65 protein-coding genes, 2 pseudogenes and 1 other annotated feature (1 of these 68 cut by a window edge) are annotated in these 56,664 nt (G+C 40.3%); of the genes and pseudogenes, 45 read left to right on the top strand and 22 right to left on the bottom strand.

What is annotated here, in order from left to right; all coding sequences use genetic code 11:
* Nucleotides 1-583: 583 nt before the first annotated feature.
* Nucleotides 584-1,036: a DinB family protein gene (locus ACIQZD_RS05185; RefSeq protein WP_402898984.1), complete on the top strand. Its 453-nt coding sequence runs from the start codon at nt 584-586 to the stop codon at nt 1,034-1,036.
* A 28-nt stretch (nt 1,037-1,064) separates the two neighbouring features.
* Here ACIQZD_RS05185 and ACIQZD_RS05180 read toward each other — a convergent pair whose 3' ends face one another.
* Nucleotides 1,065-1,697 carry a DUF2238 domain-containing protein gene (locus tag ACIQZD_RS05180; RefSeq protein WP_402898981.1) on the bottom strand — a complete coding sequence of 211 codons (633 nt, stop codon included), beginning with the start codon at nt 1,695-1,697 and terminating at the stop codon, nt 1,065-1,067.
* A gap of 47 nt (nt 1,698-1,744) precedes the next feature.
* Nucleotides 1,745-2,518, bottom strand: coding sequence for an alpha/beta fold hydrolase (locus ACIQZD_RS05175; protein WP_402898977.1), 774 nt, complete (start codon nt 2,516-2,518; stop codon nt 1,745-1,747).
* Between the two features lie 192 nt (nt 2,519-2,710).
* On the opposite strand from ACIQZD_RS05175, the gene ACIQZD_RS05170 reads away from it, so the two are divergent.
* Both ACIQZD_RS05170 and ACIQZD_RS05165 read left to right on the top strand, forming a co-directional pair.
* Complete coding sequence (locus tag ACIQZD_RS05170; RefSeq protein ID WP_241663425.1) at nt 2,711-2,881, top strand: hypothetical protein; 171 nt, start codon at nt 2,711-2,713, stop codon at nt 2,879-2,881.
* Nucleotides 2,882-3,094: 213 nt separating this feature from the next.
* A complete protein-coding gene (locus ACIQZD_RS05165) occupies nt 3,095-3,655 on the top strand; it encodes a peptidoglycan-binding domain-containing protein (protein WP_402898973.1) in 561 nt (186 codons plus the stop codon).
* Between the two features lie 520 nt (nt 3,656-4,175).
* Here the strand turns inward: ACIQZD_RS05165 and ACIQZD_RS05160 are convergent.
* Complete coding sequence (locus ACIQZD_RS05160) at nt 4,176-4,622, bottom strand: hypothetical protein (protein WP_402898970.1); 447 nt, start codon at nt 4,620-4,622, stop codon at nt 4,176-4,178.
* A 224-nt stretch (nt 4,623-4,846) separates the two neighbouring features.
* Between ACIQZD_RS05160 and ACIQZD_RS05155 the strand changes: the two genes are divergently transcribed.
* Nucleotides 4,847-6,274, top strand: coding sequence for a phospholipase D-like domain-containing protein (locus ACIQZD_RS05155; protein ID WP_402898967.1), 1,428 nt, complete (start codon nt 4,847-4,849; stop codon nt 6,272-6,274).
* 132 nt (nt 6,275-6,406) lie between these two features.
* Complete coding sequence (locus ACIQZD_RS05150) at nt 6,407-7,258, top strand: MBL fold metallo-hydrolase (protein ID WP_402898964.1); 852 nt, start codon at nt 6,407-6,409, stop codon at nt 7,256-7,258.
* 76 nt (nt 7,259-7,334) lie between these two features.
* Here the strand turns inward: ACIQZD_RS05150 and ACIQZD_RS05145 are convergent, their stop codons facing one another.
* The 7 genes from ACIQZD_RS05145 to kynU all read right to left on the bottom strand — a co-directional run bounded on the left by ACIQZD_RS05145 (nt 7,335) and on the right by kynU (nt 13,979).
* Complete coding sequence (locus ACIQZD_RS05145) at nt 7,335-7,679, bottom strand: hypothetical protein (protein WP_402898961.1); 345 nt, start codon at nt 7,677-7,679, stop codon at nt 7,335-7,337.
* 165 nt (nt 7,680-7,844) lie between these two features.
* The gene (locus tag ACIQZD_RS05140) at nt 7,845-8,486 is read right to left on the bottom strand and encodes a hypothetical protein (RefSeq protein ID WP_402898958.1); all 642 of its coding nucleotides are present in this window, start codon (nt 8,484-8,486) and stop codon (nt 7,845-7,847) included.
* 328 nt (nt 8,487-8,814) lie between these two features.
* Nucleotides 8,815-9,447: a LysE family translocator gene (locus ACIQZD_RS05135; protein ID WP_305159617.1), complete on the bottom strand. Its 633-nt coding sequence runs from the start codon at nt 9,445-9,447 to the stop codon at nt 8,815-8,817.
* Nucleotides 9,448-9,612: 165 nt separating this feature from the next.
* Nucleotides 9,613-10,239: an arylformamidase gene (gene kynB / locus ACIQZD_RS05130; RefSeq protein WP_402898954.1), complete on the bottom strand. Its 627-nt coding sequence runs from the start codon at nt 10,237-10,239 to the stop codon at nt 9,613-9,615.
* Between the two features lie 46 nt (nt 10,240-10,285).
* Nucleotides 10,286-11,140 carry a tryptophan 2,3-dioxygenase gene (kynA, locus tag ACIQZD_RS05125; protein WP_402898951.1) on the bottom strand — a complete coding sequence of 285 codons (855 nt, stop codon included), beginning with the start codon at nt 11,138-11,140 and terminating at the stop codon, nt 10,286-10,288.
* A 50-nt stretch (nt 11,141-11,190) separates the two neighbouring features.
* A complete protein-coding gene (locus tag ACIQZD_RS05120) occupies nt 11,191-12,612 on the bottom strand; it encodes an amino acid permease (protein ID WP_402898948.1) in 1,422 nt (473 codons plus the stop codon).
* Nucleotides 12,613-12,701: 89 nt separating this feature from the next.
* Nucleotides 12,702-13,979: a kynureninase gene (kynU, locus tag ACIQZD_RS05115; RefSeq protein WP_402898945.1), complete on the bottom strand. Its 1,278-nt coding sequence runs from the start codon at nt 13,977-13,979 to the stop codon at nt 12,702-12,704.
* Between the two features lie 173 nt (nt 13,980-14,152).
* Between kynU and ACIQZD_RS05110 the strand changes: the two genes are divergently transcribed.
* The 7 genes from ACIQZD_RS05110 (at nt 14,153) to ACIQZD_RS05080 (ending at nt 19,021) form a co-directional block, all read left to right on the top strand.
* Nucleotides 14,153-14,767 (top strand): TetR/AcrR family transcriptional regulator, encoded by a 615-nt coding sequence (locus ACIQZD_RS05110; RefSeq protein WP_402898942.1) that lies wholly within the window; start codon nt 14,153-14,155, stop codon nt 14,765-14,767.
* A 245-nt stretch (nt 14,768-15,012) separates the two neighbouring features.
* Nucleotides 15,013-15,165, top strand: coding sequence for a hypothetical protein (locus ACIQZD_RS05105; RefSeq protein ID WP_402898939.1), 153 nt, complete (start codon nt 15,013-15,015; stop codon nt 15,163-15,165).
* Between the two features lie 272 nt (nt 15,166-15,437).
* Nucleotides 15,438-15,785, top strand: a complete 348-nt coding sequence (locus ACIQZD_RS05100; RefSeq protein ID WP_063232490.1) for a lmo0954 family membrane protein — start codon at nt 15,438-15,440, stop codon at nt 15,783-15,785.
* Nucleotides 15,786-15,804: 19 nt separating this feature from the next.
* Nucleotides 15,805-16,440, top strand: a complete 636-nt coding sequence (locus ACIQZD_RS05095; protein WP_137018631.1) for a PspA/IM30 family protein — start codon at nt 15,805-15,807, stop codon at nt 16,438-16,440.
* A gap of 157 nt (nt 16,441-16,597) precedes the next feature.
* Nucleotides 16,598-17,344, top strand: a complete 747-nt coding sequence (gene liaF, locus ACIQZD_RS05090; protein ID WP_402898934.1) for a cell wall-active antibiotics response protein LiaF — start codon at nt 16,598-16,600, stop codon at nt 17,342-17,344.
* On the top strand, nt 17,341-18,387 hold the full coding sequence (locus ACIQZD_RS05085; RefSeq protein ID WP_402898931.1) for a sensor histidine kinase: 1,047 nt from the start codon (nt 17,341-17,343) through the stop codon (nt 18,385-18,387). Before liaF ends, ACIQZD_RS05085 begins: the two co-directional genes overlap by 4 nt.
* Complete coding sequence (locus ACIQZD_RS05080) at nt 18,380-19,021, top strand: response regulator transcription factor (RefSeq protein WP_402899949.1); 642 nt, start codon at nt 18,380-18,382, stop codon at nt 19,019-19,021. The genes ACIQZD_RS05085 and ACIQZD_RS05080 overlap by 8 nt, the downstream gene beginning before the upstream one ends.
* Before the next feature lie 291 nt (nt 19,022-19,312).
* Here ACIQZD_RS05080 and ACIQZD_RS05075 read toward each other — a convergent pair whose 3' ends face one another.
* The 3 genes from ACIQZD_RS05075 to ACIQZD_RS05065 form a co-directional block, all read right to left on the bottom strand.
* Complete coding sequence (locus ACIQZD_RS05075; protein ID WP_402898928.1) at nt 19,313-19,486, bottom strand: hypothetical protein; 174 nt, start codon at nt 19,484-19,486, stop codon at nt 19,313-19,315.
* 17 nt (nt 19,487-19,503) lie between these two features.
* Nucleotides 19,504-19,722: a hypothetical protein gene (locus tag ACIQZD_RS05070; protein WP_402898925.1), complete on the bottom strand. Its 219-nt coding sequence runs from the start codon at nt 19,720-19,722 to the stop codon at nt 19,504-19,506.
* A 519-nt stretch (nt 19,723-20,241) separates the two neighbouring features.
* Nucleotides 20,242-21,402, bottom strand: a complete 1,161-nt coding sequence (locus ACIQZD_RS05065; RefSeq protein WP_402898922.1) for an MFS transporter — start codon at nt 21,400-21,402, stop codon at nt 20,242-20,244.
* A 187-nt stretch (nt 21,403-21,589) separates the two neighbouring features.
* Between ACIQZD_RS05065 and ACIQZD_RS05060 the strand changes: the two genes are divergently transcribed.
* The 6 genes from ACIQZD_RS05060 to ACIQZD_RS05035 all read left to right on the top strand — a co-directional run bounded on the left by ACIQZD_RS05060 (nt 21,590) and on the right by ACIQZD_RS05035 (nt 26,653).
* Nucleotides 21,590-21,820, top strand: coding sequence for a hypothetical protein (locus tag ACIQZD_RS05060; protein ID WP_402898919.1), 231 nt, complete (start codon nt 21,590-21,592; stop codon nt 21,818-21,820).
* Nucleotides 21,821-22,149: 329 nt separating this feature from the next.
* The gene (locus ACIQZD_RS05055; RefSeq protein WP_402898916.1) at nt 22,150-22,470 is read left to right on the top strand and encodes a hypothetical protein; all 321 of its coding nucleotides are present in this window, start codon (nt 22,150-22,152) and stop codon (nt 22,468-22,470) included.
* Nucleotides 22,471-22,818: 348 nt separating this feature from the next.
* Nucleotides 22,819-23,056 (top strand) — a binding site (T-box leader).
* 59 nt (nt 23,057-23,115) lie between these two features.
* On the top strand, nt 23,116-24,462 hold the full coding sequence (locus ACIQZD_RS05050) for an amino acid permease (RefSeq protein ID WP_402898913.1): 1,347 nt from the start codon (nt 23,116-23,118) through the stop codon (nt 24,460-24,462).
* Nucleotides 24,463-24,690: 228 nt separating this feature from the next.
* Nucleotides 24,691-25,347 (top strand): phosphatase PAP2 family protein, encoded by a 657-nt coding sequence (locus tag ACIQZD_RS05045; protein WP_402898910.1) that lies wholly within the window; start codon nt 24,691-24,693, stop codon nt 25,345-25,347.
* Between the two features lie 151 nt (nt 25,348-25,498).
* Entirely contained in the window at nt 25,499-26,059 is a 561-nt protein-coding gene (locus ACIQZD_RS05040) for a hypothetical protein (RefSeq protein ID WP_402898907.1), read from the top strand.
* Between the two features lie 117 nt (nt 26,060-26,176).
* Entirely contained in the window at nt 26,177-26,653 is a 477-nt protein-coding gene (locus tag ACIQZD_RS05035; RefSeq protein ID WP_402898903.1) for a hypothetical protein, read from the top strand.
* Between the two features lie 138 nt (nt 26,654-26,791).
* Here ACIQZD_RS05035 and ACIQZD_RS05030 read toward each other — a convergent pair whose 3' ends face one another.
* The 3 genes from ACIQZD_RS05030 to ACIQZD_RS05020 form a co-directional block, all read right to left on the bottom strand.
* Nucleotides 26,792-28,180 (bottom strand): L-cystine transporter, encoded by a 1,389-nt coding sequence (locus tag ACIQZD_RS05030; RefSeq protein ID WP_402898900.1) that lies wholly within the window; start codon nt 28,178-28,180, stop codon nt 26,792-26,794.
* A gap of 232 nt (nt 28,181-28,412) precedes the next feature.
* Nucleotides 28,413-29,552, bottom strand: coding sequence for a DUF4179 domain-containing protein (locus tag ACIQZD_RS05025; protein ID WP_402898895.1), 1,140 nt, complete (start codon nt 29,550-29,552; stop codon nt 28,413-28,415).
* Nucleotides 29,549-30,115, bottom strand: coding sequence for a sigma-70 family RNA polymerase sigma factor (locus ACIQZD_RS05020; RefSeq protein WP_402898891.1), 567 nt, complete (start codon nt 30,113-30,115; stop codon nt 29,549-29,551). The genes ACIQZD_RS05025 and ACIQZD_RS05020 overlap by 4 nt, the downstream gene beginning before the upstream one ends.
* Before the next feature lie 373 nt (nt 30,116-30,488).
* Here ACIQZD_RS05020 and ACIQZD_RS05015 point away from each other — a divergent pair, with 373 nt between their 5' ends.
* The 6 genes from ACIQZD_RS05015 to ACIQZD_RS04990 all read left to right on the top strand — a co-directional run bounded on the left by ACIQZD_RS05015 (nt 30,489) and on the right by ACIQZD_RS04990 (nt 35,591).
* Complete coding sequence (locus ACIQZD_RS05015; protein ID WP_402899946.1) at nt 30,489-30,998, top strand: GNAT family N-acetyltransferase; 510 nt, start codon at nt 30,489-30,491, stop codon at nt 30,996-30,998.
* A gap of 109 nt (nt 30,999-31,107) precedes the next feature.
* Entirely contained in the window at nt 31,108-31,578 is a 471-nt protein-coding gene (locus ACIQZD_RS05010) for a VOC family protein (protein ID WP_402898886.1), read from the top strand.
* Between the two features lie 13 nt (nt 31,579-31,591).
* Nucleotides 31,592-33,196, top strand: a complete 1,605-nt coding sequence (locus ACIQZD_RS05005; RefSeq protein ID WP_402898883.1) for an ATP-binding protein — start codon at nt 31,592-31,594, stop codon at nt 33,194-33,196.
* 2 nt (nt 33,197-33,198) lie between these two features.
* Entirely contained in the window at nt 33,199-33,903 is a 705-nt protein-coding gene (locus tag ACIQZD_RS05000) for a response regulator (protein ID WP_402898880.1), read from the top strand.
* 173 nt (nt 33,904-34,076) lie between these two features.
* Nucleotides 34,077-35,387 carry a CitMHS family transporter gene (locus tag ACIQZD_RS04995; protein ID WP_101223119.1) on the top strand — a complete coding sequence of 437 codons (1,311 nt, stop codon included), beginning with the start codon at nt 34,077-34,079 and terminating at the stop codon, nt 35,385-35,387.
* Nucleotides 35,388-35,444: 57 nt separating this feature from the next.
* A complete protein-coding gene (locus ACIQZD_RS04990) occupies nt 35,445-35,591 on the top strand; it encodes a hypothetical protein (RefSeq protein WP_202190584.1) in 147 nt (48 codons plus the stop codon).
* A gap of 168 nt (nt 35,592-35,759) precedes the next feature.
* Here the strand turns inward: ACIQZD_RS04990 and yyaC are convergent, their stop codons facing one another.
* Nucleotides 35,760-36,332: a spore protease YyaC gene (yyaC, locus tag ACIQZD_RS04985; RefSeq protein WP_402898875.1), complete on the bottom strand. Its 573-nt coding sequence runs from the start codon at nt 36,330-36,332 to the stop codon at nt 35,760-35,762.
* 285 nt (nt 36,333-36,617) lie between these two features.
* On the opposite strand from yyaC, the gene ACIQZD_RS04980 reads away from it, so the two are divergent.
* Both ACIQZD_RS04980 and ACIQZD_RS04975 read left to right on the top strand, forming a co-directional pair.
* Nucleotides 36,618-37,466 carry a pentapeptide repeat-containing protein gene (locus ACIQZD_RS04980; protein ID WP_402898872.1) on the top strand — a complete coding sequence of 283 codons (849 nt, stop codon included), beginning with the start codon at nt 36,618-36,620 and terminating at the stop codon, nt 37,464-37,466.
* Nucleotides 37,467-37,825: 359 nt separating this feature from the next.
* Nucleotides 37,826-38,563 carry a MerR family transcriptional regulator gene (locus ACIQZD_RS04975; RefSeq protein ID WP_402898869.1) on the top strand — a complete coding sequence of 246 codons (738 nt, stop codon included), beginning with the start codon at nt 37,826-37,828 and terminating at the stop codon, nt 38,561-38,563.
* Between the two features lie 226 nt (nt 38,564-38,789).
* On the opposite strand, the gene ACIQZD_RS04970 is transcribed toward ACIQZD_RS04975, so the two are convergent.
* Nucleotides 38,790-39,026 carry a hypothetical protein gene (locus ACIQZD_RS04970; RefSeq protein WP_402898866.1) on the bottom strand — a complete coding sequence of 79 codons (237 nt, stop codon included), beginning with the start codon at nt 39,024-39,026 and terminating at the stop codon, nt 38,790-38,792.
* An 85-nt stretch (nt 39,027-39,111) separates the two neighbouring features.
* Between ACIQZD_RS04970 and ACIQZD_RS04965 the strand changes: the two genes are divergently transcribed.
* On the top strand, nt 39,112-39,534 hold the full coding sequence (locus tag ACIQZD_RS04965; protein WP_402898863.1) for a UPF0715 family protein: 423 nt from the start codon (nt 39,112-39,114) through the stop codon (nt 39,532-39,534).
* A 229-nt stretch (nt 39,535-39,763) separates the two neighbouring features.
* Here the strand turns inward: ACIQZD_RS04965 and ACIQZD_RS04960 are convergent, their stop codons facing one another.
* Nucleotides 39,764-40,444 (bottom strand): copper homeostasis protein CutC, encoded by a 681-nt coding sequence (locus ACIQZD_RS04960; protein ID WP_402898860.1) that lies wholly within the window; start codon nt 40,442-40,444, stop codon nt 39,764-39,766.
* 241 nt (nt 40,445-40,685) lie between these two features.
* Here ACIQZD_RS04960 and ACIQZD_RS04955 point away from each other — a divergent pair, with 241 nt between their 5' ends.
* From ACIQZD_RS04955 to ACIQZD_RS04940, 4 genes are all read left to right on the top strand, one after another.
* Nucleotides 40,686-40,952, top strand: a complete 267-nt coding sequence (locus ACIQZD_RS04955) for a transporter suffix domain-containing protein (RefSeq protein WP_230176643.1) — start codon at nt 40,686-40,688, stop codon at nt 40,950-40,952.
* A 6-nt stretch (nt 40,953-40,958) separates the two neighbouring features.
* A complete protein-coding gene (locus ACIQZD_RS04950) occupies nt 40,959-41,582 on the top strand; it encodes an NUDIX hydrolase (protein ID WP_402898857.1) in 624 nt (207 codons plus the stop codon).
* Between the two features lie 375 nt (nt 41,583-41,957).
* Nucleotides 41,958-42,419, top strand: a complete 462-nt coding sequence (locus ACIQZD_RS04945) for a DUF2690 domain-containing protein (protein WP_402898854.1) — start codon at nt 41,958-41,960, stop codon at nt 42,417-42,419.
* A 69-nt stretch (nt 42,420-42,488) separates the two neighbouring features.
* The gene (locus ACIQZD_RS04940) at nt 42,489-42,947 is read left to right on the top strand and encodes a DUF2690 domain-containing protein (RefSeq protein ID WP_402899943.1); all 459 of its coding nucleotides are present in this window, start codon (nt 42,489-42,491) and stop codon (nt 42,945-42,947) included.
* Between the two features lie 64 nt (nt 42,948-43,011).
* Here the strand turns inward: ACIQZD_RS04940 and ACIQZD_RS04935 are convergent, their stop codons facing one another.
* Both ACIQZD_RS04935 and ACIQZD_RS04930 read right to left on the bottom strand, forming a co-directional pair.
* The gene (locus tag ACIQZD_RS04935; protein WP_402898851.1) at nt 43,012-43,536 is read right to left on the bottom strand and encodes a methylated-DNA--[protein]-cysteine S-methyltransferase; all 525 of its coding nucleotides are present in this window, start codon (nt 43,534-43,536) and stop codon (nt 43,012-43,014) included.
* Complete coding sequence (locus ACIQZD_RS04930) at nt 43,526-44,119, bottom strand: bifunctional transcriptional activator/DNA repair enzyme AdaA (protein WP_402898848.1); 594 nt, start codon at nt 44,117-44,119, stop codon at nt 43,526-43,528. The genes ACIQZD_RS04935 and ACIQZD_RS04930 overlap by 11 nt, the downstream gene beginning before the upstream one ends.
* Before the next feature lie 183 nt (nt 44,120-44,302).
* On the opposite strand from ACIQZD_RS04930, the gene ACIQZD_RS04925 reads away from it, so the two are divergent.
* Nucleotides 44,303-45,229, top strand: coding sequence for a DNA-3-methyladenine glycosylase family protein (locus ACIQZD_RS04925; protein WP_402898845.1), 927 nt, complete (start codon nt 44,303-44,305; stop codon nt 45,227-45,229).
* Between the two features lie 3 nt (nt 45,230-45,232).
* On the opposite strand, the gene ACIQZD_RS04920 is transcribed toward ACIQZD_RS04925, so the two are convergent.
* Nucleotides 45,233-45,541 (bottom strand): hypothetical protein, encoded by a 309-nt coding sequence (locus ACIQZD_RS04920; protein WP_402900014.1) that lies wholly within the window; start codon nt 45,539-45,541, stop codon nt 45,233-45,235.
* Here ACIQZD_RS04920 and ACIQZD_RS04915 point away from each other — a divergent pair.
* The 13 genes and pseudogenes from ACIQZD_RS04915 to ACIQZD_RS04855 all read left to right on the top strand — a co-directional run.
* A pseudogene (locus tag ACIQZD_RS04915) lies at nt 45,484-45,784 on the top strand (transporter). The gene ACIQZD_RS04920 and the pseudogene ACIQZD_RS04915 sit on opposite strands and share 58 nt — an antisense overlap.
* The gene (locus ACIQZD_RS04910) at nt 45,720-45,908 is read left to right on the top strand and encodes a hypothetical protein (protein ID WP_402900011.1); all 189 of its coding nucleotides are present in this window, start codon (nt 45,720-45,722) and stop codon (nt 45,906-45,908) included. Before ACIQZD_RS04915 ends, ACIQZD_RS04910 begins: the two are co-directional and overlap by 65 nt.
* Nucleotides 45,909-46,276: 368 nt before the next feature.
* Nucleotides 46,277-47,872, top strand: coding sequence for an ATP-binding protein (locus ACIQZD_RS04905; protein WP_350299871.1), 1,596 nt, complete (start codon nt 46,277-46,279; stop codon nt 47,870-47,872).
* Complete coding sequence (locus tag ACIQZD_RS04900; RefSeq protein WP_402898841.1) at nt 47,866-48,555, top strand: response regulator; 690 nt, start codon at nt 47,866-47,868, stop codon at nt 48,553-48,555. The genes ACIQZD_RS04905 and ACIQZD_RS04900 overlap by 7 nt, the downstream gene beginning before the upstream one ends.
* A gap of 138 nt (nt 48,556-48,693) precedes the next feature.
* Nucleotides 48,694-49,575: a helix-turn-helix transcriptional regulator gene (locus tag ACIQZD_RS04895; protein ID WP_402898838.1), complete on the top strand. Its 882-nt coding sequence runs from the start codon at nt 48,694-48,696 to the stop codon at nt 49,573-49,575.
* A 214-nt stretch (nt 49,576-49,789) separates the two neighbouring features.
* Nucleotides 49,790-51,082: a CitMHS family transporter gene (locus ACIQZD_RS04890; RefSeq protein WP_402898835.1), complete on the top strand. Its 1,293-nt coding sequence runs from the start codon at nt 49,790-49,792 to the stop codon at nt 51,080-51,082.
* A 201-nt stretch (nt 51,083-51,283) separates the two neighbouring features.
* Nucleotides 51,284-51,625: pseudogene (locus tag ACIQZD_RS04885) on the top strand (PTS mannitol transporter subunit IICBA); the annotation flags it as partial.
* 336 nt (nt 51,626-51,961) lie between these two features.
* On the top strand, nt 51,962-52,111 hold the full coding sequence (locus ACIQZD_RS04880; protein WP_402898832.1) for a hypothetical protein: 150 nt from the start codon (nt 51,962-51,964) through the stop codon (nt 52,109-52,111).
* Nucleotides 52,112-52,242: 131 nt separating this feature from the next.
* Entirely contained in the window at nt 52,243-53,772 is a 1,530-nt protein-coding gene (gene nikA / locus ACIQZD_RS04875; protein ID WP_402898829.1) for a nickel ABC transporter substrate-binding protein, read from the top strand.
* A complete protein-coding gene (gene nikB, locus ACIQZD_RS04870; RefSeq protein WP_402898826.1) occupies nt 53,773-54,726 on the top strand; it encodes a nickel ABC transporter permease in 954 nt (317 codons plus the stop codon).
* Nucleotides 54,717-55,556 carry a nickel transporter permease gene (nikC, locus tag ACIQZD_RS04865; RefSeq protein ID WP_402898824.1) on the top strand — a complete coding sequence of 280 codons (840 nt, stop codon included), beginning with the start codon at nt 54,717-54,719 and terminating at the stop codon, nt 55,554-55,556. The genes nikB and nikC overlap by 10 nt, the downstream gene beginning before the upstream one ends.
* A complete protein-coding gene (locus ACIQZD_RS04860) occupies nt 55,553-56,350 on the top strand; it encodes an ABC transporter ATP-binding protein (RefSeq protein WP_402898821.1) in 798 nt (265 codons plus the stop codon). The genes nikC and ACIQZD_RS04860 overlap by 4 nt, the downstream gene beginning before the upstream one ends.
* Nucleotides 56,347-56,664, top strand: the 5' portion of a protein-coding gene (locus tag ACIQZD_RS04855; protein ID WP_402898818.1) for an ABC transporter ATP-binding protein. The gene runs 447 nt beyond the window's last position; 318 of the gene's 765 nt are visible here — the first part of the coding sequence; the start codon lies at nt 56,347-56,349; the stop codon falls past the right edge of the window. The genes ACIQZD_RS04860 and ACIQZD_RS04855 overlap by 4 nt, the downstream gene beginning before the upstream one ends.

Below are 56,664 nucleotides of genomic sequence, written 5' to 3'. Positions count from 1 at the left end.
AAAATTTGAACGTTGATTTCCACTCCAGGCACTCGCTTTCCGCGGGCGGTCCGGGAGCCTCCCTTGCGCTCTTTGCGCCTGTGGGGTCTCCCTTTCTGCACGCTTTTCCCGCAGGAGTCTCTTACCTTCCGTTCCAATCAATTGGAATGTTTATTTAAGAAAAAACTGTAGGCTGGTCTCATCCCGAACCTTGATAAGACTAGTCTATCCTTTATGGTTTTTTCCTGTTTATAAAACCCTCACTAAATTGAAGAAATTTGCGACACTCCTGCCGAAAAACTGGCTAGCCGAGACCCCACAGACGCTTGCTTTGATGAGGCTTGGCAGACAGTCGGCGGAAAGGGAGCGGATTTCTGAAACCAACTGGAACGTTTTTAAAATTGCAGGGAAACTGGCTTTTTTTCGGGTTTGCCTGAAGTCTGAACCGAAATCCATTTTTTATTTCGTTTTTTTCTTTTGGGTCTGTTATTGAATGCTGTTGGTTTCCATATTCAACAAACAATGCAGTTAGTTGAAGAAGAAGGTATTTTCCGGTTGGTTGCCGAATAAAAATCCTTTAGGTAAAACTAAGGGGGAGTGCAAATTGAAAAATGTAATAGATGGAATCAATCATTGGATAGGTTTTATACCAGGAGAGTTCAACCGGATGACAGAAAAAGAATTAAATCATCGACCAATGCCACACAAATGGTCCAAAAAAGAGATTTTAGGACATCTATGCGATTCTGCATTGAACAATATGAATAGGTTTATCAAGATTCAGTACGAAGAACAACCATATGTTATACAACCATATAATCAAGACCAATGGGTATTGGTTCAGAATTATCAAGAGCGACCATTGGATGAGATCGTTAATCTTTTTTGTTCTTTAAATAAGCAAATCATACATATAATAACGAATACACCAAATGATAGATTATCTAATCTTTGTGATATAGGAAATAATCAACTAAAATCATTGGAGTGGCTAATAAAAGATTATCTAGAACATATGGAACATCATATTAACAATCAAATCCTAATTAAAAAATAGTGATCGATATAAGTCACTATTTTTTAATTTAATTTTTCACTTTTCGTAACAGCTTGTCATGAAGTTTGGACAAGGTGAACAATACAAGGATAGAGCCGATTAATGTTAACGCCATATCCCATTGTGCGTCCCAAATATCACCTTGTGTTCCTAAAAAGTCCTTTGAAGCTTGTCTGCCTTTTGAAATGATGGCAGCTATCCATTCGATTATTTCATATAGTGCTCCAATGGCAAGTGCAAAACTTAATGTTACACCAAATAACCACGGTCCTTTTGTTAGAGGAGTTTTACGTATTACTATTTCTCTAATCACAATTGCAAGTAAACCTTTTAGAAAATGACCAAACCGATCATAATGGTTCCGGTTTAGATCGTAATGATCTTTTAACCAATTAAATAGAGGAACTTTTGTGTACGTATAATGGGCACCGATGAACATGGTAATTGAAAGAACGGCAATAAAGAAATAGGATAATGTAGTAAGGCGGAATTTATTATATGTAGCGATTACATAAATCAGAAACACAACGGCAGGAAGTACTTCCATTGTCCATATCAAGTATCCTTCAGGCTTAATAACTGACCAAATAAAAACAGCAGTTACTAGCAATAGTAATATTAAATGAATCAGTGTACTTTTATCTCTTCCCAATTTTTTCACTCCATAAATTCAGGATATATACCAGTTTGAAATTTGCAATCGAAAAATCAAACAGTTTGTGAATGGATAAAATTCTTAATGCTTTCATTTAAATCATTAGCCGCTTTTGTAGGAATCTGATGCTTTACATGATCAATGAATTTTAATTCCGTACATGGCAATTTTTCATGCAATAAATTGGCATAGCGATACAATGGTTTATCTTTTTTACCATAGATCAGTAAAGTTGGAAGATTGATTTTCTCAAGCTGATGGGTACAGTTATAATGCAAACTATAATGATAATACTGCTCGATATTTCGGGCATCCCCTTTTAGGGCTTCATTAAACATTTTGTTGAACAACTTTATGGTATTTGAATTGCTCCATGAGATGGAAAGCGCAAGAATTGGAACTGCGTCTTTCTTGGCAAGTGATATTCCTAAAGAAATCTTTTGCTTTAAAGATTTATCCCTCACTTCAGACATTCCACCTATTACAATGCCACCTAGAGCCCTATCGGCACAACTCAGCAAATATTCCAATACGATAGAGCCGCCGGTCGAGTATCCGCATATGATTGCTTTTTTAATTTTCAAATGATCCAACAGATGTTTGATATCTTCTATGATCAGGGGATAAGTTACTGGCAGTCTTGAATACTGACTTTTACCGTGTCCTCTAATATCAAAGGTTATAACTTTGAATTCTTCGGATAATTCCTCCATTTGGTATTGGAAGTTCACACTAGTCAGTACAGGGGGATGAATAAAAACAATAGGAACCCCTTTTCCCTTAACAGAATAATACAAGCTATTACCGTCCACATCTAACATTGGCATGAATATTCACCTCTTTCGCCGAGTACTTGCATAATATCCCTCCTAAAAGAATTTTCCCTATGCAACATGTTTTTATTACTAATTGTTTTGGTAAAATACAATCTGAATTTTTGGGGTTTTTTTGAACAAGATATAAGAGTTCAGGAAATGAACAAAAATATATAAAATAAGGTGATGTAAATGAGAGCAAACATGGATAAAATTTTACCAGTAGTCGCTTCGGTCGGAGTGGGTATCGCCACTTATCAAATGTTGAGTGGAAATGGCGGGAAAATGAAAAATATGGTGCCGCTTGCCACTAATTTAATGGGAATGGGAACAGGGATGCAAGGGCAGAATCAACAGCAGTCAGATTATCAATAAAACAAAATAATCCCCTTATGGGGATTATTTTGTTTTTATTCAAGAAACGTGGTCTCCATCATATAAGCTTAATGCACTCCATGGATCCTATTTACCATTTTTTATAATTAAAGTAATAAAACACCAATAATATAACTCCATACGTTATAATGAATGGGCTCCAAGGGAAGTGTCAGAAACCTGCAGGAGTGATCATATGAATGGAGGTTATATGTGTTGAAGAAAAAATTATTGGTCATGATTCCAACAGTTGCCCTGATGTTGGCCCCTCTAGGAACGGGAACTTCAATTACTCACGCAGCATCAAAGGGCAGTGAAATCCAGAAAATCGAAACGAAGGCGGAAACACGCCCGACCCTCAGGAAAGGCTCACGTTCGAGCTATGTAAGAGACTTACAGCAAAGCCTTAAAGATGTTAAATATAATGTAGGTGTTGATGGGATTTTCGGTACCCAAACACAAAATGTGGTAAGGGAGTTTCAAGTGGATCATAACTTGAGTTCGGATGGTATCGTCGGTCCGCTGACATGGGCTGCTTTAGATGAAAATAAGGTGGAAAGAAAACAGTTCACGGAGAAAGACGCAATCGCGTTAGGGAAGAAGAAGCTGGGTAACAACATCGTATTCAGCGGTGATGGCAGATTGCTGAAAGATGGCAAAGGAAAATCATATTACCATTATAAAGCAGCTAATAAAGATTGGATCGATCAAGGCGGCACAGGAACGATTGGGTGGTACCACATTTATAAAGATGGCCGTGTAATGGAACAATAAAGGGATATATCATGCAAAGAATGTTCTCACTTTAGTGGGATTTTTTTATGTGAAGCATGGAAATACTAAGATGACTAAATACATCCATTTATGGCTATAAATAACAAGTAAATATAGATATAATAGTAAATGGACAGCAATTTGGTATAGTGGGCAGCGGTCACTCCTTTTCAGAAAGGGGGTGTCGCTGGTGATTTCAATTATGGACGGACTGATGCTAATGATTTCATTCGCTTCTTTAATCGTCGCAATAATCGCGGTTACATTAAAAAAGTAACCCCCTCCATACCATCCGGCCAGATGTATGTAGGAAAAGGGTTACTTTCATGATCGAGTAGCTACTGACTTACCACAGAAAGCCGCTGCTCTTTATGCAGTTTGCTGTTCATTGAGACGCTGGTTAAACCAGTGTCTTTTTTTTATATTTATCAGTTATCATTATTATATCCTCATTTTGCCTATACATTCAACTAAAAAACATGGGTGAGATCTTGCTTAACGGAGTCTTTGGTAAAATCAATTAGATTTTCGTTAAATCCCTGCCGGTATCCAGTTTGAATAATTTCATTCCTTTATAAGAAACAATTGAAGGAATCATACAAAGCAAGGCCATCGGTAAACAATAAAGAAGATAGAAATGCCCTCCGTTGTCCAGCAAGGGAATATAGGCTAAAGCAACAAAAAGTAAAGTGAAAAAAATGATCGCGAAAATCCCGAAAGATTGATGATAGAATGCATGAATTTCCCTTCTTTTTTCATCTTGGTCGGGTAAGGTCTTTATTGATTTGTGCGTTTGAAGGAATAGGTACAAGGAGTACATTAGAAATAAAGCGGAAAATGGTAAAGCGAACGCAAATAATGAAACGTCAAGAATGGAAAGATAAAAGCTGGATAAAAAGAAAACTTCAGATACCCCTAATGCAAAACAATAATTGAAGATACTTATTCTATCAGGTTGTTTAAGCATGAAATCCCTCCTCCTATATCATATTATGCAACTGCTTTCATGTTCACCACTTTGTCACATTTAAAAAGGGAAAATAAATGCTCCCAATTCCACCCAGAATCAAGTAGATGGGTAAATGGCACCGCTCAATAACTAGTCAGCTTCATCAAGCCTGCAGATGTTGAATAGAGTCTTTGCATATTACGAATAGTAATAAAATATCGCTTAAAGGGGGGGAGTGCTCAATGTCTGTAAAAACGGCAATTAAAGGATTTTTGCTTGTTCTTCTATTATATGTCCTTTATGTAGTGGTGACGGCTGTTGTTCTTTTCCCCAAAGCAGAAAAAGAAGAAAACAGGCCGATTAAACAGGTAAGTGAATATATGGGAGAGAGGGAAGCCACCGTGGATCGAGTCCTGCTTCTCGAAGACGGTTATGAGTCGGGACTCGCCCGAATGCGAATGATCCAGGAAGCCCAGCATTCAATCGATATCGCCTACTATTCCTTTGGAAAAGGCATATCAACCGAGCTTTTTCTTGGAGCCTTGATCGAAGCGGCTGACCGAGGTGTCAAAGTCCGAATCCTTCTGGATGGATTTACTCATGGACTTAGAGGTCAATTAAGTAGTGCCCGTTATGCATTGGCCTCGCATGAAAACATTGAATTAAGATATTACGAAACCTTTAAGCCATTTAAGCCGTGGACCTGGCATAATCGCCTTCATGACAAAATCATCACTGTAGATGGAAAGTTAGGCATAATCGGAGGGAGAAATATTGCCGATAAGTATTTAGCAAGCAAGCCGACGAGGAATTTTGTCTATGACAGGGATGTCCTCATTTTCAATGCTAAAGAGGAAAAAGATAGTGTAATCGTTGAAATGAAGGACTATTTGAATGAATTATGGAATCATCCGTACACGAGCGATGTTTTTTCGGACCTTTCGAAAAGGCAAACGGAAAAAGGGAAACGTGAAAGAGGTTCATTAGCGAATCAATACAGCCTAGCTTTGCGCACTGAAACAGATTTCGTGAACCCAGTCGTTGATTGGAGCAAGGCTACAACACCTACTAAAAAAGTGTCCTTCATTCATAATCCAATCGAACGTTTCAATAAATACCCTTTTGTGTGGAGATCTCTATTGGATATTGCTGCGAACGCCAATCAATCGGTATACATCCAAAGTCCCTATATTGTTCCTGCGGATGCCTTGAAGGAATATGTACCGAAGCAAATGGATTCAAAGGCTGATTGGACAATACTTACCAACTCGGCGGCATCAACCCCGAATGTGATCGCTTTTTCCGGTTACTTGGCGCTTAGGGATAGCGTCGTTGAGACGGGGGCAAGGCTTTATGAATATTCAAAGCCTTATTCTTTGCATGGTAAATCGGTTGTCTATGATCGACGATTAAGTGCAGTGGGTTCCTATAATTTGGATTCCCGATCTGCCTTTTTGAATACGGAATCGATGGTGGTCATTGATAGTGAAGCATTTGCAACGCAGTTGATAGGTGCCATCGAATCGAAAATCTCAAAAAGTACACTCGTTGCCGACAATAAAAAATATATAGAACCGCCAGAAGATCAGAAAAGGGAAGAGTCTTTTTTTAAAGCCACCTTTTTAAATGCCCTTTCGAAAATCACGGTATATTGGAATAGGTTCATTTGAATGATGACGAAAAGACAGCAATCATGGTGATTGTTGTCTTTTTAGACTTTCGCGGAGATTTTCTTATGAATACATGTGTAATTTGCTATACTTGAGCAAGCTAATCACAACTATCGTAAGGAGAATAGAAACATGCAAACATTACAGCACCTATCGAAGCATATTGTCTACCTGCCGCCAGTTCAGGAAACGGATCGACCGGTTCTTGCCGCCGTGACGGGACACAGGAAAACGCTCATCATCGATGCCGGTAACTCTGTCCGGCATGCCCAGCTCTTTAAGGACGAATTGCTTCGAAATGATATAAGCGGGAATTTACTAGTTCTTACCCATTCACACTGGGACCATGTATTCGGACTGGAGAATATCGGGATTCCGGTGATTTGTCAGGAAAAAACATACACCAACATTAAAGATATGCAACAGCTTTCATGGGAAGATCAGGCCCTTGATCAACGGGTCGAAGAAGGGACGGAGATTCCCTTTTGCGCCGATGCAATCAAATTGGAACATGAAACGAATAGAGAAATTACCTTTCCCCTGCCCGATATCATCTTTGAAAAAACGATGACGATCGATCTCGGCAATATAACCTGTGTCATTGAACATGTTGGCGGCGATCATGCCAAAGATTCCTGCATCATCTATGTACAAGAGGAAAAAACACTATTTCTGGGAGACTGCCTTTATGCCAATCTTTATGCTGAAAAATGGAATTATACGGCTGAACAGGCTTCGCTGCTCATTAAGAAAATTGAAGCCTATGATGCCGAAACATACATACTTTCCCATCATGATAAGCCTTGCACGAGACAGGAAATGGAGGCGGAGCTTAAGCTAATGAAGGAATGTGCCAGAGCGGTGGTCGAACACCGGGGAAACCGAGCTTTAATGGAGCAGGAACTGGCTAAAGAACTAAAGCGGGATCTAACTGAGGACGAACTTGAAACAATTGGATTTTTCGTGAATGGTTACTTTGAGTGATTGAACACCATAGGGTTGGCTTGGGGTATAAGGCCGGTAATGCTGGGCTCATACCCTTTAATTTGGCCTTTTTCATTCATGGTCCCCACACCAAATCGATAATTATCGTTAATAGTACCGAAACAATAAGAATTGATAGGAAACCTGATATAATTTTCCCTGCTTTTGCTCCTCTATTATCGGGATGCATATGACCAATGATAAAGGAAGGGATGAAAAATATAGCCGAATAGAACATTGTATAATGAATACCTGAATCTCCATTTGACCAGGCGCTTAGTCCGATATTATTTAAAATATTATCTCCAATGCATGATTTATCGCCAAATTGAAAGGTAAACAATATTCCGATTAAACATAGTGCAAAAGAAAGGGAACCTACTCCGATATCCTTTGTTTTCCTAACTACAATAGTTTTCATTTCTTTTCTCCCTGTATAAAAATAACAAAATATTTTTTTTATATTGTAACATTTATAGCCTTATTTCTGGTCCCGTTTATTATTACTAAAATGAAAAAGCTCCCTTTGGGGAGTTTTATATAGCTTGTACATGTATCACGAGGGAGGATTCATTTCTATAGGGCTTCAAATTCTATAAACATAAGGTCTTTTATAGGCTTTTGCTCTTTGTTTGGAGGTAGTCATAGCCCTTAGTTGTCTTTGTGAGATTGGTGGTACGATTACTGTCCCTGAGGGATACATAATGTTGTTTTTATCATTTAAATGACGTGCATTGACTAACAAGGCATGTCCGAGTTCATGAGCTAAGATATCCATATTTTTTTGTTGGAATGTATCATATGTCATGACGATATTACCCAGAGTTCCTTTATTATCCCAGCTGACGTTACCAATAGCCTTTCCATCTTTAAGGTCTTGTGCATTAATGTAAAACACAGCAAGTCCAGTTTGACGGCCACAATTACCTTTTCTTAAGGCTCTAAAAACTTTCTCCCGTTGCCTCACCTGCAAAGGTACGAAGATCCTTGCTATAGTGGCATCAGCTTTCAAACCACACTTCCGTGCTCCTTCTCTAGTTCTTAAATCACAAATATTAGGCCGAAAATAAATTCCCCATATGTCACTGGCGTATTTAAATTGTGTTCTTATATCATCTTCTCTTACTTCAGCAGCGTTACCTAAAATGAAAACACAAACATCAGTCGTATACCGAGTACTCTGACCGTTGTTATTCTTACTGGTTTTCTTATTTTTATTCTTTGACACAGCGTTCATCCTTTTTGTTTATAAAATTGCCACATGATTAATAAATGCAAAAATTCCTCAAGATGTTTGGACAACCCTATACAAAAAGTTGAATGACCATCAACCTGGTCAAATTGTTGGTATCGGTAATGATCTGTATTACATAGTAAGATTTGAAGATGGAAGGAAACGAGGATTAGGAAAAATAGTGAAGTAAACATATGATTCTCTTTTGAAAACAGTATGGTTTCATTTATTGTAACTCAGCAAGTACCTTTATTCCTGCATCTGCAAAAAACTGCACCTCTGATTGTTAGGTGTTGACTAACAATCAGAGGTGCAGTTCAGATTAATTATGAGCTTTTTCCAGAGCTAGCTTTATCCCGAAACCAATCAACACCGTCCCGGTTATACCCTCGAAAATCGCTTGGGTTCTGGGCTTTTTCATGAAAGCACTGATCTGGTTCAGCAGATAGATATAAAATACAAACCACAACGCAGTTAAAACGGTATACGTTATGCCCATGATCAGGAACGGTAAAAACGTATCATTTCCCGGATTTACGAACTGAGGCAGAAACGTTAAAAAGAAGACGGCCACTTTAGGGTTCAGCAGATTTGTAAGGAACCCTTGCTTAAAGCAAGACTGGTTTTCGTACTTACTTTTGACTGATGTTTCCGCCGCTGCGGCCACTTGTTTATTCCTTAATCCCCATAGGGTCTTGAAGCCTAGATATACCAAGTAAACGGCACCGACATATTTGAAGATGGAAAATAGTAAAGCGGATTTCACAATGATTGCCGAAAGTCCGAACACGGCAGCTGATGTATGAATAAGCAGGGCACAGCACGTTCCGAACATCGTTTTAAAACCTCCCGACGTCCCCACGGTAACGGTGTTCCTTGTGGCTATTGCTGTATCTGGACCGGGTAAGATGATGAGAAGGATGCACATGATGATGAACAAATAAAAGTTTTCCATATTCGGACCTCCACTCTTAGTGATGAATTCTGAAAATTATAACATAGATGTACTTGGTTTAGGGAGATAAATTTGTTAGTTAATGATTACCTCAGTAGAAAGGGAGGCAATAAAAAAACAAGCCAAATCACTTTTTGATTTGGCTCGTTTTTTTGAAAAATTTTGTTAGGGTAACTTTTTCAACACAGCACGTACCGGACTTCCATCTGCTTCAACTAAAGGAAGTGGGAGGGCTGCCAGCTCATAATTACCTGGTCCTATATCGTCTAATACAAGTCCTTCCAAAATGTGAATTCCATGATCGGCAAGTTCATGGTGGGCAGACAGTTCTTTACTATCCAGTGGATCTACTGATGGTAAATCAAGTCCAATAAGACGGACGCCGATTTCTGAAAGATATGCAGCTAATTCTGGCTGGATATGAGGAATCGTTTGTGGAAACACACTTCGATCCTGCCATGCATCCGTCCGAATTAACAGACGGGTAGCGCCTTGTAGATTTATACTGGATAATTCATCGACTCCGATGCTTGTCTTGTTTGGTAAATGGATAACTCGGGCATTTCCCATATATAAGTCGAGATCCAAATCAATCACTCTTTTTCCATCGTCATCAAAATGAAAAGGTGCATCAATATGGGTACCGGTATGGATACTCATATTGATTTGACCTACATTGACAGATCCACTTTCTTCTTTACTCCAATTTACTTTATAAGAGAAAGGTGTATCTCCAGGCCAGACTGCAATGTTATCATCCAGACGTTGTGAAATATCAATCCATGTCCCCATGCATTTACCTCCATTTCTTCTGGCTGTTTCTTTGCTACTTATTTCATCATAGCTTCGTTCTTAAACTCCATAGTTCTGGGAAAAAGTGTTGATCGAGTGCTCTTTTTAAATACGTTACACCTGATGATCCGCCAGTACCTTGCTTATTACCAATAATCCTTTCCACTGTGGTCATATGATTAAAACGCCATAATTGCTGTTGGTGGCCAATGTCCACTAACTTTTCGCCCAGCTCATATAAGTCCCAATATTGCTCAACATCGCGGTAAACTGTCAGCCACGCCTCTTCTACACTTGCATTTGGCTCATATCTTTGTGACCAATCCCTGCTGATGGCTTCTTGATCAATAGGTAATCCGCGCGCTACAAGAGCATTAATCGCCGCGTCATAAATACTTGGCTCATGAAGGGCCTGCTGCATTTGCTCGTATAAATCTGTTTGGTGCTGATAGACTGATAGCGTATGGACATTTTTGTTTCCTAATGCAAATTCAATCAAACGATTCTGATAAGACTGGAATCCGGAAGATTGTCCCAGTTTATCCCTGAACTCCATGTATTCAGCCGGTGTTAAGGTTGAAAGGACATTCCATGACTGGATCAATTGCTGCTGGATCCTTGAAACGCGCGACAGCATTTTAAACGAAGGTTCCAGCTTGTTTTGGCGGATGGACTCAGTTGCTGCTGTCAACTCATGTAAAATGAGCTTCATCCATAGCTCACTCGCTTGATGGATAATGATAAATAGCATTTCATCATGATGATCGGAACATCTATGTTGACTGGTTAAAATCTTATCAAGGTGGAGATAATCTCCGTATGACATCGATTTTTGAAAGTCGGTTTGAATTTCTTTCTCTAGACCCGTTATTGTTTGTTCATTGTTATCCACATTTTTCATTCCGCAATCTCCTCACTTTTCCATATGCAAAAACTATTTATTTCGTCATTCTATTCTATCTTCTTTTCCAGAGATTCTTCCATTACATTATGGTTAATATTTCTTCTTTTTGAAATAAAATAAGCAACAGCTAAAAATAGTAACCAAGGAATCCCGAATTGAAGCATGATTTTGAAATCCGTAAACCATGACGTAATCATCAAACTAAATAGAAGAACGGCTCCTAGTATCGTTAAATAGGGAAAACCAATCATCCTTACCGGTAACTTGCGTCCGCCTGTTTTATCCCATTTAACCCTGAAAAACAAATGGGAAATGAAGATCATGAGCCATGTGAACATAGCACCGAACATGGAAATCCCCATCATGAAGGCATAGGATGAACCAGGAAGTAACGCATGAACGCCTGCAGCGATGAAAATCCCCGTTGAAGAGACTGCAAGTGCTTTTGTAGGAACACCCCTTTTGTTTAACTTTCCTAAAAAGCTAGGTGCATTTTTCCCACGTGCCAATGAAAACATCATCCGTGTTGAAGCATAGAGCTGAGCGTTCATGGCAGATATGGCAGCCGTTAAAATAATAAAGTTCATGATCCCGGATGCACCTGGAATGTTCAATATTTCCATCACTTTTACGAATGGACTTACCTCGATCCCAGCCGTTTTCCAAGGAACGATCATCAGCATGATGCCGATTGTCAGCACATAGAAAGTGGATAAACGGAACACAGTCGCTTTTAATGCTTTTGGGACAGCTGCATCCGGATCTTTTGCTTCCCCTGATGTAACCGCTATCAATTCAGTTCCAAGAAAGCTGAATAAAGAGATAAATACGGCTATCCACATCCCCTTCAAACCAAATGGGAAAAAACCGCCTTCATTCACGAAGTTCTCAGGTCCTATATGGGGCTGTTCGGATGAACCGAATAGTACATAGGCTCCAAGAAGGATAAAACCAACAATGGCACTTATTTTAATAAAGGAGAACCAATACTCAAATGTCGCGAATGTATTCACGCTGGTAGCATTTACATAAATTAGGACCCCTGCAAACAACAAAATCCATACGATTCCCGGAACGCTCGGAAACCAATAATTCATATATACGCTGACTGCACTTACTTCAACCCCAACAGCCAAAACATTGCCAATCCAATAAGAATAGCGGACAAGATAGCCTGCCATAGGAGTCATGTACTTTTCCGCAATGGCTCCAAAAGATCCGGAAGTAGGATGGGCAACCGTCATTTCGGCTAAACAGCCCATCAACAGTAAGACAATGAACGCCCCAAGAGCATAACTGAGCAATACACTTGGCCCTGCAGCTTGAATCGCAAGCCCGCTGCCAAGGAATAGCCCCGTCCCGATGGCACAGCCCATCGCGATCATGGAAAGCTGATTTGTTTTCAGCTCACGTTTTAATCCTTTTTCTGGCCCATCTTTAAAGTTCAATTGAGTATTTTTGTTCTCCATAGTTCATCCCCTTTTTTTCAAAAAAGATTTTATCCTGCCCTAATTAACTAACCATTTGAGGGATGAGCCTCATCTGGCGGAATTCCATGTTAGGCGACCACTTCACGCTCATTCTTGAATTTTTCATATTGTTTTTCTGACATGATTTTCTTTAGTATTTGTACAACTTCCCAAACTTCTGCGTAGGAAGTATATAGTGCAACCGGAGCGAGACGAATGATGTTAGGTGCTCGGAAATCTGGAATGACACCGTTCTCTTTCAATGCCTTGCATATCCGTGCAGCTTCTTTATGCTCGAGGCTTACATGACCTCCGCGGCGTATGTCTTCTCTAGGAGTTCCAATGAAAAATCCCATGTCTTCCAATTCGAATTCGACTAAATCCATTAAATATTGATTGATTTTCAGGGATTTTTCGCGAATATTCTCAATTCCCGCTTCTATAAAAATGTCCAAAGACCCAATCAAAGGCGCACAACTTAACACATGCGGCGTGCCAATTTGATACGCCCCTGCTGATTCAGCTGGTGTTAAGGTATGTTCCATATCGAATTGTTTATCTTTTTTGGAGCCGAACCATCCAGCCAATCCAGGCATCGTTCCAAAATGTTTTCGATTTACATATAAACCGCCAACACCGCCAGGGCCGCCATTTAGATGTTTATAATTGCACCAATACGCAAAATCCACATCCCATTCGCTGAATGAATGCGGGATGGCACCGATAGAATGGCATCCGTCAAATCCGATTACAATTCCTCTTTTATGAGCTTCATCAGTCAATCGTTTCATATCCAATATTTGACCGCTGCGATACAGGACCGTTGGCAAGATGATCAAAGCGATGTCATCGGTCATTGCTTCGATAATGTCATCTTCTTCAAGAAATCTGCCATCGCGGCTTTTCACGCGGATGAGATCGGTTTCCGGATCGTATCCATGTGTACGCAGCTGACTTTGAAGAGCATAAATATCAGTCGGAAAGGTTAATTCATCTGCCAAAATTTTTGTGCGCATTCCTTCAGGCTTATAAAAAGTAGCTACAAGCTGATGCAGATTCACAGTTGTGGAGCCGGTTACAATAACTTCCTCGGGAGAAGCTCCGACCAATTGGGACATCTTCGCGCCCAATTTCTCAGCCATGAAAAACCATGGGTGATTCCCTTGCGTCCATCCATCAATCCCATGCTCTTTCCAATCTTCCAAAGACTCCAGAAGAGTGCGTTCAGCTCTTTTCGAAAGAAGCCCCAATGAGTTTCCATCCATATAGATGGAATCCGGCTTTAAATAAAACTCTTCTCGAAAACCTTTAAGCGTATCATTCTCATCCATTTGTTTAGCGTGATCCAATGTATATTCAGAAACCATAATCATCCTCCTATATTAGTCTTTTAAATAATTCTAGGAGAATCGTACCAAAGAATATGACATGATGTCAATAAGTTAATTCAGAAAATTATAAACATTGAATCGAACTTTCCAACAAATGTTTTTTATTTTATGGAAATCCTTTATGCTAGAAGATAAGGGGAGGAATAAGCATGGAGAATGGAAAAGTAGGGGATAAACGGCATTTACGCTCGATCATGACACGACAAAAGTTATTGGAAGCTGCAAAGGAAATATTTCTTGAAGAAGGTTATCAAGCTGCGCTTATTTCCCAAATGATCAAAAGGGCAAACATCGGATACGGAACGGCCTATGTTCATTTTAAAGGGAAAGAGGATCTGTTAATTGTATTAATGGAGAATGTAATGGAGCAATTCTATGAAATTGCCGAGACCTCTTTCTTTCCAAAATCAAAAGACGAAGCAAAACATATCATAAACAGACAAGCTAATGCATTTTTGAAAATGGCAGAAGCTGAACGCAATATGATGCAAGTTTTCGAACAGGCCATTGGGATATCAACCATTATTTCAGATAAATGGAAAGCGATCCGCATGAAGTTCATTCAGCGAATTTCAAAAGACGTCGCCTACGCACAGCACAATGGGCTGGCAAGAGCTGAACTAAACCATGAGCTTGTGGCAAGAGGGTGGTTTTTCACAAATGAAATGTATCTGTGGGAAATCGTCCGAAACGAACACCAAAGTACTGTCGAAGAAATTGCTCAAACCATCACCTCAGTTTACGTCGAAGGCTTGTATTTGTAATGATAATGACAGTTCACCAATCTTCCGGTTTTATCGGAAGATTTTTTTATTTCAAAACACACGAGTAAAGTTGTAGAATTCATGAGTAAAACGCTAAAACTCACGAGTAAAGTTGTAGAATTCACGAGTAAAACGCTAAAACTCACGAGTAAAGTCGCAGAATTCACGAGTAAAACGCTAAAACACACGAGTAAAGTTGTAGAATTCACGAGTAAATCGCAAACTTACGAGTAAAGCGCAAATTCATGAGTAAAACGCTAAAACACACGAGTAAACCAGCAGAAATCACGAATAAAACGCTAAAACACACGAGTAAAGTTGTAGAATTCACGAGTAAAACGCTAAAACTCACGAGTAAAGTCGTAGAATTCACGAGTAAAGCGCAAATTCATGAGTAAAACGCTAAAACACACGAGTAAACCAGCAGAAATCACGAGTAAAACGCCTAAACTCACGATTAAAACAGCAAAATTCACGAGTAAACTGCTAAAACACACGAGTAAAGCGCAAATTCACGAGTAAACTGCCCAAAACCACGATTAAAACACCCTCATTAGCATCGGACTTACAGCGTCTACGCCTTAAGTCTTACTAGAAAATATAGCTAAGGCTCATTATACGAACTTGTAAAAGTAGATAAGATATAAACATAGAAAGGAGGACGAAAACAATGAAGAAATTTGGTTTATTTATTGTAGGACTGATCGCACTTTTCCTGTTGCTGGCGAACGTTGGTCCACTGATCAGCCTGGCGATTTGCTTGGCGATCCTATACTTTGGATTCAAGCAGTTCATGAAGTCCGAATCGACAGGGGCGAAGATTGCGTGGGGATCAGTCTCCATTATCGTGCTGATCGTTTCTATTTCCCATATCCCGGCAATATTGGGACTGGTGGCAGCTTATGTTCTTTACCTGGTTTATAAAAAATGGAATGAAAATGATGAAAGTGCATCATCGAAAGAAAATGACCCATTCTCAAATTTTGAAAGAGAGTGGAAAGAGTTGAATAAGAACTAATAGAAGGGATGGAATTGAAATGGGTAATTTATTTTCAAGAATGAAACAAACGATTTCAGCGGATTTTCATGACTTGTTGGATAAGAAGGAGCAAAAAAATCCGATTGGAATGTTAAATCAATATTTGCGTCAATGTGAGCAGGAGACAGAAAAGGTCGGTAAGCTGCTTGAACGTCAATATCTTTTGAAAGAAGAGTTTACCCGTGAATATAATCAAGCGCAAAATCTAGCTGAAAAACGTAAGCATCAGGCTGAGATTGCCAAGCAGTCGGGAGAAACCGATCTAATGGAATTTGCTGTCAAGGAAAGCCTGCACTATGAAGATCGGGCGTTAAGTTTGAAAGAGGCGCATAAAAGTGCAGAGGTTCAGTTGGCTGAACTGGAGCGGAAATATGAAGAAATGAAGCATAAGCTTAAGGATATGCATCTAAAGCGGTTGGAACTGATGGGCAGGGAAAATATTGCCCGGGCAAACAACCGGATCAATCGGGTTTTGGACGGGGGCAGTTCCGAAGCCAAACCGGTAGCGATGTTTGAAGAAATGGAGCATTATATCGATCGCATCGAGCACCAGGTCCATACAGATTATAATCGGCATACGATCGATGCCAGGATTGTCCAGCTTGAAAAAGAATTGGAACAGAAAGAAGCGTAAAGGTTTTTTAAGGCATCGCTGTTACCCCCTGACCTTTTGGAATGGAGGGCGGGGGAAAACAGGCTGTCAGAACGTGATAATTTCATGGTATTCTTAAAAGGCACGGGTTTCTGTGCCTTTTAAGAATATCATGATCATATACAGGGGAGGCGAACCGATGTTGAACAAGATGAAGACGGACTATATGGGATGGATACTTCTCATCGGAGTCGTCCTGCTTTTTTTAGAGATTTCATTTACGGGTGGAGGTCTCCTTTTTTCCCTCGCTTTTTCAATAGGATGCATCTATTTAGGCAGGAAATTCACAAAACGGACAATCGGGAAAATCCTATTTTTTATAGGGCTGATTTCCCTGATCATCACAGTCTTGAATATGTTCGTCTTTAGATTTTTCCTAATGGCAATCCTCATTTATCTTTTGCTTTTATATTATCAGTCCAAAAAGAATCCTGATTGGGTCAGTCCCATTTTAACCAATGATGATTTGGACGAAGAAAAGATCAATAAGGAACGATTGCTGAAAACCGATTATCTATTTAAAAATAAATTGTTCGGTCATCAACAAACGGCCGAACATGTATATGAATGGAATTCCGTGAATATTCAGGGCGGGGTCGGAGATACGGTTATCGATTTAAGCAAAACGATTTTACCGAAAGGCGACGCTGTCATTTCGATCAGGAATATCATTGGCAATATCACGGTGCTTGTACCGTATGGCATCGAAATCAGGGTCCATCATTCTGTCATTGCAGGCAGAGCGCGGATTTTTGAAAATAAGCCTGAATCCAGGGTCTTTAATCAAATTTATTCCTACCAAACGGAAGGGTTCAATGAAACGGATCACAAGGTTCACATCATTACTTCAATCTTAGTTGGGGATTTAGAGGTGAAGCGGATATGAGCATACTGACACGGCAGATATTGACTGCCCTTGGTGTTGCTTTCGTTCTTTCCCTTGCCTTGCCGGCGGTGGTTTTCTTTATCTTTCCTTTATCCGACTGGAGTTTATTGTGGGAGAAAGTGGTCATGGGATTACCCTTCGTCATATTCCTGCCAAGCCTGGTCATGACGGTAGGGCTGATTTATGGAGTCGTTTCGGGAATGTTTTGGAAGAGGCAGCTCGAAAGGGTGGATGAAGGGCTGCATTTCCTTGAACAGGGCCGCTTACCTTCGCAACAGGAAACGTATCCGGTTCAAGAGATGGCTAAAATGGCGGAACGGATGCAACTAATCCATAAGCAAATCAATGAGCAGACAAAATTATCGCAAAAAATGGCGAATGAAAAGGCCATTGATCAGGAGAAACAAATCCAGGAAATCGTTTCCCAGGAACGAAACCGTTTGGCGCGGGAGCTGCATGATTCGGTGAGCCAGCAACTGTTTGCCGCTTCGATGTTCATGTCGGCCATCACCGAATCACAATCCGATATGGAAAAAACGGAAATGAAACAATTCAAGGTAGTGGAAGAAATGATCCATCAATCCCAGCTTGAGATGAGGGCGTTATTGCTTCACTTGAGACCTGTTGCATTAAAGGGAAAATCTTTACATGAAGGAATGAAGGAGCTTCTTTTGGAATTGGCCCAAAAAGTGACGATGGATATTAATTGGAAGATGGAGCCTGTCACTCTGGATAAGGGGATTGAGGACCATCTGTTTCGGATTTTACAAGAATCAATTTCCAATACACTGAGACATGCAAAAGCGAACTCGCTTGAAGTGCTATTGATCGTTCGTGATGGGATGATCATTTTGCGAATAACGGATGACGGCATCGGTTTTAACGTCGAGGAGTCGAAAACGGGATCATATGGTCTGCAAAACATGCATGAACGGGCTGTTGAATTAGGCGGAACGATGCAAATTGTAAGCGTTCCGAATAAAGGGACGAAACTTGAAGTGAAAATCCCATTATTAAATGCTGGAGGTGATCATGATGATTAAAGTATTATTTGTCGATGACCATGAAATGGTAAGGATAGGGGTATCGGCTTATTTATCCGCACAGTCGGATATCGATGTGATTGGGGAAGCGGACAATGGCTTGAAAGCAGTCGAACTGGCAATGGAATTGCGTCCGGATATCATTTTGATGGATTTGGTGATGCCGGAAATGGACGGCATAGAAGCGACGAAACGAATTATTGAAAAATGGCCAGAAGCAAAGATCATCATTGTGACAAGCTTCCTGGATGATGAAAAAGTGTACCCGGCATTGGAAGCGGGAGCGACGAGCTATATGCTGAAAACATCAAAGGCCAGCGAGATTGCGAGAGCCGTCCGTTCCACTTTCCAGGGTCAAAGCGTACTTGAACCGGAAGTGACGGGAAAAATGATGGAAAAGCTGCGTCGCCCAAAGATCACCCAGCTTCATGATCAATTGACAAACCGTGAAATGGAAATTTTGCTGCTGATGACACAAGGGAAAACGAATCAGGAAATTGCCGATGAACTATACATAGCCCTGAAAACCGCCAAAGTGCATGTCAGCAATATATTAAGTAAGCTGGCCGTGCAGGACCGCACGCAAGCAGTGATTTACGCATTTAAGCATTCGCTCGTTCATGACGAACAATGATGCAAAAAAAAAGGGGCTGTCCCAAAAGGATAAAACCAGCCAAAAAAAAGCAAATAAAAAAATCAAGAATGCTGTTAAATCAAAATCTTGATTTTAAAGAAGGGGTGTCAATAAGTCTAAATTGGACTTATGAGACAGCCCCCTTTTTCTATGGTTCTAGGCAGAGACTAGATAAGGCGAGAAATCGCCATCTAACGTCTGTGAACGGGAGGGATAAGGAGTTGATAGACTCGCTGCTGTACCAAGACCCTCTTGGGGTCTCAAAAGGACATTACCTTGTAGCCCCAGTCTTTATGTTTCACTCTTTTTATTCATCTTATGATTAGCCAACAATAAACCTATTCCAACAATCCCACCAATAATGGTTACTGTGAAACTTTCAGGTGTTCTGGTGGTGACACCATATAGAAAGCATCCGAAGAATATGACCACGATAAGAGTGTGGAATAAACGATGTTTTGACATCAAAACACCTCTTTTATTTAGTTGTGATACTTGTACTTAGTTGTAGTCTTACCTTTGTAGTTGATCTTTTCATAGTATATTGTTTTTGACTTAAATTTATAAGATTTAAGGTCACTTTTCTTAATGTAGTTTCTAAATGAAAGACTACCATGATATAACTCTTTCCAACTAGTATATGTAGCAACTGCAAAAGAGCCGACACCTGCAGTAGTCCCTAAAAATCCTACACCACCCAATACAACCCCACCAATAATCAGACCTTTAAGCCTATCCGGATTTTGGTAGACCAATGAATAGTCTTTTGGAGGTACTTTCATACATTTATATGCAGGATAACATGCTGCTGCCGGTTCTGGTTTTGCCAGTGATGTAATGCTAAACATGCTGGTTAATAGGATAACGGACAATAAGGCTTATAAAGTTTTACTTCTCACGAACATTCCCCTTCCAAAGACAAATTTAAGCTCACTTTGTGTTTAATAGATATTTTAATTCATAACTTTATAGTAATACAAAGTGAGAGGAACGAAATTCCAATTTTGAAATGGGACGTTGCTGTTTTGAGATGCTTATTTATTTGTTGAATGGAAAAGCTATTGCTTACCGTCTACCTCACGAACTAGTTGGATGGTTCGAATCGTTTAGACTTATTTGTAGTTAGTTATTGAACTGCCCTTAAAATATCTGGCCAGATAAGTGTAGACAATTCAGTGTTTTCTACAATGACTCTATTCCAGAGAATCCGTAGAATTAAGTCAATCTTCCTCTGCGGTATCGAGCCTCGTTCCGTATATCCGATAAAGAACCAAAGCGAATACCATTCCTATAAAGGAGATGGAGGAAATGAACAAGTAAAGGGTCTTCCCGCCATATGCTCCATATATGGCTCCGCCTATATAAGAAGCAATGATCCCCGAAACCCCGAAGAATAGCAGCGCCAGTACGGTCTGGCCTGTGGCACGCCATTCCACCGGAACAATCCGGTAAAGATATTGAATGGCCGCCGAGTAGAAAATCGGGAAAGTCAATAGCTGCATGACTTGCAAATAAGCTAATAGCTGTGGATCGGTAATCCACGCAGAGACGAAATAACGGATAAAGAAAAACGCTGCTGCAAACGAAATGATGATGATTTCCTTACCTTTGCGCAGCCACCAGAAGCTTAGGGCGAATACAACGATTTCACTTCCCGCCGCTAAGAACCAGGTCAAGCCTACAAGCTTGGCACTTCCTCCAAGTTCCCGGATATACACTCCGAGGAAAGTATCGTTCATCCTTGCTGGAACAGCACAGATAAAGACCAATAACAGAAAGAGAAGTGTCTCTTTATTGCTAAAAAAATGCTTAAGGCTGCTTAAGGTGACAGGTTTTCCTGAAACGGGTGCATCAGGCATCATCCAGCTGACAATGAAACTGATCAAACCTATGCCCGCAAAAAGGAACGCAAGGCTGTTCGCTCCGAAATATGACATAACATAGCCGGTGATCAGCGATATGACCGCATAACCCAATGCACCATATGTCCGGATGGAGCCGTAGCTGATCCCGGATTTCTCTGCAATCGTAAAATTGAGGCTTTCCGTCAGGGGATCGATCGGCATCAGAAAGAAATATAGCAGCATGGCAAACAGGATGAGCTGAAGATAACTGCTTGAATCATAGAGGAAATAACCGATTACGCTCGAGAAAAAGATGAGTAACAACAGGACTTTTCGTATAGTCCTTGTTTTGTCGCTGATCATTCCCCATAAAGGCTGGGTGATGAGGGTGACAAAACCTCCTGTACCGACGATGAATCCGATTTGGGCTGGACGCAAACCTTGATCAGCCAGATAGACTGGGAGAAACGGAATGAAAATGGCAAGCAGTCCAAAATATAAAAAGTTAAAACTCTTTAATAATCGTAATGCTTTCATAAAAAGTATGATACCTCACGTGTTCTGTAGAGTGGATTGATTTCAGACCATGTTATTGTATCATTGATGACAGAATTTGAAAAAATAGTTTTAAAATAGTTTGGTTTCGAGGTTAAATCTCACTTTTGTAAAATGGATGTAAATGATAGAATTAACACTTATTGTCAATCTGAGAGGGTGGTATTTCATGGATCAAGACACAAAAGTGATTCAAGAGTTGCAGGAATTGAAGCAAAAAGTCGGTCATCTTGAAGACTTATTAACACAGCAGAATAAGAAGGAAAAAGCTGGACCATTTCGAATATTCCTGGACGCAGTAGGCTCACTGCTATTTGGATTAGTTGTTGTAGGACCGGTTATAGTGATTGTCGTTGGGGTTCTGATGGTGGCTGCATCCTGGTCAGGGATGGAGTTTTAAACGTTTAGGAGAGTCTGGGCTTTTATGAATAGATTGATTGATTAGGTGAGCAGGAGTGTTGTTATTGAAGGATAGGAAGAGGTTTTTTTATATATTGTAATTTTATTCGCAACGAATGTATGATTTAAGTATTACATCTTTTCTTAAAAAGGGGATTTTAAGATGAAAGTAGTGCTATCTTTTGCAATAGCCATGATTGCACTTACAGTGTTCTGCAATAGCTGATAATGGAACCAGTGAATTGAAATGGTATAAAACCAAAGAAGAAACAATTAAACATGGCATTAAAGAAGAAAAGATGAAAAAAGAAGACATCATTGGAGAAGTTAGTGAAAACGGATGAAACATTTGTTATTTATAAGAAACAATTAGAAGAAGGCTTGGGAGTAGGGGTTTCAAGCATAAGTGAGCAAGAAGGAAAGTTTGCTTGGTATGACCCTGATCAAGAAGTTCTTGTTAAAAACGATAAAGTCAAAAAGTATTCTTCCCAGATCAGTTGGGGAACAACAACACAATCAGGAAAGGATTATACAATTTACACTGGATTAAGTGAAGATCAAAGTCCTATCGTTAAAACACAAACTAGTGAAGTAAGCCCTGCAATAGACAAGAAAAGTGGGATTTATTTCTATATAGAGCCTGCTAAATAAGTCATAAGAACTTTTGTTGAATTTACGAAACTACTGGTAAATTGAGGGTATCCATAAAGGGAACTCTTTGTCTTTAGGAAACCTTGCAAATACGCTTCAACCATCATGTGATCTTCATTTTCATCTTTTAAGACTATCTAACACTTGATTCTGCAGCCGCAGGATGTTCCTTAAGTGCTAATAAATTTGTATATTATTTGTCCACCATTATCCTATAATTGGATCAAGGGCTTTCACGATTTCCCCTAATTTGTTTCTTTGAAAATATTATCCTAAGAAAGTTATTGACAAATTTACCTTGAGTCCGTATAGTATGGGATATTATTAAAAATATTCAGATATAATTTTTGAAACGCAATGATCAGGAGTAGTAAAAGCTCATTATTCGGTAAAGAGAGCTGCGGGTTGGTGCAACGCAGTCCAATGATACTTTGAACTTGCCTGGGAGTGGTAAAGCGAAAGATAGGAATTATTCCATTCTTTTGTTTTAACGATTGACCTTCGTTACAAGGTTTTTAAAGCAGGGTTCTAGAAAAGAGCCAATAAGAGTGGTACCGCGGTAAGCTTAAGGCATATCGTCTCTTTCTTCATTTGATTATGAAGGAAGAGACGATATGCTTTTTTTGATTTTGGGGAGGTAAGGATATGGAAACGGAAAAACGGAATTTACAGAGGACAATGACTTCAAGGCATATTACGATGATGGCATTAGGCGGTGCCATCGGGGCAGGTTTATTTAAAGGAAGCAGTTCAGCCATTGATATGGCAGGACCTTCCGTAATCATTGCGTACTTGATAGGAGGCATCATCCTATTATTCATCATGCAAGGTTTAGCTGAAATGGCGGTCCGTAATAGCGGTGCACGAACATTCAGGGATTTGGTCGAATCGATTTTAGGAAAGTATCCTGCCTATTTCCTGGATTGGATTTATTGGAAAATGTGGGTATTGAATATCGCGGCCGAATCAGTGGTTGCGGCGATTTTCCTTCAATATTGGCTGCCTGGATATCCAATCTGGATACTGGCATTAGCTGTTTCGGTTTTAGTTACTGCGGTTAACTTGCTGTCGGTAAAGGTTTTTGCTGAAACGGAGTACTGGCTTGCTTTAATTAAAATTACCGTCATCATTGTGTTCATCATGGCTGGATTATTGTTGCTGCTCGTTACTTTTGGTGATCATACAGCCGTCGGTTTTTCTAACTTGACCGAGCATGGCGGTTTCTTTCCGAATGGATCGACAGGTTTGATCACGGCGATGCTGGTGGTAATCTATTCATATGGCGGTACGGAAATCATCGGGGTCACATTAGCTGAAACGAAAAATCCTGAAAAAGTGGTTCCAAAGGCCGTTCGCAGTACATTGGTCAGGATCATTTCTTTCTATATCATTCCTTTTTTCATCATCGTTAGCTTAATTCCCTGGAACGAAGTAAACGGAGTGCAGGAAAGTCCGTTTGTAATGGTCTTTCAAATGATCGGTATTCCTGGTGCCGACCATATCATGAACGCCGTTGTTCTTTTAGCGATCATTTCATCGATGAACTCCGGGTTGTATGGTTCATCCCGCGTTCTGTATACTCAAGCCGTGGATGGTCGCGTTCCGAAAATCTTTTCCCGTTTATCCAAGAAGAAAGTACCTGTTCCCGCAATCTTAATGTGTACTTCCGCTTTATATGGCGGTGTACTGATTTCCTTATTTGCTGGAAGCAAGACCTTCGATTTCCTAATGGGTTCGCTGGGATATACCGTATTATTCATCTGGTTGATCATTGCTTTCGCCCATTTGAAATCACGTAAACAGTCCGGAAAAACAAGTGCCTATTCGGTTAAATGGTTCCCGTATACGACTTGGGCAGCGATCATCGCTTTAATAACGATCCTGATCGGAATCATTTTCACGACTTCCATAATCGTTACGGTCATTACACTTTGCATCTACATCTTCATTTCCTTAACGTTTGTATGGAAAAAACGCCATAACAAAATCTAGAGAAGGCGGAGATATCACTTTTGCCTTCTCACATATAAGTTTCCGTTTCAAGCCGTGGTATATGCCATGGCTTTCGTTATGTATTCTTGGTCTGATGGAAAGTAAGAGATATCCATTTTACTAGTTCATGGGATTCATTAACTTTAGCAATTAAAGAGTTAATCTAGTGTAAAATGTTGTATAATAATCTTTGGAAAAAAACCAATATATTGAAAGTCGGAGCGAGCTATGAAAAACAATTCCTTACTATCCTTTCACCCGTTATATTATTTAATACTTTTGGTGATTACTAGTTCCATCTATTCAATCATCAATCAATCTTCAGGTCATGCTGTCGATGTTACGACTATAATAGATGGGGAGATTCCCTTTATTAAAGAATTTGCCGTTCCGTATTTACTTTGGTATCCGTTTATTTATGGATTGCTGATTTACTATTGTTTTGTTGACCGAAAGCACTATGTCGTAGGATTAGGCAGTTTGATATCAGGGAAACTTCTCTGTTTTCTTGTATATTGCCTTTGGCAAACGACAGTTCCGCGTCCAGAAGTGGTGGGCAATGATATCTTTGCCCAGTTAATGCGATTCGTCTATAGTCATGATCAACCAGTCAACTGTCTTCCCAGCATACATGTACTGACCACATTCATCATGATGATCGTCGCCCATAAGCGGAAAGAAGAGCACAAATGGGAGTATGCCAGTGTCACTGCATTCGGAACACTGATCATCCTCTCCACGCTATTTACGAAACAGCATGCTGTATTGGATGTACTCGCAGGAATACTCCTTGCATGTGGCGTATATGCAGCTGTCCAGTATACGTTCCAAGGGCTATCGGCTTTTCAGGCCCATCATTACGCAGCGAGGCAAATTAAAAAGTGACATATGAAAAAAGCCACCGTAAGAATATTCGCTCCCATGAGCTGATATGTTACAGTGGTTTTTTTGTTCTGTTAAAACTTGGATATTTGTGTTAAAACATAGATAGTATTATGTTTTTAATCGAATTGCTGAAGAATTGGTTAATGCAAAGTTGGAAAATTATTGGCCGGGTTTTGAACGTGTTGCATATGCATTATATGATAAGAGCAATGTTTATCTATTCAATCATCCTAAATTCAGTAACAATCCACCATGTACATATCATATTTTTAAGTGGGATGCCCAGTTTAATGCTGACACAATCATTATGTATGAAGAATATCCCACTGCAATTGTTAATATGGATCACTATAAGGAATATGAAGATTTGTTTTCAATGCTGGTTCATGAATTGTTTCACGGCTATCAATATATAAAGGATGAAAAACGGTTTCCCGATGAAATGATAGGGGTCACATATCCGTTGTCAAAAGAAAATGTGGAATTAAGAAATCAGGAACGAACAAATCTTTATCGTGCAATGTTGGAAAATAACCGTATTAAGAAGAAACAATACCTTAATGCCTTCATTGCCCTAAGGGAAAAAAGAGCAGCCAAGATTGAAGAGTACCTAACATATGAAAAATTGGTTGAAACCATTGAGGGACCTGCGTGGTATGTCGAATTGAAGGCTTACTCGGAAAAAAGCCCGCTTGATTACCATTCAGTTTAAAAAAAATATGCACAACAACTAACAAACAAATATGAATCTACTTCTCGTATTAGAAGAAGTTGTTATAGTTCCGGTTTATTTATGTGTTTGTTACTGGAGGAGCTTTCACCAGGCTGGATGGAAAGTTTTTTTGATAGAGAAGATACATTATATGACCTATTAAAACAGCAGTCCGGTGACTATATGGAGCATTCAATGGCTGATGTGAAAAAAAGTCCTGAAACAGAGGAAGTCATTAATTTTGCTATGGAAAAGAGAATGAAAGCATTTGAAGAGTTTAATAAACAAGCAGGCATTCATTTATATATTGAAGGGAAAATAACTGCAGTATCCTTCGACCCGATGAATATAATCCCATTAGAAGATAGACTTTTACATAAGAGCTTTATAAAAGTAAGAATGAACAATGAAGATTTTCTTATTCAAAAACCGGTTATTGCCCATGTCGATGATGGAATTCAAAACATAATTAAATTACATCTGATAGTAGAGAATGAACCCTCTGAAAACATTGATTCGCTTACAATTGATGGCATTGGAGAAATAAAGGGAAGATATAAGAAACAAGAAAATATCTTGCATGTACTTATTTAAAATGAATTTTATCTTAACTGGGTTTCAAGCATCATTCCCTTATTACTTTTTGCACCAAGAATTTTGGTTGAATTGAATGTCAGCCTATGTAAAAAAGCATCGAACCTCCCATTACAGGAAGTTCGATGCTTTTTTCTTTTACATTTCAGCTTCAATTTTCAAAGATGATTCTTCGCTGAACTGTTCTTTATCCAGGTCACCTGTTATTTTACTGGTCAGAATACCGGAAGTCATGCTTCCGCTGACATTCACAGCCGTTCTTCCCATATCGATCAATGGCTCGACGGAAATCAACAGTCCGGCCAAGGCGATTGGCAAGTTCATTGCAGATAATACGAGGATGGCAGCGAATGTTGCACCTCCGCCTACACCTGCAACCCCAAAGGAGCTAATGGCCACGATGGCAATCAACATGGCTATAAAGGAAGGCTCTAGTGGGTTGATTCCAACCGTTGGAGCGATCATGACCGCTAACATGGCCGGATAGATTCCGGCACAGCCGTTTTGACCGATCGACAAGCCGAAGGATCCGGCAAAGTTGGCAATACCTTCCGACACCCCTAGTTGTTTCTGTGTTTGGATGTTCAATGGCAGAGCTCCTGCACTTGTTCTTGAAGTGAAGGCAAACGATAATACTGGGAAAGCTTTTCTCAAATACACGATTGGATTCAATCCTGCAAGCGCCAGCAACAGTAAATGGATGAGGAACATGACAATCAGGGCGACATAAGAGGCACCTACGAATTTCCCCAATTTCAGGATGGCATCCAAATCACTCGTAGCTACAGTCTTCGTCATGATCGCCAAGATCCCGTATGGTGTTAAACGCAGGATCAATGTTACTACGCGCATGATGATGCTGTGCAATGTATCTACTATTTTAGCAAAAAATTCAGCATGTTCAGGCTGTTTCCTTTTGACCCCTAAATAGGCAATCCCAAGAAATGCAGCAAAAATTACAACGGAAATGGTTGATGTCGGACGTGCACCCGTTAAATCAAGGAACGGATTGGACGGAATCAATTCAAGAATTTGCTGCGGCATCGTTTTATCCTGAATTGTACCGTATGTTTCCGATATTTGATCTCCGCGGCTTAACTCCGCTTCCCCTTGCTCAATTTGAACGGCTTCCAAATTGAATACAGTTGCCGAAGTGATCCCGACAGCTGCTGCAATCGCAGTCGTTCCAAGCAGGATTCCGATAATCAGGACACTGATCTTTCCAATATTGCTAGTCAGTTTCAATCTTGTGAATGCCGATAAGATCGAAATGAAGACAAGCGGCATGACGATCATTTGCAGGAACTTCACATAGCCGGAACCCACAATGTTAAACCAATCGACCGACTTAACGATCGCTTCTGACTGAGGTTCATAGAAATACTGCAAAAGAAGTCCGAATACAATCCCTAAACCAAGTCCAGTAAAGACCCTTTTTGTAAAGGAAATATGCTTCTTATTCATGTAAAATAAAACGCCTAAAAGTACGAGCATTATGGCAAGATTTAAAAACACATAACCAATCATATATATTCCTCCTAATTCCGATTAACCAAATGAGAATAATGAATATCTGATGACTATGATACATCATCCGTTGATTTTTTACCAGAAGAAAATAATTTATTTTTGACTTTTCAAGTAATTCATGAATTTATCCATATTCATGGAATGAATAAGAAGTCACAAAAAAGAGGTATACATGAACCTTTCCCACTCTGGGATCTAGGGTTCAGTATACCTCTTGTAGGTAAAATTGCTATTTTTTCAAATCAATCACGATATCATCCAATACCAACTTTTTTGGAGCACTTCTTGGTTTTGTTGGGAAGGATGACACCTTTTCTTCACCATCTTCCGTTATGGTTACTTCTCCGTGGTTCTCTGAAGTGAAATTACGTAATGTTACATGTGGTGTCGCAATCAGTTGCGTAGCATCTGGATCGATTTTTTGAAATGTTTTGCTGAAGTTCAAATTATAAGAATCAATACCGCTTCCTCCGTTTTCTTGACCATCGTATACATTCCCTAAGTCATCTTTAATGGTCAACTTCACATTGGCTTCATCCCATTTGTTTTTGACTGAGTCGGACACTTCTTGATGATAATCAACCACAAAGGACATTGGCGAGATCGATAGTTTTTCGACGGATACTTTTACACCATGTTGATTCACACTTTTATTGACGAACCTCTCGTTACTTTCAGTTGCTTTTAGAGAGAAAGCAAAGTTCCAATTTCCTTTTATCTCTTTATCCATGTCGGTAATGCTAATCTTGTTTATATCCCAGTCTATATTTACTTTATCTACTTTAAGATCTTCTAAGTTACTAACCGTTAATAAGCCTACATATTTTTTATCAGCTACTTTTGAAATTCCATCCGATCCTCCTTGGGCTTTCATTTCTTTTATATTCGGGCTGGGAATAAGAAATGATCCGTCACCCAAATCTTCTTCGCTTTCAATAGTATAAGTGATGGTTACCGTTTTTCCGTCATAAATGGCGTCATTTATCGTGAAAGTAAGGCCATTGCTTTCTTCGGTAAAGCCAATTTCGTTAGAGTAGGCCTTATAATCACTATAAAGACCCTTTCCATTATTCTTGATATCATCGGAGAAACCTGAGTTTTCATTACTAAAATAGCTGAAAATATCCCCTATCAAAGGAATGCTTTTAGCAGAAGCGGTAAACGAGAATCCAATCGTTGCGGTGGATAACCCGAATATAATAGAAGCAGCCATAACATTCTTTTGCCAGCGTTTCATTTTTTTCTTTGTGCTTAATGATTTTTTTAGGGTCCTTTTGACTTTAGCTTTTTCTAGGTCGGTGACTTCCATTTCCTTAAATTCAGTTTCGTCTATGTCTATATCATTTAACAATTCATAAATATCCTTCATACGACACTGCCTCCTAACTTAAGATTCGTAGCTTTTTGACTTAGCTTCTTTTTTCCCCTATAAATTCGATTGTCTATTGATGCTTTGGTCAACCCGAGTTTTATCGAGATATCCTCATTTTTTAAACCAAGAAAGTACTTCATGATAAAAATATCCCGATCTACAGGTTCTAAAAGGTCAATTAACTGAAGCAGTTCTCTTCTGTCTTCCAGAATAATTAGTTCGTCTTCTGCAGATTTTTCTGGAACTACTTCTGTGTAACCTGATGTAAGCTCCATTTTCTTCATGGCTTTTCGGTAATAATCAATCGCTTTAAACTTAGCGATCGCACAAATCCATTTTCTGAAATCTTTTGTATCCCCATGGAACTTTTTTGAATGGTTCCATATTGAAAGAAAAATATCATTGATGCATTCTTCCATGACACCGTCGTTCTTAAGAGGAGAGAGAACCTTATATGTGACCCCCTTGATTAGTGGCAAATAGGTATCCACTATGAATTCCAATGCGTCTTCTTCTTGGCGTTGCAATCGCTTTATAAAATTTTTATCAGTAGACTTCATGACATGATTCCCCTTGTTTTTTTGTAAAAGCTTTTACACTTAATACAACGTGTGTAAAAAGATTTATTCTCAACAATCCTTGGATTTTTATAGAAGTTAGTCGGTATGATGATTCCATTCGCACTTGGAATGATATGGTATTGAGGGTATCAAATTTTGTCAGTATGCGACAGTGTTATCGATATAGACGGTATGTTGGTAAAATCGAACGATTATAAATAGATTCTTTAACAAAAACACTTGATTGCTATTAAAGACTGTTGAATGAAAAATTATTCTAAATATATTCATCAGGAAGGATAAGCCCTTGGTTTTCTTGAATGATATATCAGGCCGCACATGCTTAGCGTTTTTTTGAAAGGGTGAAAGAATGATGGATATATACATTGACAGACTTAATGAACGGGATGCACAAGCGTTATTTGCATTTGAATGCAATAATAGAAGGTTTTTCGAGCAAACGGTCCCAGGCCGTGGAGATGATTATTATAGCTTTGGAACGTTTGGAATCAGGCATAAGGAATTATTAAAAGAGCAAGAAGATGCTATCTCCTCTTTTTATTTGATTAAGGATGGTTCAGGCATGATCGTCGGCAGGATTAATCTTGTGGATATCGACCCGATTAAAGGGACGGCTCATGTCGGTTATAGAATCGGTGAAGCGTTTACGCAAAAAGGGATTGCGAATGAAGCTTTAAAGCTTTTGGTGAAGCTGGCGCCGGATTTGAATGTGACTCAAATACATGCCAAAACGACAAGCGACAATATCGCCTCCCAAAAGGTCTTGGTGAAAAACGGTTTTGAACGGATTTCGATTAATGAGGAAATTAGTGCGGATACGGGTCAAAAGCTGATATTCTACCATTATAGTAAGAACTTCTAAATCCATTTTCTTCTATTAAATAGACCGCATAAAGAGATGAAGAAATAATCTCAAGATATTTTCGCGGCAAAAGAGTTCATTTACTTAAAAGGAGAAAGGAGAATATAATATGATAGAAGGTTTATATGAAGCCCATTTACCCGTCAAGAACCTGGCCGCCTCAATGGATTTTTATAAGAAAATAGGCTTGAAACTAGCTTGGAGGGATGAAGATACTGCCTTCTTTTGGATCGAGGAAAACAAAAGCTGGGTTGGTCTGTGGGAAGGGAAGGAATATCGAACTCCATACCACCCTTCACTAAGACATATCGCCTTTCGGGTATCTTATGAAAATATGAAAAATGCGTTAACTTGGCTCCAATCCCTGAAAATTGAAGTCGTCCCTTTTGGAAAAAGGACATCTATTGAACCTTTTGTGCGCCCGCACCAAGGTAACGCTTCCGTCTATTTTAATGACCCGGATGGAAATAGTCTCGAACTTATGTGTTCGATAAAAGTTCCTGATGCATATAAGCATATGACAGAAAAACTTTCACTTGCAGAATGGGAAGAACTATTAACTCAATACGGAAAGGCTTAGGACATAAATATAGATGTTTAAAATTAGAGTGAACTTATTAACTCAAATGACATTACTAATCATATTCGTTGTTTTTATCAGTACCTTACTTGTGAGCATTCTATTCTCTACACTGCTGGAAGACATCGTCGAAAACCATATGGGTAAGCAAGCAATGACGGTGGCCAAATTAGCGGCTCAAAATCCAACAATCATCCAGGGATTTAACGATGAACAGCCCTCAGAGGTGATTCAACCCGTATCAGAAATGATTCGTCAAACAACAGGTGCAGATTATGTAACCATTGCGAACCATAAAGGACTTCGATACTCTCATCCTAATCCAGAATATATTGGGAAGCCTACGGCTACTAGTAATGATGCAGTACTCAATGAACACAAATCTATTATTTATCAAGGAAATGGGATATCGGGGCCAGCGATTAAAGCTAAGGCTCCTATCTGGAATGATAAAGGGGAAGTTATCGGTGTTTCATCTGTAGGGTTTTTGGTAGAGAATGTGCAAGATCAACTATCCAATTATAAAATGAAGATTATTCATTTGTCACTTATCCCGATCAGTGTAGGAATCGTATGGGCAATATTTATAGCGCGACGCTTAAAAAAGCTTATATTAGGTCTGGAGCCTGAGGAAATTTCTTTTCTTTTTCAAGAAAGGGAAGCGACACTTGATGCCATCCGATATGCTACCATTACGATTAATATTGAAAAACAGGTTACTTCCATGAATAAAAGAGCACGTGAATTGTTTCATGATCATCAGCTTATGGTGGGAAAGCGAGTTGTAAATGGGCATTTAGAAAAACTCATCAAAATGGTAATCAGCACAAAAGTGGGACAGTTCAATCGTAAGTTACTTTTAGGCCAACAGCTATACATTTTGGATTTATCCCCAATCCTAAATCATAATGACGTCAGGGGTATCGTTTTAACAATAAGAACAGTATCAGAAATTGAACAATTAACTAATGAATTTTCAGAAATCAAGGCCTTTTCAGAAAATATGCGTGCACAAAATCATGAGTTTTTAAATAAATTAAATACCATTTATGGATTACTTAGTTTAAAACAGTATGAAAGGGCAATGAACATCATCTCTTCTGAAGTGAGAGAGAGGCAAGATATCATTTCGTTTCTTATGTCATCGGTTAAAGACCCTTTAATCGCCGCCTGTTTACTTGGAAAGATAAACCGTTCAAAAGAATTGCAGGTTATTTTAGAAATAGAACAGGAAAGCAATTTAAACAGTACATTAAAACCTGAGGATTCTCATCACTTGGTTTCCGTTATTGGTAATGTCATCGATAATGCGATGGAGGCAGCACGGCAAAAGAACAAAAATAAGGGAAAGGTCAAAGTTTCGTTTACGGATTTAGGAAACGAAATCATATTTGATATCGAGGATAACGGTCCAGGTATCCCTCATGCAATGGAAGATATTATTTTTACAGATGGTTATACGACTAAAAATGGGGAAAATCATGGGATCGGCTTGGCCATTGTAAAAAACTCCATTGGTCTTTTAAGCGGTGAAATTTATATTGATCGCAGTTATTTGGGGGGAGCAAGATTTACAATCGTCTTCCCGAAGGATATAAAAGCAGAAAAGGAGGCGTGAGAATGTCCAAAGGACCTATTACAGTTGTCATTGTTGAAGATGACGAGAATGCAGTGAATATATATAAACAATTTACGAATCAACTAGATCAATTTACTGTCATAGCTACAGCTAGCACAGGCAAGCAAGCGCTGAATATATTGCATGCCGCACAACCGGACTTAATTTTATTGGATATCTTTTTACCTGATATGAATGGAATTGACCTTCTTCGGGAAATTAGGAGGAAATACCGGGGGATTGATGTAATTCTGATCACCGCCGCGAATGATACCGAAACAGTCAGTGAAGCGATTAGGGGAGGGGCTTTTGGTTACCTTATAAAACCGATCATTATCGATAAGCTTCTTGCGACACTCAACCAATACGACCTGACGAGACGGCAGCTGCATAATAGCAGCTTAGTAAATCAAGATAAAGTGGATACTCTTTTTCGGACCATAAGTAATTCAAATACAGCAAATGATGTCCAAATAAATTCTCTTCCCAAGGGAATTGACAAACATACCTTGAAAATGGTCAGAAGCAAGATTCAAAACATCAATGGCAGTTTAAACGCTGATGAACTAGGTCAACTCGTTGGAATTAGTTATTCAACCATGCGCAGATACCTGGAGTATTTAGTTTCCTGTAATGAAATGGAAGTTGAGGTTTTGTATGGCGGTGTAGGAAGGCCTGAAAGAAAATATAAAATAAAACACATGTAAATCCCAGTTGATGAAATTCGTTTTCATCAATGGGGTTTTTTCTTTTTTAGGCGTGAAAAAAATGAAAAAAACTCTTATTACTTTCTTTATATGTGAATAAGGCTTAATGGATGATAGTCTCTAAAGAAAGCGCTATCAAAACAAGATGGTGATAAACAGAAGGGGGCTTGAAGATGTTATCCATTTTAGGATTTTCCATGATTGCAGTATTCATGTATTTAATTATGTCGAAGCGACTATCGGCACTAGTGGCCATTATGCTCGTTCCAATCATATTTGGAGTGATTGGAGGATTTTTTACAGAGCTGGGACCCATGATGCAGGATGGTGTTGAAGGTATAGCTTCAACAGCCATAATGATTTTGTTTGCGATTTTATATTTTGGAATAATGATAGATTCCGGTTTATTTGATCCTCTTATTTCTAAAATATTGAAAATAGTAAAAGGAGATCCATTAAAAATAGTTTTAGGAACCGCTATTCTCTCAATGACCGTCGCATTAGATGGGGACGGGACAACTACTTACATCATTACTGTCTCAGCACTTTTACCCCTTTATAAGCGTCTGGGCATGAACAAAATAATATTAGCCACTGTAGCCATGTTATCTATGGGTGTAATGAATATGACACCGTGGGGGGGAGCTTCCGCTATGGCGATGGCCTCGTTGAACCTTGACGCATCGGAATTGTTCCTGCCGATGATTCCTGTCATGGGATTTGGCCTAATTTGGGTTCTTGTCGTGGCTTTTATATTGGGAAAAGGGGAACGAAAGAGATTGGGCGTAGTGGAGATCCAGCATAATCACACTAATGAAATGAATTCGGAGGCCAATTCCGAGTTAGCGGCAACAACGGTCTCCCGTGATTATCGCAGACCGAAATTGGTCTGGTTCAACTTCATTTTAACGATTGTGCTCATGGCATCATTAATCATTGATTTTATGTCTTTGACCATTTTATTCATGATTGCTTTCGCCGTTGCGTTATTGGTCAATTATCCTGATTTGAAAGATCAGCAGGATAGAATCGCCGTTCATTCGAAAAATGCATTGGCCGTCGTTTCAATTGTCATTGCAGCCGGGATTTTTACCGGCATCATGTCTGGAACGAAAATGATTGATGCAATGGCCATTACGTTGGTCTCATTAATCCCGGAATCTTTCGGACCATTTTTACCGGTTATTGTTGCGTATGCCAGTGCCCCTTTTACTTTCTTTATGTCAAATAATGCATTCTATTTTGGCGTACTTCCTATTATCGCACAAGCCGCTGATGCTTATGGAATTAGCGCGGCAGAAATAGGGCGCGCTTCATTAATAGGGCAGCCGATACACGTATTGAGTCCTTTGGTAGCCGCAGCACATTTGCTAATAGGTTTAGTTGGCACTGACTTCGGGGATCTACAGCGGTTCGCCGTGAAATGGGCATTAGGGACTGTCACTGTTATGACAATAGCCGCGATAATCTTGGGAGTCATTTAGTAAAAGGGATGGTTACTCTATCTTGCAGATCGATATTTTAAAATTGGAGGATTTTCAATGTGGATCATCACACTCTATAAAAGCAGAGGTATTGTAATGTATGAATTTGAAACAGAACAAGCAGCAAGGGAAGTTTTCTGTAATATTCGGGGCAATAAGGTTCTTTCAGAAGTTATTTACTTTAATGACCCAGGTTTAGCATAATGATAGCAATGAATAGTAGGGTGTTTAATAAAAGGTTATTGCAAACGAAAAATGGAACTTTACAAAATATGCATGATTAAAACACAAATCATGGGAGTGTCCTTCAAGACCATGCATTTCATTGTTTACCCCTAAAAGCTAAGGCTTTATTGGGGTTTTTCTGTTGCTCTAGACGCTTTTAACAATGATTCTTGTGGTAATCTTCGCCAGATTCATGACAGTATGCAGTCTCGTATCATTTAAAGATTGTTGGGGCAAAAGGGGATCTAAATAATTTACGACGGCTTTTAGGTGATAATCACCCATTTCAGGTAAAGATTTATTGATCGCTTCACCAGGGCTAAAAGGACCTTTTGTCAGAAATATAGAACCGATTTGATGATAACCACCCAAACAAGCATCGATACCAAAAATAAAGGGATTTTTAAATTGCTTTTTAATTTCTTTCAAAACACTTTTCAAATTAAGGGCGTGAACAGGATCTGCGAGAGTTCCGAAGACATGATAAGGGACTTGATTTTCTCTAAGCATCGTCCCTACTAAAGGCCCGAATGAATCTCCTGTGGAACGATCTGATCCAATACATAAAAAGATGATCTCTTTGGACGTTGGCCGAAGAATTCTTGCGATTTGAAAAGATATTTCGTCTATTTCACCAACTGCATTTGTATCCAACGTATAGTTGCAATCCTGCATTTCTTTTTTTGTCTCCCCTTTTTTCCTGCCATCAAAAGGATACATGTCTACACCCCCTAGAGTACTGTGATTTTGAATAAATTATAACATGATTAATAATTCTTCAAAATGTAATGGAAATCACTTGCTTCCCTCTAATGATTAATTTCATATTTTCAGTTCTGCAATAAACCTCGAGCAATAAAACAACAGCCATATCAAGTGGATTACCATTTCTTGTTTATTTGTATTTTGTTAATATATAGATTAATTGGGATTTTTGATAAAATAGTAAAAACTAAAAAATCTACTAGTATGAAACGATTGGTTTTATAGAAGGAAGTGTAAGTATTGTTTAATCAATTAACGAATACCGATAATATTCTTAATCATTTACGTGCAGACTGTGAGAATTGTTTTGGTTTGTGCTGTGTAGCATTGCCTTATGCAAAATCCGCTGATTTTGCATTTGATAAAGATGGAGGTACACCATGTTCAAACCTGCAATCGGATTATCGTTGCGGCATCCATGAAAATCTCAGAGCAAAAGGCTTTCGAGGCTGCACGGTATATGAATGCTTCGGTGCCGGTCAAAAGGTATCCCAACTCACTTATGATGGAAACGACTGGAGGAACAACCCAGAGTCAGCAAAGGAAATGTTCGATGTATTTCCCATTATGCAACAACTTCATGAAATGCTTTGCTACTTAAATGAAGCACTGAATTTAGAAGATGCGCAACCTCTTCACCGAGAATTGCAGGCCGCTTTTGAAGACACGGAATATCTCACTAAGCAAAGTCCAAAGTCTATCATGGACCTGAATGTACCAGCTCATAGAGCGATCGTTAATGATTTACTTCTGCGCACAAGTGAACTGGTACGTGCAAAGGTTTCATTTAAGAAAAATAAAAAAAAGCAGAACAAAATAGGTAGGGGAAGTGACCTGATCGGTGCAAAATTGAGAGGTGCTGACCTTAGGGGAGCGAACTTAAGAGGAGCTTTGCTTATTGCATCTGACCTCAGAGAAGCCGACATGAGAGTGACGGATCTTATCGGTGCCGACTTTAGGGACGCTGATTTAAGCGGTGCCGATCTCACCGGAAGCTTCTTTATCACACAAGCACAGATTAACTCGGCTAAAGGCGACACAAAGACAAAATTACCGCTTTCATTAAGCATTCCCGATCATTGGAGGTAGAGGTATAGCCAAGATCGGAGCGAGATTTCATGCAGAGCAAACGCTTTACGAATAAGAAAATTGTTTAATTCACGAGTAAATGGCGGAAATCCACGAGTAAATGGCGGAAATCCACGAGTAAAAGGCGGAAATTCACGAGTAAAAGCGCTAAACTCACGAGTAAATGCGCCAAATTCACGAATAAAAGCGTAAAATTGCTTTAATCCGAAGCTTTTACAAAGATTGAACTCTGATTAACATGCGATTCTTCATCAGGAAGGATCGTCTTTTAAAATTGGGCGGGAAATTTTCATTTTCCATTTGACTCTGACGTTGCGTAATACCTTAATGTAAATGATATCGAAAGGAGGTAAGAAGCAGTGGCAATGAAAGTGAAGGAGCTAGCGGATTTGGTTGGCATAAGTGTGCGGACACTGCATTATTATGATGAAATCGGGTTATTATCGCCAGAGGAAATAACCGATGCAGGTTATCGCCTTTATTCGAATGATAATCTTGAGATGTTGCAGCAAATCCTTTTTTTCAGGGAACTCGGCATGCCTTTAAAGGAAATAAAACAAATGATAAGCAGCTCTTCGTTTGATAAACAAGATGCGTTAAAGCAACATCAAAAAATGTTACTGGAGAAACGCAGTCAGCTCGATAAATTAATTAAGACGGTCGAAAAATCGATTAGGCATATGAAAGGGGAAATTCAAATGACGAATAAAGAAAAATTTGAAGGATTTGACTTCAGTCAGAATCCATATGAAGAAGAAGCTCGCAAGCTTTGGGGGGATAAAGCTGTCGATGAGTCGAAGGCTAAAGTGGCGGGCATGTCCAAAGATGCACAGAAAGTCGTATCGGAGATCTATTTAAAACTTGCGTCAATCCGAAATGCTTCGCCAAAGTCGGAGGAGGCACAGGAGGCAATTAAAGAATGGTATGATTGTTTGAACAATAACTTCGGCACATACTCGCTGGATGCTTTCAAAGGATTAGGTCAAATGTACATGGACGATCAACGCTTCACCAAAAATATCGACCAATATGGTGAAGGATTGGCAAAATTCATGTGTGATGCGATGGGGCACTTTGCTGATGCTAACAAAAATTAAATCTCAAGATAGAGAAATTTCATGATGGAAGGTTGCTGCGGCAACCTTCTAATTTTGTGTCAGGCAATATCCAACCGCTATGGCCTGTACCCGTATGAAAAACTGAATATGAAAATGAAAAGTAAAAAAAGGGCCAATGATGGAATGAAACTAACTATCACCCATCCCTTCGCTTCCTTACTTTTCACACTTGTGAACCATTTAAAATAAATGAACAGGAGAATTATTAAAAAGACCATAAATAATAATCAGTCATAGTGTCAACCCAGGCTGAATTTTTATCCCAGTAGGCGTCAGGCACAGGGGTAATATTTTCATACGGTTTATCGATTTTATTTTTTGTGGTAATGAAGATATAGGAAACGACAATGGAGGCTTTTACCAACCAGGGTAAGAATCTATTGGAAATGACTATTAAAAAGATGAGAGCCAGAAACACGAATAATTCGATGTATAGCTCCAAAATAAAAACACCTCCATTTTATATAGTATAATGATTATGTAAAAATTCCCATTATAATATTGTAGACTGCGAGGTGCTGGTTAAAATGGAACTTTGGAAAATGAGTCAAAAGGTATCGGAGCTAAGCGATGTGATTCCTTATTATTTTTTTAGTCTAGTCTTTTCCTGTCTGTCGCTTTCCACGGTGTTGGTTATATTTAGCTTCGGTACCTGGGGGGGGCTTGGCCTTATCGTGTTTTCTTTTTATGTTGTTATCCCTTATTTATTATTTGCTGTTCCCGTACAGGTCCTTTTCAATAATCATCCTAAAAAATTCAGTTTAATTTATTTTTGCCTTTATATTTTTTTCTCTTTGCTGGCTGTATTCATTTATAGTTCGGTGCTTAATTTTGACTTCGGTATGGATGTTTTAACTACAAAGAATTACTATGCAATAAGCCTTTCTGCGGCACTGTTTTTTTGGTTTTGGGACTCGGTCTTTTTACAAAAAGATAGCTCTGCATCATAAAAAGGGACCTTCAGACTGTAGACAAATTTGAACTTTGATTTCCTCTCAAGGCACTCGCTTTCCGCGGGCGGTCCGGGAGCCTCCTCGGCGCCTTTGCGCCTGCGGGGTCTCCCCTGGACGCGCTTTTCCCGCAGGAGTCTCGCACCTTCCGTTTCATCAACTTTGATTTTAGATAGAACCCCTTTTGTCTACAAACAGAAGGGACCAGATGAATGGTCCCTTCCCGACATTATTTCTTTAGCAAGTTTACGATTTCTTTAGCTTTTTCTAATGTAACTCCTTCAATGATACTGTTATTTTTTCGAACAGCCGTACCGAAATGATAGTGACCGGTATGCAGTTCGGAATGGATAGAAAGGATATTATCCTTATTTAGGCCGCTTCCAACCAGTATCGCTATGTCGCCGCAGACTCTTTTCATTTGTTGAATGGTTTTCATGCGGCTGGGGAAATCCCCATGACCACCTGAGGTCAATACCGTTGTGATTTCTGGATATTGTGCTAGCATTTCAGCTGAAATGACTGGGTCGTTTGTTTCATCGATGGCTCGGTGGAATGTAATCTCCAAACCATCACATACCGTCAATAGTTCTTCGAGGAATACTCGATTTATCTCATTTTTTTCGTTTAATGTACCCATTACGACCCCGTTGGCCCCCAGTGATCGAATGATTTCGATATCTTTTTTCATGATTTCCAAATCATTTTGCGTATAACAAAACGACTGGCTATGAGGCCTTACCATCACGTTGACTGGTATCTTTACTGAATTGACGACAGCTTCTATCAGGGCGTGGCTGGGAGTTAATCCCCCCTCGGCTAGAGAACTGACAAGCTCGATTCGGTCAGCGCCCGATTCTTCGATTATAAGGGCATCTTCTATCGTTGTGGCAATGAATTCAATGTACATTGGATTTTCCTTTCCTGCATGCAAGTGTTATATGAATATTAAATCCATTAAGAATAGTAAAGTCAATTCATTAATAGATAGTTTTCCCTAGCTTTCCTCAAATGGAATATCTTTATTTCACTATTTATGAAACGAAATGAACATTCAAACGTATAAAAAAAGAATATATTAAATGGTATATTTGAAAGTGGAATGTTCGGCAGGGTAATTAAATGAAATCATCATGACGGAGGTTATTTAATTGGATAAAGAAAGTAAGGAAATAAAGAAATCGAGGTTTTACAAAGTAGGGATGGGATTCCTGATCATTTCCCTTCTCACTTGGATCATTCCTGTCGTAGCTCCTTTTACGCCATTTTCGACTGCGGTTAAAGCGGGGGTCATAACAGGTGCAATCGTCTTTGCGGAAGTCATGTTTTGGGCAGGCGCACTTTTGGTCGGGAAAGAAGTGGCTGCTAAATATAAAGGTTATTTAAACCCGAAAAATTGGAGAAAAGAAAAAGGATGAAGCTCCATGGAAACTGAGTTGTTGAAAGTTTTCGATTCCGATCGCATTCAAACCGGCGTAGCTTCGCGTGAGGAAGTACATAGATTGGGACATTGGCATGAGGTTTTCCATTGCTGGTTCGCAAGTTCGGAAGCGGACGTGGATTACCTGTACCTTCAGCATCGTTGTGCGATGAAAAAAGATTATCCGAATCTATTGGATATTACGGCTGCCGGTCATTTACTGTCTCATGAAACGGTATACGACGGAGTCAGGGAGATTAAAGAAGAAATAGGCATTGACGTTTCCTTTGACGAGTTGGTTCCATTAGGGATCATTGAATACCATCAAACGAAAGAGAATTTCATCGATAAAGAACTGGCAAATGTCTTTCTGTATGAAAGTGTACATAGCTTCGATGATTTCAACCTGCAGCCAGAAGAGGTTTCCGGGATGGTGAAGGTTGTGCTGAATGACTTCGAAGAGCTTTGGACCGGAGCGAAGGACAAAGTGAATATTAAGGGATTTGAAATGAATCACGAAGGCCGTAGGATGATGATCGATCGATTTGTTGGACGGGATGATTTCGTTCCGCATGATCGTTCTTATTATGAAAGCACCATTAGATTGATTAGAGAAAACCTCGCTTAATGAAAATAAAGCCCCGACAAAACGATTCGAGTTTTGATGGGGCTTTTCTTTTTCTTGAAAAAAACATTAAGTACATCGACCTGTATCCTTACCGATCAACGTAGCGCCTATTGGCTCGTTTTGTCTCAGCTCGATACGCATAAGTCCTTAGTTGTTACCTTATTTGTCCTGAATTGATCATAGGGATAATGACTTTGTCTCTGTGCTGATTCAGTTGATAAAGCGAGACATACCAGACTGTAATAGTGATGGCAGGCTGCAAGTTAGAGGCGGTGATGTAGTTTTTCATGAACTAGGGAATTTATCACTTGTAAGAATATTACAAAATTGTAAGATGAACAGTGTGTAAATTTTGTTAAGGGGATGAGTGAAATAATGAAAAAAATGGTTTTATGCATTTCATTTTTTGTTGCTTTTTTAGTCCTTTTTGGGTCCCTTGATTCTTTTGCGAGCAAAGCATCAGCAGAAACACATACCTATGATGGAAAAAGTCCTTACTATAATGGTTGTGCGAATAGCGCTGTCACGAAGAAGTCCGTGAAAATTTATGCCAACGGTGCTTCTGCCCTTTTGGAGTTGAAATTCAGCACAACTTGCAAAACGGCTTGGGCAAAGATGACTCTAAGCAGACCGGCTAAAGCAGATGGGGAGGCAACGGCATTGGTTGTCCGAAATACTGATAATAAACAATTTAGCTGTGCATCTCCCGGAGGAAATGGTGAAATAAATGAAGGTCAAACGTCATGCTATACACCAATGGTATATGATTTAGATCCGCGAAAAGCAAAAGCGGTCGCTTTTTGGCCATATACAGCAGGTGAAACCGATTGGTATTAATGAAAAAGGAAAGACCTTCATCTATATTTTTGCAAAGAAAGGATGAATGAATTGAATAAAAAGCTTAAAATGATAGGTTTATCCATTTTGATGACACTGTCGATGTTTCTTGTCGACTTTGGATTTGGAAAAAATCAAGCACTGGCCGAAACACACACCTATGACGGAAAAAGTCCATACTATAATAGTTGTGCAAGTTCGGCGGTAACGAAGGATAAAAAATGGATCGATTCCAATTCGTACGTAGAATTGAAATTCAGCACTGTGTGTAAAACCGCCTGGGCAAAAGTGACCGTAACACGCCCCGCCGTATACAACCATGAAGCAGATGCCAGGATCGTCCGAAGTACTGATGGTAAGGCCTATACATGCTCCAGTTCCGGGGGCAATGGTGTTGTGAATATCGGGCAGACTTCATGCTATACACCAATGGTATATGATTATGACCCGCGCAAAGCACAGGCCCAAGGGATACATGCGATCCCTAATAGTGATGCATATAATAAAGCTGTGACCATTTGGTACTGAAAAACAAAAACGCAAAAAAAAAGCATCTTATAGTCGGATGCTTTTTTTTGCGGTCAGATTGTACTCACGCTTTCATTTCTGCTTCCAATTGAAGTAGATATTGTTTCATCTCCGTACCTCCCCGGTAGCCGGTAATGGCCCCGTTTTTTCCGATAACCCGGTGACATGGCACCGTAATCAGAATAGGATTGGCGCCAATGGCCGTACCGACTGCCCGAACAGCTGCAGGTCTTTGGATGATTTGGGCAATATCGGAATAGGAACAGGTTTTTCCATAAGGTATTTGATTCAGCGCTGCCCATATTTCTTGTTGAAAGGGCGTGCCTTTTACATCTGCGGGAAGAGAGAAAGTCTGCCTGGTTCCTTCGAAATATTCTTGTAGTTCTTTTAGATAGGGATTTAATGCTTTCTCATTTTCAACAAGGCTTGCCATTGGAAAGCGTTTTTGTAGCCAAGACTTCAGTTCTTCATACGTTTGACCCGGAGAGCCTACATAACATAGCCCTTTTTCCGTCTTGGCCACATATAATTGCCACTTATCATAATGCAATATGGCCCAGTCAATGGTTTGTTCTTTATCATTCTTCATTTTCTTCACGCTCCAAAGCTTGAGTTTTGAGATAAGCATTCCGATATCCTGAAGGGGTATTCCCCATTTTTCTTTTGAAGAGCGTCATGAAATAGGGTGTACTAGAGAACCCGACAGCCAAGCCTATTTCAGTTATCGGCTGTTCGGAGTTTTCCAGCAGCCTCGTTGCTTTTTCAAGGCGAAGCCGTTGAATGTATTCAGTGGGCGATATCCCCTTCACGCGCTTGAATGATCGTTGTAAATGATAGGGGCTGCCGTGGGAAATATTCGCCAAATTATTCAATGTGAGGGGTTCGCTGTAATGGGTGTCAATCCATTCGGCTATTTGTTCAACCCATTCTTCCGTCGGCAAATTCAGTCCTTCCGGTTTACATCGTTTACAAGGCCGGAAACCTTCTTCCAAAGCCATCATGGCATTTTTGAAAATCTTCACATTTTCCTTATTCGGCACCCTGGATTTACAGGAGGGCCTGCAAAAGATGCCTGTCGTAATTACTCCATATAAAAAATGATCATCATATGCGGTATCACAATCTATAATAGCTTTCCAATATTCATTCGGGAAAGGATTCACTACATTCACCTCCACATTTAGTATACAAGAAAGGGTTGATATACAAACATTTTGATAATATAAAAGCAAGATAACGTAATGTTCAAGTTAGAGGAGATCACTATTGGTCTGTTAAAATAAGGGAGTTGGATGAAGGAAAGAGCAAGATAACGTACTCACTTTTCATTAGAATAAAGCTAAAGGAGGAGCGGAATGAAAGAGACATTATCAAATGATGAAGGCATGCCTGAGTTAAGTATTCGTGCACCAAAGGAGTTCAGTTTTTCGGAAAATCTTAAATACTTATCGAGATCCTCCAATGAATGTCTTTTCGATATTGTTGATCAAAAAATTTATCGAGCACTTGTTGTCGAAAACGAGACTCTTTTAATAGAAATCAGTGCGATGAATGAAACGGAGCTGACCGTTCGGTTTCCAGGACGAACTGCAACGATGGATAATAAGGTAAAGGATGCTGTTTCCCAATACATTCGTCACTGGTTCGATCTTGAGACAAATCTGCTTCCTTTCTATGAGCTCGCCCATAATGACCCTATATTGCAAAAGCCGGTAAACCAATTCTTCGGTTTGAGAAATATGGGCATCCCTGATTTATTTGAAGCGATTGCCTGGGGAATACTTGGTCAGCAGATAAACTTGACCTATGCCTATACCTTGAAACGGAGGCTTGTGGAGGGATTTGGTGATTTTGTTGAATTCAATGGAAAGCAATATTGGCTGTTTCCGGCGCCTGAGGTGATCGCGAAATTGACGGTCGAAGATTTTGCCGATTTGAGGATGACGGTGAAGAAGTGTGAATATTTAATAGGTGTTGCTCAACTGATTGCAGAAGGGGAACTTACTAAAGAAAAGCTGTTGAATGCAAAGAATGTAAAAGTCGCTGAAAAAATGCTGACCAAAATACGGGGAATCGGTCCGTGGACAGCGAACTATGTCTTGATGCGCTGTTTGCGCTTTCCAGCAGCCTTTCCCATCGATGACGTCGGGCTGCATAATTCCATGAAACTGGTCATGCAAACGGAAGCAAAACCAACGAAAACGGAAATCCTGAAACTTTCGGAAGCGTGGGCCGATTGGGAATCCTATGCGACCTTCTATTTATGGAGATTGCTATATTGATTCCTAATTTCGGAGATGAACCTGCAAGTATCGTCGATATAATTCACTTTTCGGAGATAAAACAGCAAGTATCGTCGATATAACAATCTCGGGGATAAATTGCATTTCCAGCCCATACATCTTTGTCCATATATCATAACTTATTACATTCAATCTTATAGAGGTGAATGACCATGTATATGTACCCAACGTATCATTATGAAGATCAAGCTTATCTTGAACGGCAGTTTCCCGGTCTATCCGGCTTTCCGGGCATACCTGGTTTACCTCAATTTCCAGGGCAGCCAGGACCACCGCCGGGTTCGCAAGCACCAACAGCTCCCCCGCCAGCGTTATCCCCCAACAGCAATCGGCTTCAACATTTGCCGTAGATCCAGGTGCGATTTCGTTTTGTCTGTTCAGGAATACTTTTATATGCTAAACAATGGTGCGCGTTTCTGGTATTACCCCATCTTCGTCGGTCAGCGTTCTGTTGCCGGCTTCAGGTGGAATGGCAGGGTCTGGACGATTTTTGGCATCGATAGAAGACAAATCAATTCATTTAGCTGTTTTTGAAAAAATGCTCAAAGGAGATGTTTCCTTTGAGCATTTTATGTTTCAGCTTGTTTTGCTTTCTTCCAATAAGAAAAGATATGGTAGCAAGACAGAAGCAGCACTATCCAAAGAAAAACACCTTTAAGAGAAATGCCTACCGTGGATCGTCGCCCTAAAGCGGTCAACATTCCGACTAGGGAAAGGAGATACAAGGTGTAAAATAACTTAAATAGGAAACTGAGAAATAAACCGATAGTAGCTCAGGTGAAACGTTAACAGAAAGAAAAAAGTCTGGGAAAAAATCAGCAAAAGGGTGATGATGATCATATAAATCATTTGAAAAGGATTCAAGAAATTCATTTCGCACTCCCTTTTTTGTTGCTTAAATCCTTTCATTTTTGAATGTGGCGAAATAAACGGCCAACAATGTTCAATATTTAATAGAAATGGTAAAATCATTATGCTCCTATAAAATTTAGTGTATGAAAATGAAAATAGAGGATGCTGTTGAATATGAGGAAAGTATCGCTGGAAACCAAGATTCTCGGGTTAGTCTTATCGTTGAGCCTGTTTTTGATTCTTTTATTGACGACTACTTTTTCCTATATGGAAGGAAGGCAAATAGCGAAGGATAAAGGTCAATTGGCGTTGGAACTTTCAAAGACGATTAGCTTCATGCCTACCGTTACAGAGGCCTTTGAAACGGATGATCCCGCTGGCATAATTCAGCCGATTGTCGAAAAGATCCGCAGGGAAACAGGTGCTGAGTTCATCGTTGTAGGGAATGCAGAGGGAATTCGCTATTCCCATCCGCTGGTTTCCGAAATTGGGAAGCGGATGGAAGGCGGGGATAATAGCAGGGCCATTAGGGAAGGCGAATATTATGTCTCCGAAGCGGCAGGATCACTCGGTCTTTCCATTCGGGGGAAGTCACCGGTATTCAATGAGGATGGAAAAATAATTGGAATCGTCTCCGTCGGTTTTTTAGTGGACGATGTCCGCGCCCAGATTTTCAAGGATTTGTCCAAAGAGATGGTTGTATCTTTAGTGGCCATCATGATATCGATCATTGGCAGTTATATGCTGGCAAGAAGCATCCGTAAAGATACACTGGGGCTGGAACCATTTGAAATCGCCAATTTATATAAAGAAAAAAATGCAGTCCTTCAATCGGTGAAAGAAGGTATTCTGGCCATTGACCAAAATGGGCTGATTACCTCGATGAATCAGCCGGCGAAAAAATTGCTGGATATTAAAGAATCCGTTCGCCATTTGAACGTGGACGGACTATTTCCTTCGAAATATTTATTCGAAGTGCTGAAGTCCGGTGAACCGCAAATGGATAAGGAGATTTCATGGAAAGACAAATCCATCATTGTTAATTGTACGCCAATCTTCGATAGTGAAGGGGTAAGCGGCGTTGTAGCTTCGTTCCGTGATCGAACGGAAATTGAGGAAATGGTCAACACATTATCTGAAGTGAAGATGCATTCAGAGGATTTAAGGGCACAAACCCATGAATTTACCAATAAACTATACGTCCTTTCGGGATTGATACAATTAGGGGAATACGATGAAGCAATAGAAATGATTCAAAGCGAAACATCCGAATTGCATTCCCTAAACCGTGTTGTGTTCGAACAGATAAAGGATACAAAGGTACAAGCCTTGTTACTAGGCAAGATAGGGAAAGCATCGGAGAAGAAGATCTTTTTTGAAATAGACGCACAAAGTTACCTAGAGAAACTGCCTGATCATATAAAATTGTCTCAACTAACATTGATTCTAGGCAATATTATCGATAATGCACTAGAAGCGGTTTCAAGCATGGAAGAGCCGCTCGTGAAATTTTTCGCCACAGATATCGGAAATGATATGGTATTTGAAGTGAGTGATAACGGAAAAGGAATACCAGAGGATGCGATCGCCCATATTTTCGATCGGGGTTTCACTTCGAAAAACAGCGGAAGTCCGAGTGGTTATGGACTTTCGAATGCTGATCATGTTGTAAAAGAGCTAGGCGGCATCATCGAAGTCCACAGCGAGGATGGCAACACCATATTCACCGTGTATCTTCCTAAAGAACAGAGAGGAGGGAAAGAATGCTGAAGATAAGAGCAGTCATTGCAGAAGATGATTTTCGTGTAGCGGATATCCATGAAAAATTCCTGAAAAACTTTGATGAAATAGAAGTGGTCGGAAAAGCTGTCAATGCCAAAAAAACGCTTCGGATCTTGGAACAAAAAAGCCCGGATCTGCTTTTGCTTGATGTTTATATGCCAGATCAGCTTGGTACAGACCTCCTTCCGGACATACGGCAAAAATTCCCGAATGTGGATATCATCATGATTACAGCGGCAACGGATAAAGAACTACTTGAAAAGGCGCTTCACTATGGTGTAGAGAATTATTTAATTAAACCAGTGGAAATGAAGCGCTTCAACCAAGTTATCGAAGAGTATCTGAAGAAAGTCCATCTGATGAAATCCAAACAAGAAATAGATCAGGATTTTGTTGACCTCATTTTGAAAAAGGGTTCTTCCGCTTCGGAAACGAACGATGGACAATCCTTGCCGAAAGGGGTCGACGAAATCACTTTGGCGAAAGTGATCGAGGTACTCGAAGCAAGCGATATCGGTTTGTCGGCTGAGCAAGTGAGCGGACAGATCGGAGCTTCCAGGACAACCGCGAGACGCTATCTGGAATACTTGATATCCGTTAAGAAATGTAAAGCGGAAGTCGTATACGGGGTAGTGGGTAGACCTGAGCGAAGATATTATAAAATTCAATAGAGATTGAATTATGTGAAACACCTTCATTATGGAGGTGTTTTTTTATGCAGTGCATGGTTTATAAGATTATAAAAAAAGCAATATATGTCAAAAAGTCGATATTTTTTTCTGTTATCCTTTTCTTAAGGAGGTTCGGAAATGAGATACAGCCCCATCATCCAAAAAACGATTGAATATATAGAGAATAGCTTACAAGATGAATTGTCTTTAGAGAACATCGCACGATTCGCAGGTTTTTCGAAGTTTCATTATCATCGTATTTTTCACAAGGAGGTTGGCGTGACCGTATCTGAATATATTCGATATCGAAGGATCGCCAATGCAGCAAACATGCTGCTTTATACTGATGAAAAAATAATCGACATTGCTTTATATTACCGCTTTGAAACACAAGAATCCTTTACTCGTTCATTTAAGAAATATTATGACCTGCCGCCAGGGCAATACCGGAAACTCGTAAGTAAGCTAACCTTGCAAAAGGAGGAAATGACGATGAAAAACGAACAATTATTAAAAGGATGGAATTTAAGCGGGAGTCATCCATTCAATTATAAAATGGGAATTGACCGGGAGACATTCCATAAAGGCCAGGCATCAGGTTTCCTGAAATCCGTCACTAAGGAATCCAAGGAGGAATTTGCAACGATGATGCAGCAATTCAAGGCGGAAAATTACCTTGGTAAAAGAATGAAACTGTCGGGTTTTTTAAAATCAAAAGATGTTGATGGATTTTGTGGTTTATGGATGAGGGTGGATAATGCGCTTCTTGATGTTTTGCAATTCGACAATATGGGGAATCGGCCCGTCGTTAACGATACGGAATGGAACCATTATTATATCGTCTTGGATGTACCCGAAAACAGTGCCATCATTTCATTCGGGGTCCTTCTTTCAGGGCGTGGCCAAGTATGGATCGATGAACTGGAATTCGAGGAAATCAGTACCGATATACCAACGACCAATATAGATTACGGCTGTGACCTTTTGGATGGACCGGAAAATTTATCATTTGAAGAATAAATGCGCGGATTGTTTGCTTAATATTCACTCATTTCCTTAAAGAACCCGCCATTCAACCCGGGGAATGGCGTCCGGTTCAGCCTCGAAAAAACGCTTCCGTGAACACAATGAACACAATTGACAAAATAGTTTTAAAACACAATAAATTGAGAACGCTTACAAATGAAGCGGTTTCATATACACTTTATCTTATTAGAAGATAGGAGTGATAGATATGCTCGCTTTATTAGGATACTTGATGATATTAGTGTTTATGATTTTAATTATGACAGGGCGACTTTCAGCCATGATAGCTTTGATTGCAGTACCAAGTGCCTTTGCACTTATTGGCGGGTTTGGCGGTAAAATGGGTGAGATGGCGTTGGAAGGAATCAAAGACGTCGCGCCAACGGGAATCATGATTTTATTTGCGATCCTTTTCTTTGGCATTTTGATTGATGCTGGGGTTTTTGACCCGATCATCAATACGATCCTTAAGGTTGTAAAAGGAGATCCTGTGAAAATTGCCATCGGCACGGCAGTCCTGGCCTTGCTGATTTCCTTGGATGGAGATGGTACGACGACATATATGATAACGATTTCAGCCATGCTTCCGCTATATAAACGGATTGGAATGAGACCGCTAGTATTGGCCGGTATTGCTGTTTCGTCATCTGGAGTCATGAATCTACTTCCTTGGGGAGGCCCTACAGCACGGGTGATGACCGCTTTAAAACTTGAAATGTCCGATGTTTTCACCCCTGTCATTCCTGCGATGATTGGCGGAGTCCTATTCGTCCTTTTCATGGCATATTGCCTGGGTAAAAAAGAAAGAAAGAGAATTGGGATCATTGAAGTCGATTATCGTGCTGTGGCACAGCACGCGGCTGCAACGGAAGATGCTTATATTAAGCGTCCTAAATTGATAATATTCAATTACGCATTGACTCTTACACTGCTGGTTGCGTTGATTATGGAACTTATGCCTTCAGCGGTTCTGTTCATGGTAGGTTTCGCAATTGCCATTACGGTTAATTATCCGAAACTTAGTGATCAGAAAGAGCGTGTGGCAAACTATGCGGACAATGCTTTATCTGTAATTTCGATGATTTTTGCAGCAGGTGTCTTCACTGGAATCCTTGCCGGTACGGAAATGGTCGATGCCATGGCAAACTCTTTGATTCAGCATATTCCAGATCAAATGGGCGCACATTTTGCTGTCATCACAGCCATCATCTCAGCACCTTTTACGTTCTTCATGTCTAATGACGCATTTTATTATGGTGTGCTCCCATTACTTGCTAAAGCGGGAGCTGCTTATGGAATTGACCCTGCCCTAATCGGTAGAGCTTCACTATTAGGGTTGCCCGTCCATCTATTAAGCCCGCTTGTTCCATCCACCTATCTTTTGGTTGGAATGGTAGGGGAGGATTTCGGGGCATTGCAGCGCACTTTCCTGAAATGGGCATGCGGATCGACGCTTGTCATGATAGTGGTATGTGTCCTATTGGGAATCATCCCACTATAAGGTTCTAAAGAGTCCCGTTCGTCAAGTTGCGAACGGGGCTCTTTTCTGTCTGCATCAAGAGCTGAATAAATCTGGAAAAGTGAGATACATTATGTTTGTCTTCTCCTTCGCGACAAAGTTAGCTTTTTCTTTTATTGAATGCGGAAGGTACGTACCTTAAGATTAGAGGAAACTATATTAATATGAAGGGAAGAGAGCAAGATGGCTCACTTTAATATAAAAGTTGCAGTTCAAAAGTTCGGTAACTTTCTAAGTTCAATGGTCATGCCGAATATATCAGCTTTCATAGCATGGGGGCTGATCACTGCCCTATTCATCCCATCTGGTTTCCTGCCAAATGAAAGCCTTGCCAAAATGGTTACACCGATGGTTACGTTTTTACTGCCGCTTTTAATTGGGTATACGGGTGGTAAGCTAATCCATGACCACCGAGGCGGCGTAGTCGGTGCCATTGCGACAATGGGCGTCATCGTCGGATCTGACATCCCGATGTTCCTTGGAGCCATGATAATGGGACCGTTCGGCGGTAGCGAAATAACAAAAGAAGTTATCAATCACTACAACAACTTGAAATAAAAGCGAAAAACTCCTGAAATCTTTTTTCAGGAGTTTTTTTCTTAAACAAAAAGCCAATAAAAGAAGGAACTGGCATCCGATAATCTTTAAAACTCAAAAAAACCCTTGTAAACAGTAATCATTACGTTTTATAATAAAAGGCAGTCAAGACAAGAGGATTTTTTTAAAAAATAAATCGTAATCATTTTGATTTGTTTGGTGAAAGGGGCTTTATATGTTGAAAATATGGGGAATTGCTTGAACAAAGGCGGATAGTGCAATAAATCGAGAGTTTCGGAGCATTTACTTAAGGTGGTGCTATTGATGAGATTTAGTGCTGTTTCTCATGAGTTCGGGGGATTTACTCGTGAGTTTGGAGGATTTACTCGTGAATTTGGCGCATTTACTCGTAAGTTTGAAGCAAATACTCGTGAATTGGTGTTTACTCTCGTCGAGGAGCATTACATAGTTTGATTTCGGATAAGCATTCGGCAATGCGTTACGTGTTTTGTCATGATAGTAAAGCAAAGCTGCATTATAAATCGTAATCAATACGATTTTGAAGCGGCTAGTAAAAATAGTTGAGGTAATGGAGGAAATATATCGTGTTCAGAAAATGTATATCGATTTTTATTGTTTGTTTATCATTCTTTCTTTTGGCTGCCTGTTCCACCAAGTCTTCGAAAGATCAAGTGGGAGGGGAGAAGGAAGTGAACTTGCTTTTTAATTTTGCGACTAGCTCGCTTGATCCGAATGTCGATACTAGTTATGTGTCACTAAGGGCTGGGATCACTGAGACATTGGTGCATCTCAATGATGAGGATTTGACCATCGAACCTTGGCTGGCGAAAAGCTGGGATAGCAAGGATGGTCAATTATGGAATTTCGAGTTAAGGGAGGGTGTGACTTTTCAGAATGGAAAGCCGATGGATGGCAAAGCGGTGAAGGCTTCGTTGGAGAGGGCGATGAAAGATAGTCCGGCGATCAAGAATGCCTTGCGCATTGAATCGATTGAAGCGGACGGAAATGCGCTGACGATTAAGACGGAGGTTCCTTTTCCTGAGTTTCCTTCTGAATTGGTTCATCCAAATACATCGATTATTGACGTGAAGGAAAGTGACTATATAAACAAGCCAATAGGAACAGGGCCATTTGCCGTTTCGAAATTCATACCAGGTACGGCTGTTGATTTAATCCGTTATGAGTCTTACTGGGATGGAGCCGCAAAGCTTGAGAGCGCCAGGTTTTCGTTTAATGAAGATGCCAATGCACGGTCTCTTGCCCTTGAATCGGGAGACGCCGATATTGTTTTCCGTCCGGAAGTGGAAAGCCTGGAAAATTTAAAGGCCATAGATGGTGTGAAGGTTGAATCGACATCCACTTTCCGTGTACATCAAATGACGATGAATTTGGAACGTAAAGCATTGCAGGACATACACGTCCGAAAGGCGATAGATGCCTTGATCGACCGATCATCCATTGCGGATACGATTTTACATGGTCATGCAGAAGTGGCAACAGGGCCATTTCCATCCACATTCTCTTTTGCTCCGGACTATCCGAAAAAAGAGAATGGAATGGAAGCGGCTAAGGGGTTTCTTGATCAGGCGGGATATAAGAAAGTGGATGGTGTCATGCAAAAAGACGGCAAACCGTTAACGTTTACACTTCTTACATACAGTTCACGTGCCGATCTGCCGTTAATTGCCCAAGTTTTTCAATCGGATGCCGGCCAGTTGGGGATTGATGTGAAAATCAAGCAAATAGAAATCCCTGAAGAGTATATGGCTGCCAATCGCGATTGGGATTTAACGACCTACAGCAATTTAACGGCTCCGCGCGGGGATGCCGGTTATTATTTAAATGCTACTTATCATCCAAAGGGAGCCTTGAACTTCAGTGGGGCCGATGATAATCACCTGACGTCCCTGATTGATGAGCTGAATGTAACGGTCGGACAGGAGAAGCGCTCGGATTTAGCTGAGGAGATTGCGATGTATGTGGATAAACAGGTGTATAATTCATTCATTTTACATCCGAATACACTTGTTGCTTATGATGCCGATAAAGTTGAAAACTGGATAACTTCGAGAAGCGAATACTACATGCTGACGAATGAACTGGATGTGAAGTGAATGTTGCGCATCTTAGTCCGGCGATTCATTGAGGTCGTGATTTTTGTCCTTGTGATTACATTCATCTCTTTCCTTTTTGTTCGGCTTGCTCCAGGGGACCCGGTTCTCTCGATACTTCAAGTGGATGATGTGTCGATCACAAACGAGCAAGTCAATGAACTTCGTGAAGAATTGGGGTTCAATGATCCGCTGTTAGTGCAGTATGGCGATTGGTTTATGGACTTTATCCAATTGGATTTCGGGCATTCCTATCTGACGAATCAGCCTGTGATGGAGATGATGATGAGCGGGCTGCCTGCAACACTTGAGCTGGCGATTGGCGCATTGCTTGTCATGCTTGGTATAGCCATTCCATTAGGTTCGCTTGCTGCCTTGTACAGGGGAAGCTGGATTGATCAGTTAAGCCGTGCCGTTTCTTTGTTGGGCGCAGCCATTCCTAGCTTTTGGCTGGGGCTGCTCTTGATAGATTTATTTGCGGTACGATGGGGGGCCCTTCCAACAATGGGCAGGGATGGATTTCGTTCTTTGATTCTGCCGTCACTCACGCTGGGGCTGGCCATCACAAGTGTGTACGTACGTTTGCTCCGTTCGAGTTTAATAGATTCCCTCAGTCATGATTTCATCAGGGCTGCCCGATCTAGGGGGATATCAGAAATACGGATATTCTTTGCCCATGCATTTCGTTATAGCTTGCCCCCGGTCATTACCGTATTCGGTGTCAGCCTTGGCAGCCTGATCGGCGGTGTAGTGGTGATCGAAGTGATTTTTGCCTATCCAGGCATAGGTAAGATGGTCGTGGACTCGATTCGGTCACGGGATTATCCAGTCATCCAAGGGTACCTGTTGGTCATGGCCATCATTGTATTCATGGTTAATAGTGCGGTGGATTTATCTTATCGGTATTTAAATCCGGAGCTAAGACTGAAGGAAAGGAAGCATGGAAAATGGAGTTAGTTATCAAAAAAAAATCCAAAAGGCGCTGGAGAATGACATTCCTTTTTACGGTGATGGCTACAGTCCTTGCCGTTTCGGCTTACACCTTTCTTATTCTGGAACATGATCCGGCACTGGTCAATCTGGGAGAAAGGCTACGGCCGGCAAGCATGGAACATCCGTTAGGGACGGATCATCTAGGGCGTGATGTATTGACACGTCTTCTGCTTGGCGCACAGCTGACGGTTGGCTACGGTCTCTTATCTTTGTTTGCCGCGGTTATCATCGGCGTCCCGTTCGGGGTGATTGCCGGTTTTAAAGGAGGTCTGATCGATCGGATTTTCATGCGCATTGCAGACGCGTTTCTCGCATTCCCTGATACGATCGTTGCCATTGTGCTTAGTGGTTTATTAGGACCAGGAATCGAAAATCTCCTGTTGGCAATCGTTCTAGTGAAATGGGTGAATTATGCCCGGCTTGTGCGAAGTACTGTGATCACCGAACGTCAGAAGGATTATGTCACAGCTGCTAAAATCAATGGATTAAGTTCATTTGGGATCATGCGGAAGCATCTATTTCCGCACCTGGTCGGCAACGTGCTTGTATTGGCTAGCCTCGATTTAGGAAAAATCATTTTGCTCATATCTTCCTTATCATATATCGGGCTCGGGGCGCAGCCGCCGGCACCAGAGTGGGGAGCCATGCTGAATGATGCCCGTCCATTCTTTCAATCCAATATGTTGCTGATGATTTACCCGGGGCTCGCCATTGTATTTGTCGTCCTTCTATCCAACATACTCGGTGATTATTTGCGCGATGCATTCGATGTGAAAAAGGAGGTGGAATCATGAGCACTTTATCCGTGAGGCAGTTGCATATCATGGGGAAGCAAAATCATATCGTCAAGGATGTTTCATTGGATGTGCAGGAAGGTGAATGGTTCGCACTTGTCGGACAAAGCGGGAGCGGCAAAAGCATGACGGCAATGGCAATATGTCAGCTGCTTGCACCCAATCTCCAAGCGAAGGGGGAAATATGGTACAGGGAAAAGAATTTATTAACGATATCTTCCTCAGAAATCAGGAAGATTCGCGGAAAGAGCCTGGCTTATATTTTTCAAGATTACCAGGGTTCATTTACACCGTTCCTTACCATCGGTCAGCATTTCGACGAATATCAGCGAACACATTTGAACCTTTCCAAAAAGGAAAGGCGCAAGCAAGCGGTCAAGGCGCTCATTTCGGTGGGCCTGAATGAAGATATCTACAGCAGATACCCTTTTCAATTAAGCGGCGGGCAGCTTCAACGCGTATCCATTTCAATAGCCATGCTGCTTGAGCCGGATATATTGATAGCGGATGAACCGACCACAGCCTTGGACAGTGTATCTTCCTTTAAGGTCTTACAGCTGTTATCAAGGCTCCAAAAAGAAACCGGATGTGCGATCTTGTTCATTACCCATGATTTACGTCATGTCAGGAAGTATGCGGATCGCATTGCGGTCATGAAAGACGGGGCCATCATTGAGACCGGTGATAAAAATCAGGTATTGAATCATCCGCAGCACGCTTATACGAATGAACTGATTCAATCATCTCCAACATTGAGCAGAATTCCATTTAAGCTTGAAGGAGTGTCAGGATGAGTTTATTAGACGTACGAAATGTCCATAAAAGCTATGATAACGGAGTGGAAATACTAAGGAACGTGAATTTCAGCATCGAAAGGAAGGAATGCCTCGGATTAGTGGGAGAGAGCGGCTGCGGAAAAAGCACACTGGCAAGACTCATCCTTCAAATTGAATCCTTTGACCAGGGCAGCATCTTATTTGAAGGAACCGCGCTGCAGAATAAAAACGAACGCAGTTTAAAACCGTATCGTAAGAACATCCAGGCCGTTTTGCAGAATCCTGCATCGGCTTTGAATCCAAAACTAAGGATAAAAGATTCACTAATGGAT

Origin of the sequence: Peribacillus sp. NPDC096447 (assembly GCF_044762725.1) — a bacterium.
Classification (GTDB): domain Bacteria; phylum Bacillota; class Bacilli; order Bacillales; family DSM-1321; genus Peribacillus.
Note: the sequence above shows the minus strand (reverse complement) of the source record. Positions and strands in the feature narration are given on the sequence as shown.

Coding starts and splice junctions, on each gene's coding strand:
- ACIQZD_RS04910 (WP_402900011.1), top strand. CDS start 45,720: ATGGCAGGGTCTGGACGATTTTTGGCATCGATAGAAGACAAATCAATT.
- ACIQZD_RS04900 (WP_402898841.1), top strand. CDS start 47,866: ATGCTGAAGATAAGAGCAGTCATTGCAGAAGATGATTTTCGTGTAGCG.
- ACIQZD_RS05080 (WP_402899949.1), top strand. CDS start 18,380: ATGATTAAAGTATTATTTGTCGATGACCATGAAATGGTAAGGATAGGG.
- ACIQZD_RS05160 (WP_402898970.1), bottom strand. CDS start 4,622: ATGCTTAAACAACCTGATAGAATAAGTATCTTCAATTATTGTTTTGCA.
- ACIQZD_RS05105 (WP_402898939.1), top strand. CDS start 15,013: ATGAGTAAAACGCTAAAACACACGAGTAAACCAGCAGAAATCACGAAT.
- ACIQZD_RS05010 (WP_402898886.1), top strand. CDS start 31,108: ATGATAGAAGGTTTATATGAAGCCCATTTACCCGTCAAGAACCTGGCC.
- ACIQZD_RS05100 (WP_063232490.1), top strand. CDS start 15,438: ATGAAGAAATTTGGTTTATTTATTGTAGGACTGATCGCACTTTTCCTG.
- ACIQZD_RS05005 (WP_402898883.1), top strand. CDS start 31,592: ATGTTTAAAATTAGAGTGAACTTATTAACTCAAATGACATTACTAATC.
- kynB (WP_402898954.1), bottom strand. CDS start 10,239: ATGGGGACATGGATTGATATTTCACAACGTCTGGATGATAACATTGCA.
- ACIQZD_RS05150 (WP_402898964.1), top strand. CDS start 6,407: ATGCAAACATTACAGCACCTATCGAAGCATATTGTCTACCTGCCGCCA.
- ACIQZD_RS05135 (WP_305159617.1), bottom strand. CDS start 9,447: ATGGAAAACTTTTATTTGTTCATCATCATGTGCATCCTTCTCATCATC.
- ACIQZD_RS05025 (WP_402898895.1), bottom strand. CDS start 29,552: ATGAAGGATATTTATGAATTGTTAAATGATATAGACATAGACGAAACT.
- nikB (WP_402898826.1), top strand. CDS start 53,773: ATGTTGCGCATCTTAGTCCGGCGATTCATTGAGGTCGTGATTTTTGTC.
- ACIQZD_RS04935 (WP_402898851.1), bottom strand. CDS start 43,536: ATGAAGAATGATAAAGAACAAACCATTGACTGGGCCATATTGCATTAT.
- ACIQZD_RS05175 (WP_402898977.1), bottom strand. CDS start 2,518: ATGCCAATGTTAGATGTGGACGGTAATAGCTTGTATTATTCTGTTAAG.
- kynA (WP_402898951.1), bottom strand. CDS start 11,140: ATGAAAAATGTGGATAACAATGAACAAACAATAACGGGTCTAGAGAAA.
- ACIQZD_RS05085 (WP_402898931.1), top strand. CDS start 17,341: ATGAGCATACTGACACGGCAGATATTGACTGCCCTTGGTGTTGCTTTC.
- nikC (WP_402898824.1), top strand. CDS start 54,717: ATGGAGTTAGTTATCAAAAAAAAATCCAAAAGGCGCTGGAGAATGACA.
- ACIQZD_RS04925 (WP_402898845.1), top strand. CDS start 44,303: ATGAAAGAGACATTATCAAATGATGAAGGCATGCCTGAGTTAAGTATT.
- ACIQZD_RS04960 (WP_402898860.1), bottom strand. CDS start 40,444: ATGTACATTGAATTCATTGCCACAACGATAGAAGATGCCCTTATAATC.
- ACIQZD_RS05045 (WP_402898910.1), top strand. CDS start 24,691: ATGAAAAACAATTCCTTACTATCCTTTCACCCGTTATATTATTTAATA.
- ACIQZD_RS05110 (WP_402898942.1), top strand. CDS start 14,153: ATGGAGAATGGAAAAGTAGGGGATAAACGGCATTTACGCTCGATCATG.
- ACIQZD_RS04945 (WP_402898854.1), top strand. CDS start 41,958: ATGAAAAAAATGGTTTTATGCATTTCATTTTTTGTTGCTTTTTTAGTC.
- ACIQZD_RS04950 (WP_402898857.1), top strand. CDS start 40,959: ATGGAAACTGAGTTGTTGAAAGTTTTCGATTCCGATCGCATTCAAACC.
- kynU (WP_402898945.1), bottom strand. CDS start 13,979: ATGGTTTCTGAATATACATTGGATCACGCTAAACAAATGGATGAGAAT.
- ACIQZD_RS05170 (WP_241663425.1), top strand. CDS start 2,711: ATGGATAAAATTTTACCAGTAGTCGCTTCGGTCGGAGTGGGTATCGCC.
- ACIQZD_RS05035 (WP_402898903.1), top strand. CDS start 26,177: ATGGAAAGTTTTTTTGATAGAGAAGATACATTATATGACCTATTAAAA.
- ACIQZD_RS04860 (WP_402898821.1), top strand. CDS start 55,553: ATGAGCACTTTATCCGTGAGGCAGTTGCATATCATGGGGAAGCAAAAT.
- ACIQZD_RS05065 (WP_402898922.1), bottom strand. CDS start 21,402: ATGAAAGCATTACGATTATTAAAGAGTTTTAACTTTTTATATTTTGGA.
- ACIQZD_RS05060 (WP_402898919.1), top strand. CDS start 21,590: ATGGATCAAGACACAAAAGTGATTCAAGAGTTGCAGGAATTGAAGCAA.
- ACIQZD_RS04995 (WP_101223119.1), top strand. CDS start 34,077: ATGTTATCCATTTTAGGATTTTCCATGATTGCAGTATTCATGTATTTA.
- ACIQZD_RS04895 (WP_402898838.1), top strand. CDS start 48,694: ATGAGATACAGCCCCATCATCCAAAAAACGATTGAATATATAGAGAAT.
- ACIQZD_RS04880 (WP_402898832.1), top strand. CDS start 51,962: ATGAGATTTAGTGCTGTTTCTCATGAGTTCGGGGGATTTACTCGTGAG.
- ACIQZD_RS05020 (WP_402898891.1), bottom strand. CDS start 30,115: ATGAAGTCTACTGATAAAAATTTTATAAAGCGATTGCAACGCCAAGAA.
- ACIQZD_RS05145 (WP_402898961.1), bottom strand. CDS start 7,679: ATGAAAACTATTGTAGTTAGGAAAACAAAGGATATCGGAGTAGGTTCC.
- ACIQZD_RS05000 (WP_402898880.1), top strand. CDS start 33,199: ATGTCCAAAGGACCTATTACAGTTGTCATTGTTGAAGATGACGAGAAT.
- ACIQZD_RS05095 (WP_137018631.1), top strand. CDS start 15,805: ATGGGTAATTTATTTTCAAGAATGAAACAAACGATTTCAGCGGATTTT.
- ACIQZD_RS05030 (WP_402898900.1), bottom strand. CDS start 28,180: ATGATTGGTTATGTGTTTTTAAATCTTGCCATAATGCTCGTACTTTTA.
- ACIQZD_RS05155 (WP_402898967.1), top strand. CDS start 4,847: ATGTCTGTAAAAACGGCAATTAAAGGATTTTTGCTTGTTCTTCTATTA.
- yyaC (WP_402898875.1), bottom strand. CDS start 36,332: ATGTATCCTTTTGATGGCAGGAAAAAAGGGGAGACAAAAAAAGAAATG.
- ACIQZD_RS05120 (WP_402898948.1), bottom strand. CDS start 12,612: ATGGAGAACAAAAATACTCAATTGAACTTTAAAGATGGGCCAGAAAAA.
- liaF (WP_402898934.1), top strand. CDS start 16,598: ATGTTGAACAAGATGAAGACGGACTATATGGGATGGATACTTCTCATC.
- ACIQZD_RS04940 (WP_402899943.1), top strand. CDS start 42,489: ATGATAGGTTTATCCATTTTGATGACACTGTCGATGTTTCTTGTCGAC.
- ACIQZD_RS04905 (WP_350299871.1), top strand. CDS start 46,277: ATGAGGAAAGTATCGCTGGAAACCAAGATTCTCGGGTTAGTCTTATCG.
- ACIQZD_RS04990 (WP_202190584.1), top strand. CDS start 35,445: ATGTGGATCATCACACTCTATAAAAGCAGAGGTATTGTAATGTATGAA.
- ACIQZD_RS05075 (WP_402898928.1), bottom strand. CDS start 19,486: ATGTCAAAACATCGTTTATTCCACACTCTTATCGTGGTCATATTCTTC.
- ACIQZD_RS04890 (WP_402898835.1), top strand. CDS start 49,790: ATGCTCGCTTTATTAGGATACTTGATGATATTAGTGTTTATGATTTTA.
- ACIQZD_RS04965 (WP_402898863.1), top strand. CDS start 39,112: ATGGAACTTTGGAAAATGAGTCAAAAGGTATCGGAGCTAAGCGATGTG.
- ACIQZD_RS05050 (WP_402898913.1), top strand. CDS start 23,116: ATGGAAACGGAAAAACGGAATTTACAGAGGACAATGACTTCAAGGCAT.
- ACIQZD_RS05015 (WP_402899946.1), top strand. CDS start 30,489: ATGGATATATACATTGACAGACTTAATGAACGGGATGCACAAGCGTTA.